This is a genomic window from Aeromonas sp. R7-1 (assembly GCF_040908115.1).
GTDB lineage: Bacteria > Pseudomonadota > Gammaproteobacteria > Enterobacterales > Aeromonadaceae > Aeromonas > Aeromonas caviae.
The window spans coordinates 24,017-81,687 of the sequence record NZ_JBFODD010000053.1; the positions used below are offsets into that span (position 1 = coordinate 24,017).

Consider the following 57,671-nt stretch of genomic DNA (forward strand, 5'->3'; position numbering starts at 1 on the left):
GGGCAGCCCGCGGGCTGCCCTCTCTCTTTGGGGGCCCCGCACCGTGGCCTCGCCCGGTCTGGGACTTTTGAGCCCGAGCGCGTATAATCCGCCCCGTTTCTTTCACTGCATCCTTTCATCAGAAGACACCGTTACCCATGCGAATTGCCCTTGGTATTGAATATGACGGCAGCCGGTACTTCGGCTGGCAGCGCCAGCGCGAAGTGATCAGCGTCCAGGAGGAGCTGGAAAAAGCCCTCAGCCGCATCGCCAACCACCCCGTCTCCATCCAGTGTGCCGGTCGCACCGATGCGGGGGTGCATGCCACCGGCCAGGTGATCCACTTCGATACCGAGTCGAACCGCGCGGAAGGCGCCTGGACCCTGGGGCTCAACTCCAACCTGCCCCCTGACATCGCCGTGCGCTGGGTCAGGGAGGTGGACGAGCATTTCCATGCCCGCTTCAGCGCCACCGCCCGTCGCTACCGCTACGTCATCTACAACCACAACTACCGGCCGGCCATCCTCGGCAGTGGCGTCAGTCACTACCACGAAACCATTGATGCGGATCTGATGCATAAGGCCGGCCAGAGCCTGCTGGGGGAGCATGACTTCAGCACCTTCCGGGCCGTCGCCTGCCAGTCCAACACTCCCTGGCGCAATGTGACCCACCTGTGTGTCAGCCGTTCCGGCCCCTACATCGTGCTCGACATCAAGGCCAACGCCTTCCTGCATCACATGGTGCGCAACATCACCGGCTCCCTGCTGCTGGTGGGGCAGGGGCTTCAACCGGTGGAGTGGATTGCCGAGGTGCTGGCGGCGAAGGATCGCAACCTGGCGGGCCCGACCGCCAAGGCGGGCGGCCTCTATCTGGTGGATGTGGATTACCCGGCCGAATTCGGGTTGCCCCGGCCGCCCCTCGGCCCGCTGTGGCTGCCGGACTCGGCACCGGGTACGACCAGTTTTTAGTAACTGGGCCCGAAAATTTGTGGTTTAATGATCCGTCGTTTATTGCCATCGAGCCGTTAAGTCATTGAACAATCAAGGCTCGATGTGTTTTGTCAGGCACAAATGCATTAAGGAATTCCATGAGCTGGCTTGAGAAGATCCTTCCCAAGAGCAAGATCACCACACCGCGTCGTCACAACATTCCGGAAGGGGTGTGGACCAAGTGTACTGCTTGCGAACAGGTGCTCTACCGGGCAGAGCTGGAGCGCAATCTCGAAGTGTGCCCCAAGTGTGACCATCATATGCGCATCAGCGCACGTGCCCGTCTCGAGAGCTTCCTCGACGCAGAGGGACGCAGCGAAGTCGCGGCCGAGCTGGAGCCGCAAGACATCCTGAAATTCAAGGATTCCAAGCGCTACAAGGATCGTTTGTCTGCCGCCCAGAAAGAGACGGGCGAGAAGGATGCGCTGGTGGTGATGAAGGGCACCCTCAAGGGGGTACCGGTCGTCGCCTGTTCATTCGAGTTCTCCTTCATCGGGGGCTCCATGTCCTCCGTGGTCGGTGCCCGCTTCGTGCGCGCCGTCGAGGAGAGCATCAAGGAGGGCCGCGGCCTGGTCTGCTTCTCCACCTCCGGTGGTGCGCGGATGCAGGAAGCCCTGTTCTCCCTGATGCAGATGGCGAAGACCAGTGCGGCCCTAGATCGCCTCACCAAGGCGGGCCTGCCCTTCATCTCCGTGCTGACCGACCCCACCATGGGTGGCGTCTCCGCGAGTCTGGCCATGCTGGGTGACATCAACGTAGGCGAACCCAAGGCGCTGATCGGCTTTGCCGGCCCCCGCGTCATCGAGCAGACCGTGCGCGAGAAACTGCCGGAAGGCTTCCAGCGCTCCGAGTTCCTGCTGGAGAAGGGCGCCATCGATCTCATCATCGACAGGCGCGAAATGCGCAACCGTCTGGCCGGTCTGCTGGCCAAGCTGATGAACACTCAGGTCATCGAAGACTGAAGATGAGTTCACACATGCAACAATCCCAAAGCCGGTCGCTGGTCGACTGGCTTTCTTATTTGGAGCAGATCCACCCGGCCAACATCGACATGGGGCTGGAGCGGGTCGGCACTGTTGCCCGCCGCATGGGCCTCACCGAACTGCCGTTCAAGGTGATCACGGTGGCGGGCACCAACGGCAAGGGCTCCTCCTGCGCCATGGCGGCCAGCATCCTGATGGCCGCCGGCTACCGGGTCGGTGTCTACTCCTCCCCCCATCTGCTGCGCTTTACCGAGCGGGTGCGCGTCAATGGCCAGGAGCTGGCCGATGGCGATCACTGCGCGGCCTTTGCCGAGGTGGAAGCCGCCCGGGGCGACATCGCCCTCACCTTCTTCGAGTTCGCCACCCTGGCAGGTCTGTGGCTGTTTCGCCGCGCCGCGCCCGATGTGCTCTTGCTGGAAGTGGGGCTGGGGGGGCGGCTCGATGCCACCAATGTGGTGGAATCGGACGTCGCCCTGATCACCTCCATTGCCCTGGATCACTGCGACTGGCTCGGGGATACCCGGGAGGCGGTGGCGGTGGAGAAAGCCGGCGTCTATCGCAAAGATAAACCCGCCATCAGCGGGGAGCCCAATCCGCCGTCGACCATCGCAAGCGAAGCGGCGCGCCTTGGCGCCTGCCTGCGTCAGGTCGGCATCGATTTTCGTGGTGACGAGCATGAAGGCGACTGGGATTATCACGGCCTGCACCACTGGTCGGGATTGCCCAAACCGGCCCTGCCGCTGATGAATGCGGTCACCGTGCTGGCGGCCCTGGAGTCCCTCGGTCTGCCATTGGCGGAGTCCGCCATCCGCGACGGCCTGGCCAATGCCCGCCTGGCTGGCCGGATGCAGCAGTTGCAAACCTCGCCGCTGGTCATCGTCGACGTGGCCCACAATCCCCACTCTGCGGCCTATCTCGCCAGCCAGCTGCGTCAGCGCCCCGGCAAGGGCAAGCGCCGCGCCGTGGTTGGCATGCTCAAGGACAAGGACATGGCGGGGTCGCTGGCCGAGCTTGACGGTCTGATTGACGAGTGGTTCCTGGCAAGCCTCCACGGCCCGCGCGCGGCCACGGCCGACCAGTTGGCGACGGCCCTTGGCAGCGGCCGGGGCGCGGCGCTCACCTTTGCCTGCGTGGGGGATGCCTACGGCGCCGCCTTGGCCGCATCGAGTCCTGACGATATGGTCATTGTGTTCGGCTCGTTTTACACTGTCGCCGACGTACTGGCTCTGGGCTCGGTCTGAGCCGTTCGCTCCCCTGGCTCCGTCAACGTGACGACGGGCCGGGTTTTGCACTGGATAATCCCCTTTCAGGCCAAGTGGGTGGCGAGGGACCCGGCTTCGCCAGCCGGCGTGAGGGGAGGCGTTCTTTGCGAAGTGTGCAAGATTGCAATGGATCCTAAGTAACATGGGTGGAAATTAACTTGGCTTCGAAGTTTCAAAACAGATTGGTGGGGACCGTCATCCTGGTCGCCCTGGTGGTCATCTTTCTGCCGGACCTGATGGACGGCAACAAGCTGGAGCAGAAGGACGAGGCCTTCGCCAAGATCCCCCTGCGTCCGGAGCTGGAGCCCGCCAAGCCTGCGCTTCAGGTCTCGGCGGCGAGCACCCTGCCGGCCGAGCATCTGGCGAGTCAGCAGCAGGCCTCTGCCGCGACCCAGTGGCAGGTAGAGGAGATTGGCGATACCGTGACCCTGGCCAATCAGGGGGGAGCCAATCCAGCGGGAGCAAGTCAGGCTCCCATCACCCAGCAGCAGCCGGTACAGGCCGTGGCGCAACCCAAGCCCCAGCCCAAACCCGAGCCCAAGCCGGAAGTGATCGCCAAGAAACCGGTGGAGCAGCCCAAACCCAAGCCGGTGCCAACCAAGCCGGTAGAGGTGCAAAAACCGGTGGAGGCCAAGCCACAGGCGGGCCAGATCAAGACCATGGATGATCTCATCGCGAGCAAGATGGCCCAGCCGACTACGGCACCGGCGGCAGCAGCCCCGGCTCAGGGGAGCTGGATCCTGCAGCTTGGCGCCTTCAAGAATGCAGACAGCGTCAATGCCCTGGTGAGCAAGCTGAGGGCGGCGGGCTACTCGGCCCAGACGTCGCCGAGAACCCCGGTGCAGGGGCAGATCAACCGGGTCTTCATCGGGCCGGATGTCTCCAAGGCCAAGTTGCAGGGCATGCAGAGCCGGATCAGCCAGATGACGGGCTTGAGCGGCTCCGTGGTGGCATACAACCCCTGACAGGACGATGAAATGAAAAGACCGCGCCTCATGGCAACATGGGCGCGGTCTTTTTTTGTGTCCAACACGGGAGAGGCAGTGTGGCTATCGGGCTGCCGAGGAGGACTAGATGCACTTCACCGGCTTGGGGAGGCCTGCGATCTTGGTGGCCTGCTTGGCGGGGCCTTCCGGGAATAACTTGTAGAGGTAGCGGCTGTTGCCCTTCTCCGGGCCGTACTGCTTTTCCATCGCCTTGACCAGGGCGCGGATGGCGGGGGAGGTGTTGAACTCCAGATAGAAGGCCCGTACGAAACGCACCACTTCCCAGTGGGGATCCTCCAGCACTATCCCCTCTTTCTCGGCCAGCACCAAGGCCAGCGCCTCGCTCCATTGCTCGCTGTGGCGCAGATAGCCCTGGGCATCGGTCTCGATGAGTTGGCCGTTGAACTGCAAATGGTGTGGCTCGGACATGACGCTTCCTCGAAAAGGCTATCTCAATGGGGCGGGCATGGTAGCGCCTTGCGTCCCGTCCGGCAACCGGAGCGACGCTTGGCGCCTGCCTCGGGCGGGACTGGCCCGGCGGCTATGGCTGGCTAGGTCCGGCCCTGACCTGTCAGCAACTGGCCATCGTTGGCGAGCATCAGCAGTTCGTCTGCCAACTGGCTGATGAGGGAGAGCTGCTGGCTCAGCATCAGCTGCTCCTCGCTGCTCTCCGGAGCGATGGTTGGACAGGCTCCCGCGAGCGGCGTCGGCATCTGCCCCGCCAAGTGACCGGCGGCCTGCTCCAGGGTCTGGCTGATGTGGCGGCTTATCTCCTCCAGCCCCTCGATGGGCTCGAGTTTGTCGCGATGGGCCCCGAGTGCCGAGATATAGGAGAGCAGGGCATGGTTGCGCCAGGTGAGAGTGAAGCAGAGATCCAGGAAGCGGCGGCGCTTGCTCGGCTCCACCAGCATGCTCTGCCAGGCCATGGCCAGCTCGCTGTCGGCGAGGTGGGCACACTTGCGGGCCACCCGGTAGTCCAGGGATTCATCCCGTTGGCGATGCAGGCTGGCGAGTACCGCCGAGAGGTACTTCGCATTGGCGGACAGGGAGTTGGCGATAAGGGTCGGCAACCGCTTGTATTGCCAGTCGGGCCAGAGCCAGGCCACCAGGGCGTAGGAGAGCAGGCAGCCGAGCAGGGTATCGAGCAGGCGGGGTCCGAGGATGGCGAAGCCGATACCATCCAGCAGGTTGAACGCCATCAGCACGTAGAGGGTGATGAAGCAGACGGCGGCGCTGTAGTTGCTGCGCACCTGAGTGAAAAACAGGAAGGCGGCAAGCCCCATGATCCCCAGTTGCAGGTGCAGCTCGGGGAAGAACCAGAGCACGGGCACGCCGATGAGGATACCGGCAAAGGTGCCGAGCATCCGCTGAACCAGACGACGGCGGGTGGCGCTGTAGCTCGGCTGGCAGACGAACAATACGGTGAGCAGGATCCAGTACCCCTTGTCCAGGTGAAACGCCTGCAGAATGCCATAGCCCACTACCAGCCCGAGGGAGAGCCGCAGGGCATGGCGAAACACCATGGAGTTGGGGGTCAGGTGCTGCCTGAGCAATGCCAGCAAGGGCAGGGCGACCGGCCGTGCCAGGGGAGGCAGGCTGGTGGGGGGGGCTGCGGGGTTTTGCAGCTCTTCGGCGCTTTGCAGCAACTGGTTGATGCTGGCCAGGTTGCGACGCAGGAACTTCATCGGTGTCAGCAGGGTCTTGGGGTAGTGCTGCTTGAGGTGGGTGAACTCCAGCTGATCGCCGAGGGCCTCCAGGGTCCAGTGAATGCGTTTGTGGTGGGTGTAGGGCTTGTGCACCAGGATGGCGTAGCCAAGCTGCTGACAGGCGTCGGCAAGCTGTGACAGCACCTCCTGGAAGCCGTCGAGGACGATGCCCTGCTTGAGCTCTGCTTCCAGCTTGCTGTAAGGGTAGTGGCTGGAGGTGGCCCGCTCCTGGATCTCTAGGGCAAGCAGGTAAAGGCGCAGCAGGCCCGCGAGCTCGGGGGCCACCCCGTGGCGGCCGGGGGCATGAAGACGGGCATTGAGCGCCGTCTTGGCCTGGTTCAGGGCATTGACCAGGTTGATGTTGAGCTGGGCCAGATTGTGGCGGATGGCCTGGGCGCCGTGTTCGTCGGCCGGGAAGAAGCGGGATTTCTCCTGCAAATAGCGGGCGAGGGCGAAGTAGCTCTGGGCCAGTTGCTCGTGCAGGGTCTTGTAGGGCAGCAGCCAGAGCCAGACCAGGGACACCAGGCCGTACCAGAGGGCCCCGGCGCACAGGGCCAGCGGCTGATAGAAGAGATCCGGCGCCTTGGCGGCCCCCAGCATGGTGTAGATGGCAATCAGCAGGGAGCCAAAGCTGATGGTGGCGTAGCGTTGGCCGAGGGCACCCACCATCACGAAGAGGAAGGTGGAGCCCGCGAGCCCGATGGCAAACAGCCAGGGGGTGGGGAAGAGATACTGTACGCACAATGAGGCAAACAGGAAGCAGAGCAGGGTCATGGCGAGGTTCTTGACCCGGCCCCAGAGGCTGTCGTCGGTCTCGGCGATGGCGCCGGCCACCACCCCGAGGGAGAGCAGCACGGTGAGCTGGATGTCACCGGTTGCCAGCGCGAAGGCGAGCAGCCCCGCGATGGCGAGCAGGACCTTGAGAGCGAAATAGATGTGGCTGTCTGTCAGCAGCCGGCGCAGCAGGCCGGAGAAATCCATCGGCATGCTAGGCACCACCCTTGAACGAAGTGAAATCGATGTGGCTGTCGGTCAGCAGACGGCGCAATAAACCTGAGAAGTCCATGGGCATGGGATGAAGGCAACCCTTGAGCGAAACGAAAGCGACAGCATAACCCGTCGGCAACGAAACGGCCCTGATTTGGATCAGGGCCACTTCGCTTCATATCCTTGATTTGCAACTTATCCTGACAGAAATGGGCGCCAATAAAAACCCCGCCGAAGCGGGGTCTTGTGCATATCAAGCATCCATCAGTTGCGGTTGCCGCCAAGCAGGCTCAGCAGGCTCAGGAAGATGTTGTAGATGGAGACATACAGGGTGACGGTGGCAGAGATGTAGTTGGTCTCGCCGCCGCGCACGATCTGTTGGGTGGTCAGCAGGATGGCGCCGGAGGAGAAGAGCATGAACATGGCGGACAGGGCCAGGCTCAGGGCGCTCATCTGCAGGAAGATGTTGGCGACCATGGCAACCAGCAGTACCCAGAACCCGACGAACAGCATGCCGCCGAGAAAGGAGAGGTCCCGCTTGGTGGTCAGGGCATAGGCAGACAGGCCGAAGAAGGTGAGCGCAGTACCGCCCAGCGCCGTCATCACGATCTCGCCGCCGCCGTTGTTCATGTACATGTTGATGATGGGGCCGAGGCTATAGCCCAGCAGGCCGGTCAGGGCGAAGGTGAACACCAGCCCCATGCCGTTGTCACGGTTCTTCTCGGTCAGGAACATCAGGCCGTAGACACCGATGAGGAACACGGCCCAGTGCAGGGGCGGCATGTTCATGACGGTTGCTACCCCGGCTACCACGGCTGAGAAGCCAAGAGTGAGGGAGAGCAGCATGTAGGTGTTGCGCAGCACCTTGTTGGTGTCGCGCACGGCACCCTGGGTGCCAGTGTAGATAGAACGGGTATCCATCTTGATGTCCTCTTGATTTCCGGGGTGAAGCGACCAAGTGTGCTTCGTTAACGCATTGTATGCACTGAATGTGTGGATGACGAGCGCTGATTTCAAGCTCCACCCCACCTGCGTGGTGCCTACTATCCCAGAGCAAAGATGTATTGCGCATGAACAAGGAGGCTCAAGGCGTTGCAGAGGGCGCCAGCTCCTGCTCTTTACCCTGTCTGGCGATCCGCGTCGGCGAGAAGCCGAACTGCTTTCTAAACGCCGTGATGAAATTGGCCACATGGTCATAGCCGGCGTGGGCGGCGGCCCCTTGCAGAGAGAGGCTGCGCGCCTCCAGCCTGGCCCGCGCTTCCTGCAGCTTTCGCTGGCGAAGGTAGCGCTGCAGGCTCATGCCCAGCTCTTTTTTTGCGGCTCGCTGCAAGGTGGAGACGCTCATGCCGAGGGTGGCCGCGATCTCGGTCAGGGTCATCTCGTCCACTTTTTCATCCCTGAGCAGCATCTTGAGGCGTGTCGGTTGCTCGTTCTGGCGTTGGCAGCAGGGGGAGGCGGCCTGCTGGAGGTGGGTCATCAGGCTCTCCCAGACACTGAGGGCAAAGGCCTTGCGCATCAGCATCTCGGAGGCGTTCTGGCTGCTGGTGAGATTGAGCGCTTCCGCAATCTGCCCAAGCGCCGCGGGCAGGGTCCAGTCGACGCGGCTCAGATGGCGGCTGAAGGTCTGTGCGAAAGCCTTGCGATGCGCCTGTGCCAGATTGTGGGCGAGCCAGGTGTGGTCCAGGGAGAGGACGATGCTGCGGCTGCGCACCTGGGCTTTGGCCGCCCCCTGCACGATGTCGGGCTCGGTATAGAGGATGGCGGTTGCCACTATGGGGTCGGACTCGTGAAAGCGGCACCCCTTGAGCCTGTGAGTGGCGCCATAGGTCATCAGGGCCCGGCTCTCGAGGGGAATGGCGATGATCAACTGCGGCGGCAACTCCCGCTCGGTGGCGAAGTCAGCCTTGTGAACGATGTCCTTGTTGTGAAAGCGAAGACCCTCCTGGATCACCAGGTTCTCCACCCTGCCGGTGAAGCGCCCCCGCTGGCGTGCGCTGGTATCCCTTGCCACTGTGTCAGTCATGTGCAATTTGACCATGTCGAAGAGTGAAATGACCACACCGCAAAACTGCGGCGGAAGATGGAGTGATATATTAGCCCCCGGAAAATTAAATGAAAATGATTATCATCTCTATCTTGGGGTCACTCTTACTATGGTTGTCTTGAAGGATAAAGCGCGAAGCCCGCTGGCTCTGGCCATCTCTGCCGCTCTGGCCGTCACCGTTGCCGCCCCGGCAGGGGCACAAACACCGGACATCAGCCCGGATGAAACCCTGGTCGTCTATGGCAATCCACTCTACGGGATGTCGCCGTCGGAGGAGACGGGAGGCTATGGGGTCGACTCGGCCACCGTCGGCACCAAGACGCCGGCGGCCCTCAAAGACATCCCCCAGTCGATCACCGTGTTGACCAACGACTACATCGAGGAGCGCAACTTCGTGGCGGTGGACGATCTGGCCAAGTACACGCCGGGTCTGCGCACCCTGGTCAACGACAGCGGTCGCTCCTCCATATTCTCCCGCGGCTATGAATACGACGAGGTGAACCTCAACGGCCTGCCATCGCCCATGCAGAGCAAGTACGGCACCCTGCCGTCGCTGGCGGCGGTGGATCGGGTGGAGATCATGCGCGGCCCCTCCGGCCTCTTCAACAGCACCAGCGAGCTGGGGGGCGTGATCAACATGGTGCTCAAGCGTCCGACCGACGCCTTCAAGGGCTCGGTCACGGCGCGCTATGGCAGCTGGGACAGGCATTACCTGGAGGCGGACATGGGGGGCGCACTCAACGACGAGGGTTCCCTGCGCGGCCGCGTCGTGGTGGCCAACGCCGACATCAAGAACCAGGTGGACTACAACAACAACGACAACGGTACCTACTACGGCACCCTGGAGTTCGATCTCTCGGATCGCACCCGGCTCTCCGTCTACGCCCTGCACCAGACCAAGGACATCCTGCCCACCAACGGCCTGCCGGCGTACAAGGACGGCTCCCTGCTCGACATCGGCCGCAGCACCTACCTGGGGTCGGCTGAAGACTTCTTCGACGCCGACACCACGGATATGGGGGCCTCGCTGCAACACGCCTTTGCCAACGGCGGGGTGGGTCAGGTCTCGGCCCGCTACATGGATCACGACATGCGGCTGGAGCAGACCTTCACCAACGGCCCCGTGGACGCGGCGGGCAACACCGGGCTGATGTTCAACGGCCAGGGGAACCAGCAGAAGAACATGGCCTTCGATGCCAACTACAGTCAGATGTTCGATCTGTTGGGGCACAAGAGCGAGTTTGTGCTGGGCTCCGACTACAAGCGCTACGAGTCGGACATCCAGACCTACACCAACCGCAACCTCGGCAAGATCAATGTGTTCGATTTCGACCCGACCCGGGTCGCCAAGCCGGACTACAGCTACACCAAGAATGATCATGAGGAGCAGTCGGAGCTCGGTCTGTATGGCAAGGTGACCTGGCGTCTGTTGGAGCCGCTCTCGGTGATCACCGGGGCCCGCGTCTCCTGGTACGATCTGGATGCCGTCAGCACGACCCTGAGTTCCGGAGCCCAGAGCGGCGAGTCCAGTGCGTTCAACGGCAAGCTCACCCCCTACGCGGGGGCCGTCTATGACCTGAGCGACGAACACGCCTGGTATGCCAGCTACTCCAAGGTGTTCAAGCCCCAGACCAGCCAGGACGAGAGCGGCAACCTGCTCAAGCCCCGGGAGGGCAGCCAGTGGGAAACCGGCATCAAGTCCTCGCTGCGTGACGGCCTGCTCAACACCCGGGCGACCCTCTTCCTGATGAAGGACGACAACATCGCGGCCCAGGCCTACGACGATCAGGGCATTGCCATCACCAACACCTACTGGGCCACCGGCAAGGTGGAGACGCAAGGGGTGGAGCTGGAGGCGAGCGGCTATCTCAGCCAGAACTGGATGGTGATGGCCGGCTATACCTTCACCGACATCGAGGAGAAGGCCGGGGATCACAACCCGAAATTCGACACCATCCCCCGTCATGCCCTCTCACTCTGGACCGACTACCACCTGGCCGACTGGGTGCAGGGGCTGCACCTCGGGGCCGGGATGACGGCGGTGAGCGACTACGGCTTCAACCAGAAGGGGGTCGAGACCCATCAGGGGGGCTATGCCCTGTTCGATGCGGCGGTGCGTTACGAGATCAACGACAGGATGCAGGCGACCCTGAACCTCTACAACCTGCTCGACCGGGAGTACTTCTACCGGGTCGGCTCCACCAGCACCTTCAACATGTACGGCGAGCCGGCGAACCTGATGGCAGGCTTCACCTACAAGCTGTAACGACCGACGACAGCAGGGTCTGCGGGCCCTGCTGCCGTCTCTGTGCGCCGCCCTACGGGGGATCCCCAAGGTTGGCGACACAATTCTGGTTCATCCCATGACAAGACTCATCATCCTGCTGCTCACCATGATCACATTCTCTTCTGCCCAGGCAGACATGCTCCACTACGCCCAGCGCTTCACCCACCATTCGGCCCTGCTGGGGGAGACGCGGCAATACAGCGTCTCTCTGCCCCAGGAATATGAACGCGAGCCCGGGGCTCGGTTCCCCGTGCTCTATCTGCTCGACGGGGAGAAGAGTCTGCTGGAGGTTGTCGGCATCACCCGGGCCCTGCGGGCCGGGCTCAATCCGGCGATTCCCCCCCTCATCATCGTCGCGGTCCACAACACCGACCGGATGCGGGATTACACCCCGAGCCACACCATGACCTTGCCCAATGGGTCACCGGCGGGGCCCGGCTATGCCGTGACGGGGGGCGGGCCCCGATTCCTGCGCTATCTGAGTGAGGAACTGCGCCCCCTCATCAAGGAGAGGTTTCGGACCCGGGCGCCGGCCCTGCTGGTGGGCCACTCCCTCGGCGGCCTGCTGGCACTCGATGCCCAGGCGCAAGATGGCGGCCAGTTCCAGGGGGTGATCGCCATCGACGCCAGCCTCTGGTTCGATTACCCCCGCAATTACGAGCGCATCGCGTCGGAGTTGACCGGGCCGCTCAGGCACGCCTCCTCGCTGTTTATGGCGGTGGCCAACAACCCCTTCACCCCGGGATTCGGGCGCTCCGAGTTTCACCGGGATCGCCTGCAGCAGTTTGCCCGGCAGGTGGTGGCAGCGCCCGGCGCAAACCTGAACGTCACCAGCCGCTACTTCGAGGAGGAGGATCACCACAGCGTCTACCACCCCGCCGTCTATCAGGGACTCCAGTGGCTGTTTCAGGGCTATCGGCTGGATCTGGCGCCCGGTCACTTCAGCCGACAGGGGGTGATCGCCCGCTTTGATGCCCTGAACCGCCACCTCGGCAGCGCACTGCGCCCGGAGCTGGGGAGCCTGCGGGACATCAGGGAGAAGGCCGTGCGCTGGCCGCAGATGGCGATCTCCGTGGACGAGGCCGATGCCCTACTGACCCACTACTACGGGTCGAAGCCGTGAAAAGCCGATATTTTTGCCTGTGTCTGGAATCGTCACAACGGCGCCGGAGACGGGTGTCGGTCCGGCGCCATCCCTGGGTAGACTGCCGAAACGAGGGGCGCTGGGTCGGTGCCCCGACAGAGGCAGGGAGTGAGCGATGGCGGTTGCAGGAAAGAGGGGAGGCATGCTGGCTCTGTGGTGCGGCGCACTCCTGATGTCGGGGTGCAGTGGGTTTGCGCCTGCGCCCATTCCCGTCACCTATCTGAGTCAGGATCCGCCCCCAGGCAGGCTGCCCCTTGGGGAGACCGCCTATGTGGATGACGGTCGCTGCCCACCCGGGCAGGTCAAGCGGCTCATCGGCGGGGACGCGAAGCACAATGTGCCAAGAAAGGTGGAGTGTGTGGCAAGACCGCAATGATGATGTGATTTTCACAGCCTGAAACATCCCAAAAAGAGCCCTGAGGCAGTCGCCTTGGGGCTCTTTTTGTCTGGCTGGCCTGGTCGGTGTGATGCCGCAGCGGGCTAGAAGGCATCTCCAGGGACCCGCACCCAGCCTTCCATCAGGATGCGGGCGGAGCGGGACATCACCGCCTTGGTGACCGTCCACTGTCCCGCTACCTGCTCTGCCTGGGCTCCGACTCTCAGAGTGCCGGAGGGGTGACCAAAGCGCACCGCTTCGCGCTCGCCGCCCCCGGCGGCCAGATTGACGAGGGTGCCGGGAATGGCCGCCGCCGTGCCGATGGCCACGGCGCAGGTGCCCATCATGGCGTGGTGCAGCTTGCCCATGGAGAGGGCCCGCACCAGCAGATCGATCTCGCCGGCAATAATCTCCTTGCCGCTGGCGGTGCGGTAATCCTTGGCGGGTGCGACGAAGGCAATTTTCGGGGTGTGCTGGCGAGTAGCCGCCTCTTCGGGGCGCTTGATGAGCCCCATGCGCAGGGCACCGGCAACCCGGATTGCCTCGAAACGGGCGAGCGCTTGCGGATCTGTGTTGATCGCCTCGCGCAGCTCGGTTCCCTCATAACCGATGTCCTCGGCGTTGACGAACACAGTGGGAATACCGGCGCTGATCAGGGTGGCTTTCAGCACGCCGCTCTTTACAACAGATGCGGGCACCTCCAGATCGTCCACCAGATTGCCGGTGGGGAAGAGGGCGCCGCCGTCTTCACCCTCGTCGGACGGGTCGAGAAACTCCAGTACGATCTCGGCGGCGGGGAAGGTCACCCCGTCCAGCTCGAAATCGCCTGTCTCCTGCACCTGGCCGTTCGTCACCGGCACGTGGGCGAGGATGGTCTTGCCGATATTGGCCTGCCAGATGCGCACCTCACAGGTGCCGCTCTCCGGGATGCGGGACGGGTCCACCAGGCCGGCGTGGATGGCGAAGGCCCCGGCGCCGGTGGAGAGGTTGCCGCAGTTGCCGCTCCAGTCCACGAATGCCTTGTCGATGGCGACCTGGCCGTAGAGGTAGTCCACATCGTGATCGGGTTGCTGGCTTTTGGAGAGGATGACGCACTTGGCTGTGGAGGAGGTAGCCCCCCCCATGCCGTCCATGTGGGCGCCGTAGGGGTCGGGGCTGCCGATGACCCGCAGGAAGAAGGCATCCCGTGCCGGGCCCGGCTGCTGGCAGCGCTCGGGCAGGTCAGATAAGCGAAAGAAGACCCCCTTGCTGGTGCCGCCGCGAAGGTAGGTGGCCGGAATTCTGACTTGTGGTATGTGGGCCATAGAGAGTGTCCTGAGAAGAGTCATAGATCCTGCTCCCTCTGGGAGAAGGTACCCGAAGGGCGGATGAGGGGGATTTCCCCTCACCCCAACCCTCTCCCAAAGAGAGAGGGTGCTTTATGCCTTCCCCTTTTTCAAAGGGGCGGAGCGGGGTTGCGATTTAGCTTGCGGCCTTTTGCGCGGTCGACGCCAGGAAATCCTGGGCGAAGCGTTGCAGCACGCCGCCCGCCTCATAGACCGAGACCTCCTCGGCGGTGTCGAGGCGGCAGGTCATGGGCACCTGGATCACTTCGCCGCTGCGACGGCGGATCACCAGTGTGAGATCGGTGCGCGGCTGGCGTGCTCCCACCACGTCATAGGTCTCGGTGCCATCGAGGCCCAGCGTGAGGCGGGTGGTGCCCGGTTTGAACTCGAGCGGCAGCACCCCCATGCCGATGAGGTTGGTGCGGTGAATGCGCTCGAAGCCTTCCGCCGCGATCACCTCCACCCCGGCAAGGCGTACCCCCTTGGCCGCCCAGTCCCGGGACGAGCCCTGACCGTAGTCGGCACCGGCCACGATGATGAGGGGCTGCTTGCGTGCCATGTAGGTCTCGATGGCTTCCCACATCCGCATCACTTTGCCGTCCGGCTCGACGCGGGCGAGGGACCCCTTCTGCACCACGCCGTTCACCACCGCCATCTCGTTGACCAGCTGGGGGTTGGCGAAGGTGGCGCGCTGGGCGGTCAGGTGATCGCCGCGGTGGGTGGCGTAGGAGTTGAAGTCCTCCTCCGGCAGGCCCATCTTCGCCAGGTATTCCCCCGCCGCGCTGCCGGGCAGGATGGCGTTGGAAGGGGAGAGGTGGTCTGTGGTGATGTTGTCCGGCAACAGCGCCAGGGGCCGCATGCCGCGCAGGGTGCGCTCGCCCGCCAGTGCCCCCTCCCAGTAAGGCGGGCGACGGATATAGGTGCTCTGCGCACGCCAGTCGTACAGGGGCGTCACCTTGGGACCCTGATCCTCTTCCTGGGTGAACATGGGGATATAGACCTGGCGGAACTGGGACGGCTTGACCGACGCCTTGACCACGGCGTCGATCTCTTCATCAGACGGCCAGATATCCTTGAGGCGAATCTCCTGACCGTCCACTACCCCCAGCACATCTTTCTCGATGTCGAAACGGATGGTGCCGGCGATGGCGTAGGCCACCACCAGGGGGGGCGAGGCGAGGAACGCCTGCTTGGCGTAGGGGTGGATGCGGCCGTCGAAGTTGCGGTTGCCCGAGAGCACCGCCGTGGCGTAGAGGTCCCGCTCGATGATCTCCTGCTGGATGGCGGGATCCAGCGCGCCGGACATGCCGTTGCAGGTGGTGCAGGCGAAGGCCACCACGCCAAAACCGAGTTGCTCCAGCTCGTCGTCCAGTCCCGCCTCTTTCAGATACAAGGCGACTGTCTTGGAGCCGGGGGCCAGGGAGGATTTCACCCAGGGCTTGCGCACCAGACCGAGCCGGTTGGCGTTGCGGGCCAACAGGCCTGCGGCAATCACGTTGCGCGGGTTGCTTGTGTTGGTGCAACTGGTGATGGCGGCGATGATGACGGCGCCATCGGGCAAGAGGCCGTCCGCCTCCTGGGCGCGAGCCTTGTCCAGATCCACGGCGATTCCGCGCTCCGCCAGGGCGGAGACCGGCAGGCGACGGTGGGGATTGGAGGGGCCCGCCAGGGTGCGCACCACGGTCGCGAGATCGAAGTGCAGCACGCGCTCGTACTGGGCGTCCACCAAGGCGTCGGCCCAGAGACCGGCCTCCCTGGCATAGGTTTCCACCAGCCTGACCTGCTCGTCGTCACGGCCAGTGAGCTTGAGGTAGTCGATGGTCTGCTGGTCGATGAAGAACATGGCCGCGGTGGCGCCATATTCCGGCGCCATGTTGGAGATGGTGGCCCGATCGCCGAGGGTGAGGGCGGCGGCGCCCTCGCCACGAAACTCCAGGTAGGCGCCGACTACCTTCTGCTGGCGCAGGAATTCGGTGAGTGACAGGACCAGATCCGTGGCGGTGATGCCGGGTTGCGGCTTGCCGGAGAGCTCGACGCCGACGATCGAAGGCAGCCGCATCCAGGAGGCGCGCCCCAGCATCACGTTCTCGGCTTCCAGCCCGCCCACCCCCACCGCTATGACGCCGAGGGCGTCCACGTGGGGGGTGTGGCTGTCGGTGCCGACGCAGGTGTCCGGGTAGGCGAGGCCGCGATCGGCGTGGATGACCGGGGACATCTTCTCCAGGTTGATCTGGTGCATGATGCCGTTGCCTGGCGGGATCACCTCGATGTTCTTGAACGCCTGCTTGGTCCAGTTGATGAAGTGGAAGCGATCCTCGTTGCGGCGATCCTCGATGGCGCGGTTCTTCTCGAACGCATCGGGGTCGAAGCCGCCGCACTCCACGGCGAGGGAATGATCGACGATGAGCTGCACCGGCACGACCGGGTTCACCTGGGCGGGATCGCCCCCCTGCTCGGCGATGGCGTCGCGAAGGCCCGCGAGGTCCACCAGGGCGGTCTGGCCCAGGATGTCGTGGCACACCACCCGCGCCGGGAACCAGGGAAAGTCGCGATCGCGCTTGTTGTGCACTATCTGGCCGAGGCACTCGGTGAGAATGGCCGGATCGCACTTGCGAACCAGGTTCTCGGCGTGGACGCGGGCGGTGTAGGAGAGCCTGTCCCAGGCACCGGGGACGATGGCGTTCACCGCCTCCCGGGCGTCGAAGTAGTCGAGCTGTGTGCCGGGCAGGGGCTTGCGATATTGCGTGTTGATCATCACTTGCGCTCCTTGAGCGGCACGAACTGGAGATCCTCCGGGCCGACGTAGTTGGCGCTCGGGCGGATGATCTTGCCGTCGATGCGCTGCTCGATGACATGGGCCGACCAGCCGGAGGTGCGGGCGATGACGAACAGCGGGGTGAACATGGCGGTGGGCACCCCCATCATGTGGTAGCTGACGGCGCTGAACCAGTCCAGGTTCGGGAACATCTTCTTGGCCTCCCACATGGTGGACTCCAGCCGCTCGGCGATGTCGAACATCTTGGTGTTGTGCTGCTCCTGGCTGAGGGCGCGGGCCACCTCCTTGATCACCTTGTTGCGGGGATCGGAGACGGTGTAGACCGGGTGGCCGAAGCCGATGACCACCTCCTTCTTCTCGATGCGGGCACGAATGTCGGCCTCCGCCTCGTCCGGATTCTCGTAGCGCTTCTGGATCTCGAACGCCACCTCGTTGGCGCCGCCGTGCTTGGGCCCGCGCAGGGCGCCGATGGCGCCGGTGATGCAGGAGAACATGTCCGAGCCGGTGCCGGCGATGACGCGGCCGGTGAAGGTGGAGGCGTTGAACTCGTGCTCGGCGTAGAGGATGAGGGAGGTGTGCATGGCGCGAACCCAGGAGTCGCGTGGCTTGTGCCCGTGCAGCAGGTGGAGGAAGTGGCCGCCGATGGAGTCGTCGTCGGTCTCCACATGGATGCGTTTACCGTTGTGACTGAAGTGGTACCAGTAGAGCAACACGGAGCCTAAGCAGGCCATCAGCTTGTCGGCGATGTCCCGGGCGCCCGGGTGGTTGTGATCGTCCTTCTCCGGCGACAGACACCCCAGCACGGAGACGGCGGTGCGCATCACGTCCATGGGGTGGGCGCTTGGGGGCAGCTGCTCCAGGGCGGTCTTGACCCCGGTGGGCAGGCCGCGCAGGGCCTTGAGTTTGGCCTTGTAGGCGGCAAGCTCCGCCACATTGGGCAGATGGCCGTGCACCAGCAGGTGGGCTATCTCTTCGAATTCGCAGCTGGTGGCCACGTCCAGGATGTCGTAGCCACGGTAGTGCAGGTCGTTGCCGGAGAGGCCGACGGTGCACAGGGCGGTGTTGCCGGCGGCGGTGCCGGAGAGGGCGACGGATTTCTTCGGCTTGAAGCCGGTGGTTTCGGGAATGGCGCTCATCACATGTTTCCTCATTCAGTCCGTTGAAGCGCCAGCCGCCAGCATGAGGCGGCTGGTCGCGGGCTTATTCCTTGGTGAACAGTCTGTCCAGGGTTTGCTCGTAGTGGTGGTAGCCGAGGAAGTCGTAGAGAGACTCCCGGGTCTGCATGGTGTCGACCACGGCGCGCTGGTGGCCGTCGCGGCGCAACTGCTGATAGACGTTGAGGGCGGCCTGGTTGGCGGCGCGGGCGGCGCTTAACGGGTAGAGCACCATGTCGACGCCATGCAAGGCGAGCGCCTCCTTGTCAAACAGCTCGGTCTTGCCGAACTCGGTCATGTTGGCGAGGATCGGCACCCCGGCCGCCTGCTTGAAGAGATCGTACTGATCCAGCTCGGTGACCGCCTCGGCGAAGATCATGTCGGCGCCCGCCTCCACATAGGCAGCGGCGCGCTCCAGGGCCGAGCCCAGCCCCTCTACCGCCAGGGCGTCGGTGCGGGCCATGATGACGAAGCTCTCGTCCTGGCGGGCATCCACCGCCGCCTTGATCCTGTCCACCATCTCGGACAGGGAGACCACCGCCTTGTTGGGCCTGTGGCCGCAACGCTTCTGGGCCACCTGATCCTCCATGTGGACGGCGGCCACCCCGCCGCGCTCGAAGGCGCGAACGGTGCGGGCGATGTTGAAGGCACCGCCCCAGCCGGTGTCGATATCCACCAGGAGCGGCACTTGGGTGGCCGCGGTGATGCGCTCGGCATCGATCAGCACGTCGTTCATGGAGGTCATGCCGAGATCCGGCAGGCCGAAGGAGGCGTTGGCCACCCCGGCACCGGAGAGGTAGAGGGCCTTGAAGCCGCTGCGCTCGGCCATCAGCGCCATGTAGGCGTTGATGGTGCCGACGATCTGCAGGGGCTTCTCATTGGCCAGGGCGGTGCGAAAACGCGTGCCGGCCGAGGGGGATAGGTTGGACATCGTGACTCCTTTCATGGGGTGCTTGTCTGCTGCGGATGCTGGCTGTGAACAGGTTCATCTCACACTACGTTGACGTTAACGTCAATCATGCTTAAGTCCAAGGCCCGTCAATGGGCGGGCACCAGCGGCTGCTTCCTGTATAACTTCATGTAATTCAATCAAGTAGCTTCCCAATTTGATTCATGCCCGGCCACTGTCACCTCGCCGTCATGGGGGAACAGGGCCGATTCTGGCCTCTTCCCCGAGGGGGGGCAACGGATTCGAAGGGGGGTGTCATGAGATGAAAAGTGGCTGTCGCCCGATGCAAAGCGGACGTTTACGTTAATCCCTAGATTCACTCTGGACGATGTTTTCACCCACGAATGAATCTGGAGAACCGCCATGGCCAACGCCATTCGCTTTTATGAAACCGGGGGCCCCGAGGTCTTGCGCTACGAACAAGTGGCGGTGGGCGAGCCCGGGCCTGGCCAGGTGCGCCTGCGCCACGCCGCGGTCGGCCTCAACTATGCCGACACCTATTTTCGCAACGGCACCTACCCCATCCCCATGCCCAATGGCCTCGGCGTCGAGGCGGCCGGGGTGGTGGAGGCGGTGGGCGAGGGCGTCACCAATGTCGACGTCGGCGATCGCGTCACCTACACCGGTTTCATCAATACACTCGGCGCTTATTCGACCGAGCGCCTGATCCCGGCCGCGCCGCTCATCCGCCTGCCGGACAGCATCTCCTGCGAGACCGCCGCCGCCATGACCATGCGCGGCCTCACCTCCGCCTACCTGATGCGCCGCATCCACGCCTTCAAGCCCGGTGACAGCATCTTGCTGCACGCCGCGGCGGGCGGGGTCGGCCTCATCGTCGCCCAGTGGGCCAAGCTGCTGGGGCTGACGGTGATAGGCACCGTCTCGAGCGGCGCCAAGGCCGAGCTGGCCCGTGCCCACGGCTGCGACTTCACCATCGACTACAGCCGGGAAGATGTGGCGACCCGGGTGCGCGCCCTGACCGGCGGCGCCGGGGTTGACGTGGTGTTTGACAGCGTCGGCAAGAACACCTTCCTGGGCTCGCTTGATTCCCTCAAACGCCGCGGCCTCATGGTCTGCGTCGGCACCGCCTCCGGCCCCATCGACGGCTTCAACCCCCAGTTGCTGGCCATGAAGGGTTCCCTCTATCTGACCCGACCGGCCCTGGCGGACTACATCGCCGACCCGGCCGAGAAGGAGGCCCTGGCCGGCGAGCTGTTCGATCACGTGGCCAGCGGGCGGATCAAGATCGAGGTCAACCAGAAGTACGAGCTGCAGGACGCGGCGCAGGCCCACCGGGATCTGGAGTCGCGCCAGACCACGGGCTCCTCCGTGTTCATCATCTAGGCCAAGGATCTCAGGCCAGCCCGCACTCGATGGCGGCGTCTGAGCGCACCGACTTGTCATTCAGGGAGAGAGACATGCGTGTAGAACAACTGACCTGCCATATCGGCGCCGAACTGAGCGGCGTCCAGCTGGCGGATGCGGCCCACGACGCAGGGCTGTTCACCGAGATCCGCGCCCAACTGCTCAGGCACAAGGTACTGTTCCTGCGCAATCAGGAGATGAGCCGCAGCGATCACGTGACCTTCGCCCGCCGCTTCGGCGAGCTGGAGGATCACCCGGTGGCGGGCAGCGATCCGGATCACCCCGGTCTGGTGCGCATCTACAAGTCGCCGGATGTGCCCAACGATCGCTACGAGAACGCCTGGCACACCGATGCCACCTGGCGCGAGCAACCGCCCATGGGCTGCGTGCTGCGCTGCGTGGAGTGCCCGCCGGTGGGGGGCGACACCCTCTGGGCCAACATGGCGGCGGTCTACGCCGCGCTGCCCGAGGAGATCAAACAGAAGATCGCCGGCCTGCGCGCCCGCCACAGCATAGAGGCGAGCTTCGGGGCGGCCATGCCGATGGAGAAGCGGCTCGCCCTGAAGGCCATGTTCCCGGACGCCGAGCACCCCGTGGTGCGCACCCACCCGGAGACCGACGAGAAGATCCTGTTCGTCAACGCCTTCGCGACCCACTTCACCAACTACCACACCCCGGCGAATGTCCGTGTCGGCCAGGACTACACCATGGGTGGCAGCGATCTGCTGCGCTACCTCATCAGCCAGGCCTATATCCCCGAGTTCCAGGTGCGCTGGCGCTGGCAACCGGGCAGCGTGGCCATCTGGGACAACCGCAGCACCCAGCACTACGCCGCCATGGATTACGCCCCCTGCCATCGCAAGATGGAGCGGGCCGGGATCATGGGCGACACGCCTTACTGAGTCGTAACATCCCAGTGATACCGCTAATTTTCAATAACTTGAGGCAATAGACATGAACTTCCTTGACGGTTCTCTCTTCCCTGAAAATCAGGACAAGTTGGTTATTACCGTAGCCCCGTATGGCCCTGAATGGTTCCCTTCTGACTATCCGGAAGACATCCCGGTGACCATGGAAGAGCAGATCCAGAAAGCGGTCGACTGCTACGAAGCGGGCGCCGCCGTACTGCACCTGCACGTGCGTGAACTGGACGGCAAGGGCTCCAAGCGCCTGTCGATGTTCAACGAACTGATCGCTGGTGTGCGCAAGGCCGTGCCGGACATGATCATCCAGGTCGGCGGCTCTATCTCCTTCGCGCCGCCAGAAGATGGCGCGGCCGCCAAGTGGCTGCATGACGACACTCGGCACATGCTCGCCGAACTCGAGCCCAAACCCGACCAAGTCACTGTGACCGTCAACACCACGCAGATGAACGTGGTCGAGCAGATGGATAAGCGTGACTACGCCGGCACCTCCATGGGGACCGATACCTACGAAGCCTACCGCGAGATGATCGTGCCTTCCGGCCCTGGCTTCATCGAGGAGCACGTCAAGCGTCTGAGTGCCGCCGGCATCCAGAGTGCCTTCCAGTTTTACAACATCAACAGCTACGAGTCGGTGGAGCGGCTGATCCGCCGCGGTGTCTACAAGGGTCCGCTGGTATGCAACTGGGTGGCGATTGGCGGTGGCATGGACCAGCCGCATATCTACAGCATGGCCAACTTCCTGCGCGCCATTCCTGACGGCACCATGCTGACGGTGGAAAGTTCCATGCTCAACACCCTGCCAATCAACCTGATGGGCATGGCGATGGGCCTGCACGTGCGCTGCGGTATTGAGGATAACCTCTGGACCCAGGACCGTTCGCGTAAGATGACCTCCGTCGAGCAGATCGAACAGTTGGTGCGCCTTGCCAAAGAGATCGGCCGTCCAGTTGCCAACGGTAAGGAAGCCCGCGAGATCCTCAAAATCGGTGTTTTCTATGAGACGGTTGAAGAAACCCTTGCAGCCAACGGCTTCGCTCCGAATCCAAAGGGCGGTCAGCAGGGCTTCCTGAAGAAGTGATGTAATACCCACGCAGATCTGCGTGTCAGGGCGCAAGGCCCCAAGCCAAGCGCCCTAAGAACCTGTTTGCCAAACGCCGGTTGTCCTTGCACTATGCAGCACGCAGGGCAACTGAGTGATGAGTCAATATTGTCTGGCCGGGGGCCTTTCCACCGGCTGGTTGACCGAATACCCAACCCAATTTGCAGTAGCGCGAGGGAATGTATGGCTACGTTTCATATCGATGACGACCCCGAGGCCGGCAAGGTTGCCGTGCCCCGTCGTTATGCCTGGATAGTGTTTGCGCTGACCTTCGGTCTGCTCATCTCCGATTACATGTCGCGCCAGGTGCTCAACGCCGTCTTCCCCATGCTCAAGGGGGAGTGGGCACTCTCCGACACCCAGCTCGGCCTGCTCAGCGGCATAGTCGCGCTCATGGTCGGCTTGCTCACCTTCCCGCTCTCCCTGCTGGCGGACCGGTTCGGCCGGGTCAAGAGCCTGGTCATGATGGCCGCGCTCTGGAGCCTGGCGACCCTGGGCTGCGCCCTGGCACAGAACTACGAGCAGATGTTCATCGCCCGCTTCCTGGTGGGAGTGGGGGAGGCCGCCTACGGCAGTGTCGGCATCGCCGTGGTGGTCTCGGTGTTCCCGCGGGAGATGCGGGCCACCCTCTCCGGCGCCTTCATCTCCGGCGGCATGTTCGGCTCTGTGCTCGGCATGGCCTGCGGGGGCGTGCTGGCGCATCTCCTCGGCTGGCGCTGGGCCTTCGCCGGCATGGCCCTGTTTGGTCTGGTGCTGGCGGCCATCTATCCCCTCATCGTCAAGGAGGCGCGGATCTCCCAGGCCAGCCGGGCGGCCCAGGGCAGCAAGGCGGGCCGCAACCCCCTGCGCAGCCTCTATTCCAGCCGCTCGGTGATCTCGGCCTACGTGGGCAGCGGCCTGCAGCTGTTCGTCGGCGGCACCGTCATCGTCTGGATGCCGAGCTATTTCAACCGCTACTACGGGCTGGACACGGACAAGGCGGGACTCATGGCCGCCATCATAGTGCTGTGCAGCGGTGCCGGCATGATCCTGTGCGGCATGCTGAGCGATCGGCTGTGCCGCAACCGGCCGGATCGCAAGATAAGCCTCGCCATCGCCTATTGCCTCGGCAGCTGTCTCCTGCTCTCCCTGGCGTTTGCCCTGCCGGCCGGCTTCCCCCAGCTGGTGCTGATCGGTCTGGGGATGTTCATCGCCACCGGCACCTCGGGCCCCGCCGGCGCCATGGTGGCCAATCTCACCCACGCCAGCGTGCACGGTACGGCGTTTGCGACCCTGACCCTTGCCAACAACCTGCTGGGGCTGGCCCCCGGTCCCTTTATCACCGGCAAGGTGTCCGATCACATCGGGCTGGACAACGCCTTCCAGCTGGTGCCCCTCATCAGCGTCGCGGCGGCTGCGGTCTTCTGCTACGGCAAGCGCCACTACCACAAGGACGTGGCCAAGATTGAAGGGGACGCCCGCCAGGTCGTCGCCGGCCCCCAGGGCAGCGAGGTGAGGGCATGAGGCTCAGCATCGAGGTCTATTTCGATTTCATCTGCCCCTGGTGCCTCATCGGCAAGCGTCAGCTGGATGAGGCGCTGGCCCAGCTGCGGGTGGAGCGGCCCGAGGTGCGGGTCGATGTGAGCTGGCGCGGGGTGCAACTGCTGCCCTACCTGCCGGCGCAGGGGGAGGATTTCCATGCCTTCTATCTGCGGCGCCTTGGCAGCGAGCAGGGGGTGCGCCTGCGCCAGGCTCAGGTGCGGCAGGCGGCGGCCAGCGTCGGCGTTGAGCTGGACTTTGACAAGATCCCCCGTATGCCGAACACGGCCGATGCCCACCGCCTGTGGCAACGGGCCTGCCAACTGGGATCGCCGGCACAGTTGGAGAGTCTGCTGGAGTGGCTGTTTGCCTGCCACTTCCTGCACGGCGGGGATCTGGGGGATGGTGCTACCTTGCTGGGGCTGGCCGAGGCGGTGGGCTTCTCGCCTGCCGATCTGGTGGGCAGCCTGCAGGGAGACGGAACCCCCTTTTTCTGCGATCAGCCAGAGGCGGCTCGGCAGGGGGTGCCCAGCTTCGTGCTGGGGAAGGGGCGGATCCTCAGCGGTGCCCAGCCCGTGGCGCAGTTGCTTGCCGGCTTGCACCAGGCCGTCGCGGCGATGACCCGGGAGCAGGCGCGAGTCTTGGTGCCGGCCGAGCGGGTGCCCGCGCCGGGCCAGCGCGTCCTCATCGAGGACTCGGGCAAGAGCCTGGTGCTGTTCAACGTCGATGGCCGTTTCCATGCCATCGATGACGGCTGTCCCCACCAGGGGGCGTCCCTGTGCGGCGGCCGGCTGGAGGGGGAGGTGATCCAGTGCCTTGCCCACTGTCTGCGTTTCAACCTGACGACCGGGTTGCTGCTGAACTCGACCCAGCTCAGGGTGCGCCGCTACCCGGTCGAGCCGGCGGGGGAGGGGTTGTCCATCGTCATCGAGTCCCAGGAGGCCATCCCATGCTCACCCTGACCATGACGGATCGCTTACAGCGGGTACGGACACTGGCCCCCGGCATGGCGGTCAGCATCACGGTGGCGGCCGCCGCCACCTTCCTGTCGGAGCACTACGGCGCCCCCGTGCTGCTGTTCGCCCTGCTGCTCGGCATGGGGTTGAACTTCCTCAGCGGCGAGGGAAGCTGCAAGGCGGGCATCGAGTTCACGGCGCGAAGTGTCTTGCGCATCGGGGTCGCCCTGCTCGGCATGCGCATCACCCTCGGCCAGATCGCCGAACTCGGCTGGATGCCGGTGCTGCTGGTGGTCACCCTGGTGGTGGTGACCATCAGCCTGTCGGTGGTGGTGGCCAAGGCGATGGGTTTCCAGCGCCTGTTTGGCATGCTGACCGGGGGCGCTACCGCCATCTGTGGTGCCTCCGCCGCCCTGGCCCTGGCTGCCTCCCTGCCGAACCATCCCCAGAAGGAGCGCGCCACCCTGTTCACGGTGATCGGGGTGTCGGTGCTCTCGACGCTGGCGATGATCCTCTACCCCATGATCGCCCGCTTCTTCGAGTTGACGCCGGTGGAGGCGGGGGTCTTTCTCGGTGCCACCATTCACGACGTGGCCCAGGTGGTGGGGGCCGGCTACAGCATGTCCACCGAGACCGGGGACGTGGCCACAGTGGTCAAGCTGATGCGGGTCGCCATGCTGCTGCCGGTGATCCTGGTCGCCGCCATGATCACCCGGATGCAGGGGGCAGATCCCGCGTCCGGCAAGCGGCCGCCCCTGTTGCCCCTGTTTGCGGTCGGCTTCCTGGTGCTGGCCTGCATCAACAGCACAGGCTGGGTGCCCGCCCTGGTTCAGGGGGGGGTCAACGAGCTGTCGCGCTGGTGCCTGGTGATCGCCATCGCCGCCATCGGCATGAAGACCCAGCTCAAGGAGCTGGCGGCGGTCGGCATTAAACCCATCCTGCTGATGGTGGGGGAGACCGCCTTCCTGGTCGCCCTGGTGCTGACCCTGATGCATTGGGGCATCAAGCCTTAGGCATATCAGGAATGTCATGAATGCCGCGAACGTCCGAATAGGCTTCGCTACCCGAACCTACCAACTCAATTGACTGCGTAGGTTCGATTAGCCGCGTAGCGGCGTAATCGGACGATCGCGATACGAGATCAATCAGAAAAACCGCAATAAACGAACGCGCCCCTGTGGCCAACGGACTAGCCAGAGAGCAGAGAGGTAGTTATGAACAAGGTTTACCCCAGCGCCCAGGCCGCTCTTAGCGATCTGGTGCAGGACGACATCACCATCGCCTCGGGGGGCTTCGGCCTGTGCGGCATCCCGGAGCAGCTTATCGAGGCGCTGCAGGAGAGCGGCAAACGCGGCTTCACCATCATCAGCAACAACTGCGGGGTGGACGAGTTCGGCCTTGGGCCTCTGCTCCATAGCCGCCAGATCAAGAAGATGATCTCCTCCTACGTGGGGGGTAACAAGGAGTTCGAGCGCCAGTATCTCGCCGGGGAGCTGGAGCTGGAGTTCACCCCCCAGGGGACGCTCGCCGAGAAGCTTCGCGCCGGCGGCGCCGGCATTCCGGCCTTCTTCACCCGCACCGGTTACGGGACCCTGATCGCCGAGGGCAAGGAGACCCGTCAGTTCGATGGGGATTGGTACGTGATGGAGCGATCCCTCACCGCGGATCTCGCCATCATCAAGGGCGCCAGGGCCGACAAGGCGGGCAACCTGATGTTCAACAAGACGGCGCGCAACTTCAACCCGCTCTGCGCCAAGGCGGGCCGGGTCTGCGTGGCCGAGGTGGAGGAGATCGTCGAGGTGGGGGAGCTGGCCCCGGACGAGATCCACCTGCCCGGCATCTATGTGCAGCGGCTGGTGCACAACCCCAATCCCGAGAAACGCATCGAAGTGCGCACCGTCATGGAGAAGAAATAAGATGGTTTTGATCCGTGAAGAGAGGGCGCTGTGCATCACCCAGGTGCTGCCGGTGGCTTCCTGTATTCAACATTGCGCGCTGAGGAGTAGATAACATGGCCTGGACCCGTGAAGAGAGGGCGCTGTGCATCACCCAGGAACTGCCGGTGGCTTCCTGTTTTCAACAGCCTGCAGTAAGGAGCTAAGTCATGGCCTGGACCCGTGAAGAGATGGCGCAGCGCGCCGCCAAGGAGCTGCAGGACGGCTTCTATGTGAACCTCGGCATCGGCCTGCCGACCCTGGTGGCCAACTACATCCCGGATGCCATGGAGGTGTGGCTGCAGAGCGAGAACGGCCTGCTCGGCATAGGCCCCTTCCCGAGTGAGGAGGCGCTGGATCCCGATCTCATCAACGCCGGCAAGCAGACCATCACCACCTTGCCCGGCAGCAGCTTCTTCGACAGCGCCGAGAGCTTCGGCATGATCCGCGGTGGCCACATCAACCTGGCGCTGCTCGGGGCCATGCAGGTCTCGGAACGCGGGGATCTCGCGAACTGGATGATCCCCGGCAAGCTGGTCAAGGGGATGGGGGGGGCCATGGATCTGGTGGCCGGGGTCAAGCGGGTGGTGGTGCTGATGGAGCACTGCGCCAAGAACGGTGAGCACAAGATACTGGAGTGGTGCAACCTGCCCCTGACCGGGGTCGGGGTGGTGGATCGCATCATCAGCGATCTCGCCGTGCTGGACGTGACCCCAAGCGGCCTCAAGCTGGTGGAGCTGGCCCCCGGCATCGAATTTGAGCAGTTGCAGGCCGCCACCGGCTGCCGCATCTGCCGCTGAATCGCGTGTGGGCCGACTCGTCGGCCATTTTCACGGCGGAGTGAGGATGCTTGGGCCTGCTCCGCCGCTTTTATGCTCTCCGTGACGGCGCAGATGCTCTGCCTGCTGCCTCTCGCCCCGATAACAGACTGCCATCACCCACCCACTCACTGGACACGCCAGCCCCTTGGCGGACCCCTGTCCTTCACCATGGTCCCTGGCTGAGCCCCGAGAATCCCTGCGCGGATGCCGTCCGACACCCCTTTCGCGCCGCTTGTTCGGCGCCGCCACTCCCTGTCATCAAATGAAAAGTGGCTGACGTTCAATGGCAAGCAAGGGGGTTGGGCTGGCCGTAGAGTCGGTAGCAACAACACAGAGCGCACCCGGGGGAGGAACCCGCAAGGGGAGGAGGCAAACAGAGCGCCCCCTCATCCCCAAGGGAAGCGCCGACACTGGCACAACAGCCAGGCAAGAAGCCAAGCAACAAGCCAGACAATAAAGCCAGACAATAAAGCCAACGGAAACGGCGACTAGACACAGAACAACAAACAACAGATGACGACACTCGGAGAGACTGTAATGGATTACAAGCACACGAGTCATGGTTGCGGTGCCCTGCGCCTCAGCCTGCTGGCAACGGCCATTGCGGCCGTTCTCCTGCCCACCGTTCAGGCGGTCGAGATCGACACGGGCAGTGAAGAGTGGTCCGTGCGTTTCGACAACACCGGCAAGTTCAACTACGGCATGCGCACCGAGAGCGCCGACGAGCGGATGCTCGCCACCCCGAACAGCAACGATGGGGACTACAACTTCAAGGATGCCGGCGACACCGTCACCACCCGCTTCGATCTGTTGACCGAGCTTGACGTGGTGAACAAGGGCAATACCGGTTTTCGCATCAGTGCGGCGAGCTGGTACGACTATGCCTATGACGACGTCGGCGCGAGCGACAACCCCTTTTTGAACAACAACGGTGATGCCTCCGGCATCCCGGGCTGGGGCGCCAACCCCGCAAGGTCGACCATGTTTGGCCAGCCGGGGCTGAGCGATTATGCCGATCGCTACTACAACGGCCCCTCCGGCGAGATCCTCGACGCCTTCGTGTTCCACAACATGGAGATAGGTGACGAGTCGCTGCTCGGCGTCAAGATAGGCCAGCACAACATCTTCTGGGGCGAGACCCTGCTCAACCCGGTGCACTCCATCAGCTACGGCCAGTCTGGCCTGGATCTCGCCAAGCTCGCGGCGTCCCCGGGCACCGAGGCAAAAGAGCTGTTCATGCCCCGCAAGCAGATCTCCGCCTCCTTCACCCTGAACCCGGAGTGGACCTTCGCCGCCCAGTACTTCTTCGACTGGGACGCGGCCCGTCTGCCGGAGGCCGGCACCTTCTACGGTGGCTCCGATCTGGTGGGCTACGGTGCCCGCGCCTTCCTGCTGGGTCACACCGGTGGCCCGGGCCTCGCCGGGCCGAACGGCACCCTGAGCAACATCCGCCGCGGGGCAGACATAGAGCCGGGCAAGCACGGTGACTGGGGCTTCATGACCAAGTGGTCCCCCGAGGCGCTGGATGCCACCCTGGGGGCCTACTACCGTCGCACCGCCGACATCCTGCCCCAGGCGGTACTGGACGCCCGTGGTCTGAGCGTCCGCGGGACGAATCCCCTGCCGGCCGGGGCTATTCCCAACCTGCGTAACTCGATTGCCAACACCAGCTATTCCCTGGCCTACGGCGAGGACATCGACATCCTGGGTCTGAGCCTGTCCAAGGACATCGCCGGGGTCAGCGTGGGCAGCGATCTGAACTATCGCCACAACATGCCCCTCTCCAGCATCCCGGCGCTGCTGAGTGCCTCGGGTCCACTCGGGCTGAAACAGGGGCTCGGTGCGCTGCCTGCCCGTAATGACAGCACCGGGGTGATCACCGACGACAGCGACGGTTACAGCGCCACCGGCGAGACCCTGCACTGGACCCTCAACGGCCTGATGACCATGGCCGACACCCCGCTGTTCGACGGTGCCGCCCTGCTGGCCGAGCTCTACTACAGCAACCTGCTGAGCCTCAACGATCACAACAAGGCGCTCTACAAGGGCGAGGACAGTTACCAGGGGCTCGACAAGTCGACCACCGACAACTGGGGCCTGGCGATCAACTTCACCCCGACCTGGTATCAGGTGTTCCCCGGCGTGGACATGAGCATGCCGCTGTCGGTCAACCTCGGCCTGGCGGGGGTGTCTCCCGTGCAGGGCGGCGGTGCCAAGGACACCGGCAACTACGCCCTTGGCCTCGGCGCTACCATCTACAACCAGTATTTCGTCGATCTGAAGTACGTGGACTCCTTCGGCAAGTCTGCCGACTGTAACGACGGCGCCACCGATGGCTCCACCCCCAACGCCCTGGATGCGACCCAGCGCAACACCTGTTATGCCGGCGGTTACTCCTCCTTCTCCGGTGGCGGCGCCACCACGGAAGACAGAGGGGCCGTCTACCTGACCCTCAAGACCACTTATTGAGTCAAGCGACCGAGTCGGAGAACAAGATGATGAAACATAAACAGACCATGCTGGCCCTGTCCCTCGCCCTGGCCTTCACCAGTCAGGCCCAGGCGGCCGTCTCCGCCAGCGAAGCGGGCAAGCTGGGCACCAGCCTGACCCAGGTCGGCGCCGATGCCGCGGCCAACGCCGACGGCTCCATCCCCGCCTATACCGGCGGCCTGACCACGGCGCCCGCCGGCTTCAAGGCCGGTGACAGCATGCGCCCGGATCCTTATGCGGGCGACAAGCCGCAGCTGGTGATCGACGGCAAGAACGTGGCTAAGTACAAGGGTGAGCTGACCGCCACCACCGCCGAGTTGCTGAGCCGCTTCCCGGACTTCAGAGTCGATGTCTACCCGACTCACCGCAGCGTGGCGCTGCCCCAGGCGGTGCTGGACAACACCAGGCAGAACGCCCTGAACGCCAAGACCCTGGAAGGGGGCATGGCGGTGGATCAGGTGCTGCCGGGCATTCCCTTCCCGATCCCGCAGACCGGCGCCGAGGCGATGTGGAACTTCCTGCTGCGCTACCAGGGGGTGAACATCGCCACCAAATACGACTCCTGGAACGTCGATTCCGCCGGGGTAGCGGCGCTCTCCACCACGGGGCAGGCGTTCATCAACTACGCCATCTACGAGGACATGAAGAAGCCCATCGCGGCCAAGGACACCTACTACCAGATGAAGCTCTACTACACCGGGCCCGCCCGCCGTGCCGGTGAAGCCATCATGCTGCGCGATGCCGCCAACCCCCTTGAGCAGCCGCGCAAGGCCTGGCAGTACCTGCCGGGGCAGCGCCGGGTCAAGCTGGCACCGAACCTGGCCTACGATACCCCGAACCCGGGCACCTCGGGCGCCGGCACCTATGACGACGTCTTCGTCTTTAACGGCGCGCTGGACCGCTTCGATTGGAAGCTGGTGGGCAAGCAGGAGATGATAGTTCCCTACAACACCTACAAGCTGACCTATGAGCCCGATGCCCGGGCGCTGACCACCCCGAACTTCCTGTCGCCGGATCACGTGCGCTGGGAGAAGCACAGGGTCTGGGTGGTGGAGGGCAACCTCAAGGCCGGCGAGCGCCACATCTATGCCAAGCGTCGCTTCTATCTGGACGAAGACAGCTGGGTGGCCCTGGCCTCGGATCAGTACGACGCCCGTGGTCAGCTCTATCGCGGCTCCTTCGCCTTCCTGAGCCAGAGCTACGACAAGCAGACCCCGGATGCCACCCCCTTCATGATCTATGACCTGGTGGCGGGGACCTACAACATCAACGGCGTGGTGGGACCCCATGGCGGCATCAAGTACGGCGATTCGCTGTCCAAGGCGAAGTGGTCGCCGGAGTCCCTGGCGGGCGCGGGTATCCGCTAAGCGTTGATGATCTCCACTGACCCCCCTCCCGGCCTCCCCCCTTCGAAAGGGGGAGGAGTGAAGTGCGCCCTCCCCTTGCCAAGGGGAGGGCCGGGGTGGGGTTGTTGCGACCATCCGATGGGTTTTGAAGACAAGGAAGTGGTATGGGTTCATTCAACAAGTTGGCGCCCTGGCTGTGCGGCGCCCTGCTGATGGCAGGGCCCGCGCAGAGCGCGGAGACGATCACGGCGGCGACGGCCTATGTGGACGTGCTGGACTTGCCGGCCAAGCCGAGCGCGCTGGCCAAGCAGAGCCCCTTGCTGGATCTGGCCCGTGCCGGCAGCCGGCTGGTGGCGGTGGGGCAGCGGGGTCACATCCTCTACTCCGACGACGAAGGCAAGGGTTGGCAGCAGGCCAGGGTGCCGGTGAGCTCGGATCTCAATGCCGTCGTCTTCCCCAGTCCCGAGCAGGGCTGGGCCGTGGGGGGGGACGGGGTCATCCTGCACAGCCAGGACGGTGGCGCCAGCTGGCAGAAACAGCTGGATGGCCGCCAGATAGGCGACCTGGTGCTGCAATACTACTCGGCCAAGGCCCAGTCCGAGCCGGACAACGAGCAGTGGGCCGCGTTGGTGGAAGAGGGCCAGCGCCTGGTGGAGGAGGGGGCCGACAAGCCCCTGCTCGACGTCTGGTTCCAAGACGACAGGGTTGGCTACGTGGTCGGGGTGTTCAACCTCATTCTGCGCACCCAGGATGGCGGTCAGCACTGGACGCCGATGCAGGATCGCACCGACAACCCGGATGGGCTGCATCTCAATGCCATCGCCCTGGCCGGGGAGAGCCTCTATCTCGCCGGCGAGCAGGGCTTGCTGCGCAAGTGGGATCCGGGGACGCAGCGCTTCGTCTCACTGCCAAGCCCCTATGACGGCAGCTTCTTCGGTCTCATCGGTCGGCCCGGCGAGCTGCTGGTCTATGGGCTGCGGGGCCATGCCTATCGCAGCACGGATGGCGGCCAGCACTGGGCGAGACTGGCCAGTCCGCTGCCCATCAGCCTCAGCACTGCTATGCAGGGGGCAGATGGCCAGTTCCGCCTCTTTACCCAGGCCGGCCATATGCTGCGGCAACGGGGCAACGAGCCGCTGACTCTGGAACCCCTGGCCGAGCCATCCCCGGTGGCGGGTGCCCTGCTGACGCCCCAGGGCACCCTGGCACTGGTGGGCAGCCGCGGTGTGCGCACCCTGGCGGTGAATTAAGGCGGTCACAAGTATTGCCAAATCAGGCTGTCACCGGATGACGGCCCAATAACGATAACGAGGATCCAGACATGGGCCATGTGAAGCAAGATGCGATGCCGGTGATCCGCGAGCTGGCGCAGTTCGACAGGCGCTCCGGCAACCTGCTGGAGCGGCTGGTGTTCAACCACAGAGCGCTGTTCATGCTAGTGATGACGCTGGCGACCCTGGTGTTTGGCTACATGGCGACGACTCGCCTGGCGTTGGCGCCCAGCTTCGAGAAGATGATCCCCCAGAGCCAGCCCTACATCAAAAACTTCCTGGAGAACCGCCAGTCCCTGCGTGGCCTCGGCAACTCGGTGCGGGTGGTGGTGGAGAACACCCAAGGGGACATCTTCGATCCCGGCTATCTTGGCGTGCTCAAGCGGGTCAATGACGAGCTGTTCCTCACCGAGGGGGTGGACCGCGCCTGGATGAAGTCCCTCTGGAGTCCGGCGGTGCGCTGGACCGAGGTGACCGAGGAGGGCTTCCAGGGCGGCCCCGTGATGCCGGACGCCTATCAGGGCAAGCCCGCCGACATCGAGCAGTTGCGCCAGAACATCAACCGGGCCGGTATCGTCGGCAGCCTGGTGGCGAGCGATTTTAAATCCACCATGCTGATCGTGCCCCTGCTTGACAAGGCATCGGCCACCGGCAAGCCCCTCAACTATCACGAGTTCTCCCAGCGCATCGAGAAGTTGCGCAGCCAGATCGAGTTCGACGGCAAGCCCCACAAGGCGGGAGAGGAGGGGACGGGTCAGTACAAGATCCGGGTCATCGGTTTTGCCAAGCTGGTCGGCGATCTCATCGATGGCCTCATTCAGGTGATCATGTTCTTCGCCCTGGCGGTGGCGACCTCGCTTCTCATCATCTTCCTCTACACCCGCTGCGTGCGCAGCACCCTGCTGGTGGTGGGTTGCTCGCTGATCGCCGTGGTGTGGCAGCTCGGCCTCGTCGCCTGGCTCGGCTACGCCATCGATCCCTATTCGGTGCTGGTGCCCTTCCTCATCTTCGCCATCGGGGTCTCCCACGCGGCCCAGAAGATGAACGGCATCATGCAGGACATCGCCCGCGGCACCCATCGCCTGATCGCCGCGCGCTACACCTTCCGCCGGCTGTTCCTGGCCGGAGTCACGGCGCTGCTCGCCGATGCGGTGGGCTTCGCGGTGCTGATGCTGATCGACATCCCGGTCATTCAGGATCTCGCCATCACCGCCAGCATCGGGGTGGCGGTGCTCATCTTCACCTCCCTGCTGTTGATGCCGGTGGCGCTCTCCTATGTGGGAGTGGGCCACAAGGCGGCCGAGCGGGCGCTGGCCATTGAAAATAACGCCGCCGCCAACCAGGGCTTCGGCAGGCTCTGGACGCTGCTGGACCGCTGCACCGAGCGCAAGTGGGCCACCTTTGTGGTGCTGCTGGGCCTGGCCATGGGGATCGGCGGCTACCTGGTCAGCCTGCACCTCAAGATTGGCGATCTGGACAGCGGCGCACCCGAGCTGCGCGCCGATTCGCGCTACAACAAGGACAACGGCTACATCACCAGCCACTATGCGCTCTCGAGCGATCTGTTCGCGGTGATGATCAAGACGGCGCCGGAGGGGTGTCTCAATTACCAGACCCTGATCCTGGCGGATCGCCTGGGCTGGGAGCTGCAGCAGCATCCCGGGGTGCAGGCCACCAGCTCCCTGGTCAATGCGGTGCGCCAGATCACCGCCGGCACCTATGAGGGCAACCCCAGGCTCGCCAGCATCCAGCGCAACCAGAACGTGTTGAACTACGCGGCCCAGCAGGCCTCGGTCAACAGCCCCGAGCTGTTCAACACCGACTGCTCCCTGATGCCGGTGATCGCCTACCTGAGGGATCACAAGGCCGAGACCCTGAGCGGCGTGGTGGCCATCGCCGAGCGGTTTGCCCGGGAGAACTCGTCGCCGGATCGCCAGTTCCTGCTGGCCGCGGGCTCGGCGGGCATCGAGGCGGCCACCAACCTGGTGGTGCACGAGGCGAACCGCACCATGCTGCTCTACGTCTACCTGGCGGTGACCGTCTTCTGCCTCATCACCTTCCGCAGCTGGCGGGCGACCGTGGTGGCCCTGGTGCCCCTGATGCTCACCTCTGTGCTGTGCGAGGCGCTGATGGTCTTCATGGGGATAGGCGTCAAGGTGGCGACCCTGCCGGTGATTGCGCTCGGGGTCGGCATCGGGGTGGACTACGCGCTCTACCTGCTGAGCGTGCAGTTGCACCATCAACGCCAGGGCATGTCGCTGGTGGAGTCCTATCGCCAGGCTGTGGCCTTCACCGGCCGGGTGGTGGGGCTGGTGGGCATCACCCTGGCCGCCGGCGTGGTGGGCTGGGTTTGGTCCCCCATCAAGTTCCAGGCCGACATGGGCATACTGCTCACCTTCATGTTCCTGTGGAACATGCTGGGGGCCCTGATAGGGGTGCCGGCACTCTCCTACTTCCTGCTGCGCGGCACCCAGCCCGCTCTGGCCGAAGCCGTTGAGAAGGCTGCTGCGCCCCGTGCGAGCGTCGACGCCTCCGCGCCCCAGGGGAGGATGAAGGCGGAACAGCTGCCGGCCGATGTCCGCTAGGGGCGGCAAGCCGAGATGTGAAGAGGGAGGCGACAAGCCTCCCTCTTCTTTTTTGGCGTGATCTGTTGAGGGGCCGGGTTGGATGGCAAAGGGATGCGGGAGTGTCGCGCTGCTGGCTTTCATGGCATCCCACTCGTTTCGCTGTCGATGGCGAGTGCCCCACATGATGGAAAGCGGAATGCAAAGAGGGAGGCCGCAGCCTCCCTCTTTAATTCAACGTCTGGCGAAGGAATGGTGTCTAGCCGTAGGCAAGGCTGGTGTGCGCGCTCTGGGTCACCTTGGGCACGCCCTTGTGGCGGGAGCGCCAGGTGGCGGGCGGCATGCCGAACTGGGCGTTGAACCAGCGGGTGAAGGAGCTCGGCATGGAGTAACCCAGCATGTCGGCGATGTGGCCCAGCGAATAGCCGGAGTTTTGCAGATAACGCATCACCAGATCCCGGCGCACGTCGTTGACCAGCTCGCTGAAGGTGGCACCGCTCTCCTCCAGATGGCGCTGCAGGGTGCGCACGTTCATGCCCAGGGTGCGGGCTATCTGCTCTATGGTGGCGCGCCCCATGGGCAGCAGCAGGTAGATGGCCTTGCGCACGTCAGTCATCAGGGATTGCTGGGTCTCCACCAGCAGGGTGTCGAGGTACTGGCGCGCATGGCGGGCCATGGCCTGGTTGGCCAGGGGGTTGGGGATGTCCAGATCCGCTGACTGACAGACGATGCCGTTGAACTCGCTGCCAAATTCCAGCTTGCAGCCGAACAGCCGCTTGTGGATGGAGAGATCCGCCGGCGCGTCATGGGTGAAGTTGACGCTGATGGGATGCCAGTTCGCCCCGACCCCGACCTGGGCCGCGCAGAAGCGATACATGACGCCGACAGCAAGCTCGGTGGCCTGGCGCGAGGGCATGGGGGCGTCGGTGATGATCTCCTCGCGAATGATCACCGCCTTGCCCGCCTCCTCGATGAAGATGGCCAGGGCGTTATTGAACAGATGGATGTATTGCACCATCACCTGCAAGCCCTCGCGCAGGTTGGGCTGATAGCTCAGCAGCAGGCTCACCTCGCCAAAGTCCGACAGCTGGCGATGCTCCGCCATGCGCAGCCCCAGGCTATGGCAGTCGCCGGTGCGGGCGGTGAGCTCCAGCAAGTTGATGATGGTGGAGACCGGGATGCGCTGATTGGGCACATCCAGAATGGAGGCACTGAGGCCGGCTTGCGACAACAGGTGGGGGGTATTGAGGCCCAGTTGGCGGGCGACATCGAGGTAGTTGGTGAGGGTAGCGGCTCTGGCAAGAAGGGTCATGATGCAGTTCCCATGGCGACAGCTCATCTGCTGGTTGTTAACCGTTTTTTATCATTTTGATTACATCATGGGAAGGCTTATTAACCTATCTGTTAGTCGCAGATCCCAGGGGGTGAGCTCGCTCACAGTCCGCTTCCGATGGCATCCAGGCCCAGCGATCGCCGCCTTGTCCGGCCGAGTCTCTGTCGCAAAAAGACAACTTCATGGCATCCAAGGTAAAGCAGCCGGGGGCCCGGCACCTTACTGTGGTCCCGATGTCATCCGGCCGTCGCCGGAGCGCCTGAACAGGGGAAGATACATGAAGGAATGTCAGCCCGAGGCCACCGTATTGATCGTGCCCGGCCTGCGTGAACACGTGGCGGATCACTGGCAGACCCTGCTCGCCGAGAGGCTTGACAAGGTGGTGACGGTGCCGCCGCTCGCCTCGGACAAGCTCAACTGCCAGGCCAGGGTCGAGGCCATCGAGTCGGCGATCGCCGCCATCGAGGGCCCGGTGATCCTGGTGGCCCACAGCGCCGGGGTGCTGATGGTGGCCCACTGGGCTGCCCAGTACGGCGCTGTCAGTCAGCACAGGATAAAGGGCGCCCTGCTGGTGACGCCACCGGATCTGGATGCCGACTGGCCCTCCCACTATCCCAGCAAGGAGGCCATGGCGGCCGGCGGTTGGCACCCCTTGCCCCGTATGACGCTGCCGTTCCCGAGTCTGGTAGTGCTGAGTCACAACGATCCCCTGGCGAGCCCTGCGGCGGTGCGTGCCCTGGCCGGGGAGTGGGGGAGCGAGCTGGTGGATGCCGGGGCGGTGGGACACCTCAATCCGGCGAGCGGATTTGGCCCCTGGCCAGAGGCCGAGGCCTTGCTCGGGCGTCTCGACGCCCGCTAACTCAGATGGTGAGGGGAGACGGCTCCCCTGCGCCCAAACACGAATCGGAAGGAGTCCGTATGGTGAAGACAAGGATCATACCGCCAGCCCAGGGAGCCCATGCTTATCCCTTGCTGATCAAGAGCCTGCTGTTGTCCGGGGTGCGCCATCACCCGGGCCGGGAGATCGTATACGCAGATCGGCTGCGCTACGACTACCGCACCCTCAATCAGCGCATCCACCGGCTGGCCAACCTGTTGACCGCCTCGGGCATTGGACCGGGGGACACGGTGGCCCTGCTGGACTGGGACAGCCACCGCTCCCTCGAGTGCTTCTTCGCGGTACCCATGATAGGCGCCGTGCTGCACACGGTGAATGTGCGCCTGTCGCCGGAGCAGATCGCCTTTACCATGCACCACGCCGAGGATCACCTGGTGCTGGTCCATGACGACTTCCTGCCCATGATGGACTCCATTCAGGAGAAGCTGCCCACGGTGCGCGGTTACATCCGGCTGACCGATGGGGAGTCGCCCTCTACCGGATTGCCCCTGCTCGGGGAGTACGAGACGCTGCTGGCCGGGGCGGACGACCAGTTCGACTTCCCCGACTTCGACGAGGAGTCGGTGGCGACCCTGTTCTACACCACGGGCACCACCGGGGATCCCAAGGGGGTCTACTTCAGTCACCGCCAGCTGGTGCTGCACACCCTCAACGAACTGGGCACCCTGGCGGCCCATGCGGGCCAGTCGCTGCTTTGCTCCGACGACGTCTACATGCCCATCACACCCATGTTCCACGTCCATGCCTGGGGCGTCCCCTATGTGGCGACCATGCTGGGGGTGAAGCAGGTCTACCCGGGGCGCTACGAGCCGAACAAGCTGGTCAAGCTCTATCGCGACGAGGGGGTGAGCTTCTCCCACTGCGTGCCGACCATATTGCAGATGATCCTGGACTGCGAGGAGGCCAGGCAGACCTCGTTCGAGGGCTGGAAGATGCTGCTGGGGGGCAGTGCGCTGCCGCTCGGGCTGGCGACCCAGGCGAGCCAGAAGGGGATACGGGTGCACGCCGGCTACGGCATGTCGGAGACCTGCCCGCTGTTGTGCGTGGTGCACCTCGCTCCCGAGGAGCTGGCGCTGCCCATGGCGGAGCAACTGCCGCTGCGGATCAAGACCGGAAAGCCCATCGGCCTGGTGGACTTGCGCATCGTCGATACCGAGGGCAAGGATCTGCCCCACGACGGTGAGGCCATGGGGGAGATAGTGGTGCGCGCCCCCTGGCTGGCCCAGGGCTACCTGAAGGAGCCCGCCAAGGGGGCTGAGCTGTGGGATGGCGGCTGGCTGCACACCGGGGACGTGGCCTCCATCACCCCGGACGGCACGGTGGAGATCAAGGACCGCATCAAGGACGTGATCAAGACAGGTGGCGAGTGGATAAGCTCGCTGGCGCTGGAGAGCCTCATCAGCGCCCATTGCGGGGTGCATTCGGTGGCCGTAGTGGGGGTGCCGGACGAGCAGTGGGGGGAGCGCCCGTTGGCCCTGGTGGTCGGCAAGGAGGGGACGAACCTGGATCCCCAGGCCATCAAGGCGCACCTGCAGGGGTTCGTCGACAGTGGTCGCATCAATCGCTGGGCCATTCCGCGCCAGATCCGCATAGTGCAGGAGATCCCCAAGACCAGTGTCGGCAAGGTGAACAAGAAGCTGATCCGGGAGCGCGAGTGCCATCCGGCGGTGGAGAACTGAGGGCGCCGTCATAGATCCAGAGGACGGCCTCTCAGTCATCCCCACTGTCTGAGGGGCCTTGTTGGCCGGGCTGCCATGGCTTGACTACGATAACTGAGTTATCACACAAGAGGCGTGCGCCATGAACAGAACCCAGATTCATCTCGTTGATGAAGAGGTGGATTTTCCGTCCAGTGAACAGTTGGTTTCCACCACGGATCTTCAGGGGGTCATTACTTATGCCAATGACCACTTCTGCCGGGTGGCGGGATACAGCAGGGCAGAGATGATAGGCCAGCACCACAACATGGTTCGCCACCCGGACATGCCCAAGGCCGCCTTTGCTGACCTCTGGGGCAAGCTCAAGCAGGGCAAACCCTGGCGCGGCATGGTGAAAAACCGCTGCAAGGATGGGCGTTACTATTGGGTGGATGCCTATGTCACCCCCATCTTCGAGCAGGGGCGGATCAATGGCTACCAGTCGGTCCGCAGTCGCGCCGCGCCGGAGATGAAAGCCGTGGCCGGGCGCACCTATGCCAGATTGAAGAGCGTGGAGCGGGGGGAGCGAAAGGGCGGATTGAGCCTGCGCCCGATGCGCCACGGGCTGGCCATCGTCGGTGTCTTGCTGATGCTGGCGGGGGGAGCCTATCTGATGGGGCCCTGGGGGCCGCTGTTCACCCTGTTGCCCCTCTTGTGGCTGGCCCTGATCTATCGTGACACCCTCATCACTACCCCCCGTTATCTGCGACAGCTCGCGGACGAATATGACAGCCTGACCCGGCTCATCTATTCGGGGGAGGATGCCAGTGCCATTGCAGACTTCCACATCAAGCTGTTGCAGGCCAGGATCCGCACCGTCCTTGGACGAGTGGACGATGCGACCCTCTCCCTGCAGGATCTCGCGGTGCATCTGAAAACAGCCTCCAGCGAGGCGAGCGCCGACATCGCCGAACAGGATGTCCAGACCCAGCAGGTGGCGACGGCCATCACCGAGATGGCGGCGACAGCCCACGAGATTGCCCGCAATATCCTGGAGACGGACAACCAGATAGCTCAGGCCAAGGCGCACTGCCAACACACCGACCAGCAGTTGGAAGATACCCAGCACAGGGTGACGGAGCTGGCCACCCAGGCAGAGCATGCCTTCACGGCCGCCGTGGCACTGGCGGAGGAGTCGGATCGCATCGGTGTGCTGATGAGCGAGATCCAGGGCATTGCGGATCAGACCAATCTGCTGGCGCTTAACGCCGCCATCGAGGCGGCGCGGGCAGGGGAGCAGGGGCGAGGATTTGCGGTGGTGGCGGACGAGGTACGAACCCTCTCCACGCGCACCCACAAGGCGACCGAGCAGATCCAGAGCAGCATAGGCCAGATCCAGCGTACCTTGAACGGCTGGAAGGGAATGATGCAGCAGAACCTGCAACAGACCCAATCCTGCGTGACCCTGACCCGCCAGGGATCAGAGAGCCTGCATCAGGTGCTGGCGGAAATAGAACGGGTGGTGGACCTCTCGGCCCAGATCTCGACGGCGGCAGAGGAGCAGCAGGCGGTAGTGGAGGACATCAGCCGCAACGTCAACGCCATCTCCCAGCACTCCCACACCAACAGCAACAAGATGCAGGACATGGATGCCTCGAGCGACATCCTGCTCACCAAGGCTCGCCAGCTCAAATCCCTGGGGCAGACCTTCGGGTAAGAGCGGTCAGACTCATGCAATGCAGGAAGGCCACCCCTGGGGTGGCCTTCTTGTTTATTGGTTTCATGGGGGTATCGGCTCTGTGTGCCGGGAGATGAGCCAGTCAGCCGGACTGCTCCGCCAGCGTGATGACGCGGCCACCCTTGTCACAATACATGGCCCTGTCGGCCTGGATGAGCCACTGTTCCGGGCTCCAGTCATGCTGGTAGTGGCTGACGCCGATGCTGATGCCCACCTGCATCGGCTGGTCATTGACCACGAAGGGGGCCTGCATGGCCTGGCGGATCACGGCGGTGACCTCCTCTGCCTGACGAATATCGTAGCCCGGCAGCAGCAGGATGAACTCGTCCCCCGCCAAGCGGGCAAAATAGCACTGGTGGCCGATGGCGTCGTGGATCCGTCTGGCCAGCTGGCAGAGGATGGCATCCCCCTGGCTGTGGCCGAAGTTGTCGTTGATGCGCTTGAAGTCATTGAGATCGCAAAACAGCAGGCAGCCCGGATTGTCGCTTTGTACCTGGTGTTTCAACTGCTCCATCAGGCTCAGGCGATTGGGCAGCCCGGTAAGGGGATCGAGGCGGGCCAGTTGCAGTATCTCCTGCTCTCGCTGCTTGCGCAGGGCCACTTCCTGGTTGAGCCGCTTGTTGCTCATCAGAAGATAGAGGGAGAGCAGCAGGATGAGACCACCAACACCCAGGCTCAGCAGGAACCAGGGGCGCCAGAAGATCCACTGTTCTGAGGGGACCTGATAGAGGAAACGGGTCAGGGAGACCGGCTTGGCAAGGAGGCCTATCTCCACCAGCTGCTGCATGATGTGAGCGAAGCGATCCGGATTCATATACCCGATCTCCACATAGAGCGGCTGGATCATCTCCTTGCTCATCTGCAACTCGTATTCCATGTGGGCCTGGCTGCGGTTGACGCCATACTCCGTGCGCAGCAGGGCGATGGCTTCCTCGGGGTGGGTGAGGGCATAGCGCCATCCCTTGAGGCTGGCTGCACGAAAACGTGCCACCCGCTCCGGATTGAGCCGCTCCTGTGCCTGGGTGGTGAAGAGAATGTCGCTGTAGAAATCGATGCCGTAGTTGCGAGGGTTGATGACGGACACCGAGATGCCGCGCTCTTCCAGATAGAAGGGCTCATTGCTCAGATAGGCGTTGAAGATGTCTACCCGGCCGGCGATCAGATCGTCGATGTTGACCGAAGTGGGTACCGGGATGAGCTGGCGCTCGTGAAGCCCCTGATAGTAGAGGGTGGCCAGCAGTTCGGCATCCTGATGACCCGGAAACATCATGATCCGTTTGCCACGCATGTCCGCAACGGTGAGAATGCCGCTGTCGCGGCGTGCCAGGAAGATGGAGGGAGAGTGCTGGTAGACGCTGGCCAGCGCCAGCAGCGGCTTGCCCTGGGCGTAGTGGGTCAGCACCTCGGTGTTGCCGACGCCAAAGTCGGCGCGTCCGGCCAGCACCTCCTGAACCGGACTTATTCCCTTGCCACCTGGCCTTATCTCGACATCCAGACCAGCGTCGGCGTAATACCCCTTGGCCTTGGCCATGTGATAGCCCACAAACTGGGGCTGATGCAGCCAGCGCAACTGCAATACCACCTTCTCCGGCAGATCACGTGTCCGTTCACTGGCCTGGAGGGGCGAGAAGCAAGTGATGCCAAGCAACAACAGCCAAAACAGGCATTTTTTCATTCGTGCGATTCTTGTGCTGAGGGTCCATGAAGATGGCCTGCAGGCCTGCATTCAAGTTGTTAACAAATAACATTCTAAAGGGTTATACATGTACCGGATACAATTGCAGCACAAAGATTTCATGGTGATCAACAAGCGTCCGGGCATTGGCATGCACGATGATGCCGGCGAGCCGGGTCTCGTCAATCGGGTCAGAATGGATACCGGTCTTGACCTCTATCCGGTCCATCGACTGGACAAGATGACCTCTGGGCTGGTGCTGCTGGCCCGCACCCCCGAAGCGAATCGCGCCCTCAGCATGGCTTTCGCGGCGCGGGAAGTGAGCAAGCAGTATCTGGCCCTCTCCGATCGCAAACCGAAGAAGAAGCAGGGCTGGGTGAAGGGGGACATGGAGAAAGGGCGAGGCGGCAGCTGGATGCTGAGCCGCACCCAGGATAACCCGGCCATCAGCTGGTTCGATTCTGTCTCGGTGCGCGAGGGGCTGCGTCTTTATCGCATCAAGCCCCGGACCGGCAAGACCCACCAGATCCGGGTGGCCTTGAAGAGCGTGGGAGCCCCCATCCTCGGGGATGAGCGTTACGGCGGCACGGCGGCGGATCGCGGTTATCTGCACGCCTGGCGCCTCGCCTTCACCCTGGCAGGTGAGAGCTTCGATCTCGTCTGTCCGCCCGATGAGGGGGCGCTGTTCCTCCTGCCCGAGTTGCATGCCGCCATCGCGGAGATCTCCGAATGAGCGCTGCAACCGCGAGAGTCCCAGCCCGCGGCTGGATCCTGGCCGACTTCGATGACACCCTGGCGCCGGATGACAGCCATGCGGGGTTGCTGCGTTTCATCTTGCGCCGCCGTCTCTGGCCGCTGCTGCTGTGGCCACTGATGGCGTTCGGTGCCGTGATCTATCTGCTGCCAGGTCAGCGCAGTCGCGGCATTGCACTCATCTGGTGGGCCATCACCCTCGGGCTATCCCCCCTGGCCTGGCGCGCCCTGGTACGGCAGTACAGCCTGACCCGGCCCGGCCTGTATCGGGAGGCGCGAGCCCTCCTGACGGGGGAGGGGGGCCGCTGTTGGGCCATCTCCGCCAGTCCCCGCGCCCTGGTCCGTGCCCAGCTCCATCGTCAACTGCCAAGGCTTCCTCACCGCATCATCGGCTCGCGGATGGGTTACCGTTTCGGCGGCCTGGTGCCGAGCTTCTATTGCCATGGCAGGCACAAGCTGCTGCCCGAGCTCCTGACCCTGGAGGCCGCACTCACCCTGAGTGACAGCCTGCACGATCTGCCCCTGCTGGCGTTGGGGGAGCAAGCCTGGCTCATCAACCCGCAAAGGACTCGATTGCTAAAGGCGAGGGCGGTACTGCCCCATATCGAACCCTGTTATTGGTCGCTGTAAGGCAAAGCTGACAGCCTTGCGGGACGCTAACGAGCGCAGTGCAAGGCTGGGTCTTTGCTGTCACATTTCATTTACATTTTTTGGCGCGGATCCCCGCCAAACTATCTGAACGCCGCCCCTTCTCATTCCCTACACTCGCCACTCTAATGAAACAAGTTGTTAACAATGCCGTGCGGGCTGCCTGTCGAGCCCTTGCGGCGTGACCCGTTTCGTTATCAGTTCATCGCAAGGAGCGCATCATGACCACCCCCTCCTCCCGTACTCACACCATCAACCCCCTTGGCACCGACGGGTTTGAGTTCGTCGAGTACACGGCGCCGGATCTCAAGGGCATTGCGGCCCTCAAGGCGCTGTTCGTCTCACTGGGCTTTGCCGAAGTGGCCAAGCACAGGCACAAGCAGTGCTGGCTCTATCGCCAGGGGGACATCAACTTCGTGGTCAATGCCGAGCCCCACTCCCAGGCGGAGGAGTTTGCACGGGCCCATGGTCCGAGCGTGTGCGGCATGGCGTTTCGGGTGAGCGATGCCGGCCGTGCCCAGCAGTACGCCATTGGCCAGGGGGCCAAGCCGTTTGTGGGCAAAATCGGCCCCATGGAGCTCAACATCCCCGCCATCTACGGCATCGGCGAGAGCACCCTCTCCTTTGTCGATCGCTATGGCGAGCGGGGCTCCATCTATGACGTGGACTTTATCTTCTACCCCGACTGGCAGGCCCGCATGGCCGAGGTGGACGCGGGGCTCTATGAGATCGACCACCTGACCCACAACGTCCATCGCGGCAACATGAACCTCTGGTCGAATTTCTACGAGCGGATCGGCAACTTCCGGGAAATCCGCTACTTCGACATCGAGGGCAAGCTGACCGGATTGCACTCGCGCGCCATGACGGCCCCCTGCGGCAAAATTCGCATTCCCATCAACGAGTCGGCGGACGACAAGTCCCAGATAGAGGAGTACCTGCGCCAGTACAAGGGGGAGGGGATCCAGCACATCGCGCTCGCCTCTGCCGACATCTATCACACCATCCGCACGCTCAGAGGGCGGGGAACCGGCTTCATGCCGACGCCGGACACCTACTACGAGAAGGTGGACAGCCGGGTCGCGGGTCATCAGGAGGATCTGGCCGCGCTGAAGGCGCTGCGCATCCTCATCGACGGCTCGCCGACGAAGGACGGCATCCTGCTGCAGATCTTCACGGACACCGTCATCGGTCCCGTGTTCTTCGAGATCATCCAGCGCAAGGGCAACGAGGGCTTTGGTGAGGGCAACTTCCAGGCATTGTTCGAATCCATCGAGCTGGACCAGATCCGCCGTGGCGTGCTGGACGGATCCACGCAAGGGGAGGTGAACAATGTAGCGCAGGGCCAGAAAAACGGAGAACCGAGCGATGCGTAACTGGATAAGCTTCCCCCATCGGGAGGGAACCCACTCCCGCCAGGCCCATGCCGATCTGCCGGAGCAGGCCATCTATGAGCGCGAACTGGGGCGCTCGGGCTTCTTCGGTCCGGCCACCCACATGCACCACAAGCACGCTCCCACCGACTGGGTCAACTGGGAGGGGCCGCTTCGGCCACGGGCGTTTGATCTGAACGATCTGCAGGAGGAGGTGAGCTCCCTCTCCCCCTGGGTGATGCCGGATATCCTCAGCAACCCCCACTGCCGCTACCGCATCTGGCGCCTGCATGAGCCCATGCCGTTTCTAGTGCGAAACGCCGATGGCGACGAGCTCCTGTTCATTCACGAGGGGAGCGGCGAGTTCTACTGCGACTACGGGCACCTCATCTTGAGAGATGGCGACTATGTGGTGATCCCCCGTGGCACCATGTGGCGCATCGAGCCCACCGCGCCCCTCTTCATCCTGATGATCGAGGCGACGGAAGACAGTTATCAGCTGCCGGACAAGGGACTGGTGGGCAATCACGCCATCTTCGATCCGGCGGCCCTGGACGTGCCCGCCATCAATGAGCGCTTCCTGGCCCAGCAGGATGAAAACCCCTGGTCGCTGCAGATCAAGCGCCACGATCAGGTCTCGGTCGTCACCTGGCCGTTCAACCCGCTGGATGCACAAGGGTGGCACGGGGACTTGTGCGTGGTGCGCCTCAACTGGCGGGATATCCGCCCGCTGATGAGCCACCGCTACCACCTGCCTCCCTCGGCCCACTCCACCTTCGTGGCGAGCCGTTTTGTCATCTGCACCTTCGTGCCGCGTCCCATCGAGAGCGACCCAGGTGCCCTGCGGGTGCCCTTCTACCACAGCAACGACGACTTCGACGAAGTGCTCTTCTACCACGCCGGGGACTTCTTCAGCCGGGACAACATCAAGCGGGGCATGGTCACCTTCCACCCTGCCGGCTTCACCCATGGTCCCCATCCCAAGGCCTTTGCGGCGGGGCTGGCCCATGCCAAGACCTTCACCGACGAGGTGGCGGTGATGCTCGACACCCGTGATGCCCTGGCCGTCGGCCCGATCTGCGAAGGGGTCGAACACCCCGGTTATGTCACCAGCTGGCAGCGTCCAGAGACGCTCGGCAAATAAGGAATTCGATATGAAACTGGCAACCCTGAACAATGGCAAGCGCGACGGCGCCCTGGTGGTGGTGAGCCGCGATCTGGCGCGCGCCGTCCATGTGACGACCATTGCCCCGACCCTGCAGTCGGCCCTCGACCAGTGGGGCGAAGTGGCGCCGCAATTGGCGAAGGTTTATCAGCGACTCAACGAGGGCGCCTGCCCCGACGCCTTCCCCTTCGATGAGGAGGCGTGCCTCTCCCCGCTGCCTCGCGCCTACCAGTGGATTGACGGCAGTGCCTACGTCAATCACGTGGAGCTGGTGCGCAAGGCGCGCGGCGCCGACATGCCAGAAAGCTTCTGGCACGATCCCCTGATGTATCAGGGAGGCTCTGACAGCTTCCTGCCGCCCCGTGGCCCCATCGTGATGGGCTCCGAGGAGTGGGGTATCGACTTCGAGTCGGAAGTCGCCGTCATCACCGACGACGTGCCCATGGGCACCTGTTCGCAGGGGGCGGCGAGCCACATCAAGCTCTTGATGCTGGTCAACGACGTGAGCCTGCGCAACCTCATCCCCGGGGAGCTTGCCAAGGGCTTCGGCTTCTTCCAGTCCAAGCCCTCCAGCAGCTTCTCGCCGGTGGCCATCACCCCGGACGAGCTGGGGGATGACTGGCGCGATGGCAAGGTCCACCTGCCCCTGGTGACCTACCTCAACGGCGCCCTGTTCGGGCAGCCCGACGCCGGGGTGGACATGACCTTCAACTTTGATGAGCTGATTGCCCATGCCGCCAAGACAAGGCCGCTCGGGGCGGGCTGCATCATCGGCTCGGGCACCGTATCCAACTACGACAGAAGCCGGGGATCCTCCTGCCTTGCCGAGCGGCGGATGCTGGAAATTATCGAGTCAGGTCAAGCCACTACACCCTTTCTGCGCTTTGGTGATACAGTGTCCATCGCGATGCAGGATCGCAACGGGATGAGTCTGTTTGGCACCATTTTGCAGCGGGTCACGCAAGCAACGGCCGAGCGGGCGAGCTAGGAGAGCCCGACCCCGGGAGGGGCGGGCGACACGGCAGGTGGCAGACACCTGCCACCACAGGGACACATTATGCTGCAGTTGTTTGGATATTGGCGCTCATCGGCCAGCTTTCGCGTGCGTTTGGTACTGCAACTCAAGGGGCTCGATTATGAGCAGCACCCGGTCAATTTGCGGCAGGGTGAGCAGAAGGAGAAGGCCTACCGCCGGGTCAATCCACAGGGGCTGGTGCCGTTTCTCGTGGACGATGACGTGCATCTGGGTCAGTCGGTGGCCATCATGGAGTACCTCGACGAGACCTATCCCGCCTACCCCCTGATGCCCTCCGCCCCCATCGAGCGTGCCCGGGTGCGCCAGATAGTCAACATGATCGCCTGTGACACCCACCCCCTCAATAACCTGCGCGTGCTGCACTACCTGGAGCAGGAGCTGGGGCAGAGCAAGATGGCGCGGGATGCCTGGTATCGCCACTGGATAGACGAGACCTTCACCGCACTGGAGCAGCTTCTCATGACCACCGCCGGCATCTATTGCGTGGGCAACGAGGTCACCCTGGCGGACTGCATGCTGGTGCCCCAGGTCTACAATGCCCGCCGCTTTGACATGACCCTGGATGACTACCCCACCATTGCTCGCATCGTCGCCAACTGCGAGCAGTTGCAGGCCTTTATCAAGGCCGCCCCCGCCAATCAACCGGATGCGCAGGGGTAACAATCGTATTTCACGCAAGCCAATGTTAGAAGGAGTTAATGATGGGGATTAAGCCTGGTCCAAAAAGAAAAAATGAAGATGGAACTCCGGATAAACGACAAAGGGTTACGCCTGAAAAGCAAAAAGATCATCCAGACCTGAAGCCGCATAAGCACAGGCCAGGTCATTGAGATGAAGGCAGCTTTATAAGCTGCCTTCATTATTGGCTAGCATCAGCGGAAGGTATGTCACTGTTTTGCACGAAGATATAAAACCTTTAGTGTTGATCCTGGCGCTGGTCGTTCCTCCGTAATAAATAAATCTGTCTTGGCTTTGACAAGATCTGACAGTTTTTTGAAGCCATAAAGCCTAGAGTCGAAATCAGGCTGCAGTTTTGTGAGGTAACTACCAAAGGTTCCTAATTGTGCCCAACCAGCATCGTCACTTGACTGTTCTAGTGCAGCCAAGAGGAAATTTGCAGGGAAAATTGGCTTTGTTTCTGAGGATGGCAGGTGTTCTGTCGGTTTATGTTCGTTTTCAATTTTTTTATCTAATATTATTTGTTGGGCTGCGGCACCTGGACGAAGGAATTCAGTAAACACAAACTTATGACAGGCATTGCGAAAAGCATCAGGAGTCTTCTTTTCACCAAAGCCAAGAACAGTAAGCCCTTCTTCACGTAGTCGCATAGCAAGACCAGTGAAATCAGAGTCGCTTGTTATCAGACAAAAGCCATCGAACTTTCGTGTGTAGAGCAAATCCATTGCGTCGATTATTAGGGTACTGTCAGTAGCATTTTTACCTGTGGTGTATGCGAACTGCTGGATAGGTTTTATGGCATATTGTTGTAAGACTTTTTTCCAAGATGCGCTTGTTGGCGCGGTGAAGTCGCCATAGATACGTTTCACCGTAGCCTCTCCAAATCGTGCAATTTCTGCTAACAGTCCCTCAATTACCGCAGCTTGGGCATTGTCTGCATCAATGAGCACGGCCAGGCGGAGGGTTGGCTCTTCTGCTTCAATTTTTGCAACCAGTCGTGGTGATACCAAGGTAACTCCTATGCTCTGACATTTTGGTTTAGAGCCGTAATTAGACTAAACTAACTAATCTCAATCGCATGTATATGAAAATAACTAACATCAAAACGATATTACTTAGCTGTGCAGAAATAATCCATCATAACTAGTGCGGGGTATCAAATAATTCTTTTCGGAATATATCTGAGTGATTATTAAAAGTAAAAAGCCCCTCTCAGGAGGGGCTTTTTGCTATCCGGGGCTGTGCCTTGGCTCAGTAACCCTGCTGGTGGACGTCCATCACGGCGCGACCGGAGGGGTCGGCCATCTCCTTGAACTTGGCATCCCATTCGAGCGCGGTCGGGGTGGAGCAGGCGACCGACTTGCCGTAGGGCACAGTGCGGGCGGCGGACTCCAGCGGGAAGTGCTCGTCAAAGATGGCGCGGTAGTAGTACGCCTCCTTGGTGAGCGGGGTATTGACGGGGAAGCGGAAGGCCGCCGCCTCGAACATCTGATCCGTCACCTCTTCCTCGACCATGGCTTTCAGGCTGTCAATCCAGGAGTAGCCCACGCCGTCGGAGAACTGCTCCTTCTGACGCCACGCCACTTCGTGGGGCAGCAGATCCTCGAAGGCTTCCCGCAGGATGTGCTTCTCGATCTTGCCCTTGCCGCACATCTTGTCGGCGGGATTGAGGCGCATCGCCACGTCCATGAACTCCTTGTCGAGGAAGGGCACGCGGCCTTCCACTCCCCAGGCGGCCATGGACTTGTTGGCCCGCAGGCAGTCATAGAGGTGCAGGGAGGCGAGCTTGCGCACGTTCTCCTCGTGGAACTCACGGGCGTTGGGGGCCTTGTGGAAGTAGAGGTAGCCGCCGAACAGCTCGTCGGAGCCCTCTCCCGACAGCACCATCTTGATGCCCATCGCCTTGATGTAGCGGGCCATCAGATACATGGGCGTGGAGGCGCGGATGGTGGTGACGTCATAGGTCTCGAGGTGATAGATGACGTCCCGCAGGGCATCCAGCCCTTCCTGCACGGTGAAGTGGATCTGGTGGTGGATGGTGCCCAGGTGATCGGCCACCTTGCGGGCGGCGGCGAGATCCGGCGACCCTTCCAGGCCGACGGCGAAGGAGTGCAGCTGGGGCCACCAGGCTTCGCTCTTGCCATCGTCTTCCACCCGGCGGGCGGCATAGAGCTTGGTGATGGCGGAGATGACGGAGGAGTCCAGACCACCGGAGAGCAGCACGCCATAGGGCACGTCGCACATCAGCTGGCGCTTGACCGCCGCTTCCAGCGCCGCTTTGAGCTCGGCCTTGTCGCTGACGTTGTGCTCGACCGGTGCGTATTCCATCCAGTCCCGTTTGTACCAAGTTTTAAGCTCGCCATCCTTGCTCCACAGGTAGTGTCCCGGCGGGAAGGTCTCGACGCTCTTGCACACGGGCACCAGGGCCTTCATCTCGGAGGCGACATAGAAGTTGCCGTGTTCGTCGCGGCCGGTATAGAGGGGGATGATCCCCATGTGGTCGCGACCAATCAGGTAGGCATCCTGCTCGGCGTCATAGAGGATGAAGGCGAAGATGCCGTTCAGATCGTCCAGGAACGCCGGGCCCTTTTCCTTGTAGAGGGCCAGCAGCACTTCACAGTCGGAGTGGGTCTGGAACTGGAAGTCGACCTTGAGGTTCTTCTCCAGCTCCTTGTGGTTGTAGATCTCGCCGTTGACGGCCAATACGTGTGTGCGCTCGGGGTTGTAGAGAGGCTGTGCGCCGTTGCCCGGATCGACGATGGCCAGGCGCTCGTGCACCAGGATGGCCTTGTCGGAGCTGTAGACGCCGGACCAGTCAGGCCCGCGGTGACGCAGTCGCTTGGACATCTCCAGGGCCGATTTGCGCAGGGCAGTGGCGTCGGTCTTGATGTCCAGAATGCCGAAAATAGAACACATTGGCGGTAATCCTCTTGATTTTTATATGAGCCCCCCACGTTTGGGCTCGAAATTCCATTTACATTCCTCGCCAATCACAATGCCTAGCGGAAAACCCTTTTGCAAGCGGGAAAACCGCAGAAAATCATGCCGTAAGCGTCAAGTTGCGCCAGGGAATGGCGGCCGTCCGGCCGCCTGAAAAGAGAGGGTCAGGGTTGACGTGCGCGTCAAGTCGCCGCGGATTCGAAGATCACATAGAGCTTGCGACAAGGGGTGAGGGTCTCCCACTGCCCGACAAAACCGGCGGGAATGACGAACTGATCCCCCGGTTTGAGGTGCAGCCGGCCGCCCTGCTCATCGTGGATCACCGCCTCCCCTTCCAGCATCTGGCAGTATTCGTGTTCGGTATAGTGAACGGCCCAGCAGCCCGGCTCGCAAGCCCAGAAGCCCACGTGAAACTGCTGGCTCGGGTCGGAGTAGTGGTTCCATGCCGTCTGGCTCGGCGTTCCGGCCCTGATGCGCTCGGGGGCGGGCATCATCGGGGTGGGGGAGACAGTGTGCTTGTCCAGCAGGATCCAGTCGTTCAGGCTCTTCATGGTGCGTCCTTGAGTGGCGAAGGAGCATCCTGCTCCCGTTTAGTTTGTTTAACGATGTTGCGCTTACGTTAAACGAAACGGGCCCCCTTTGCCAAGGGGGCCCGTGCAGGCTGAAGGCTACCGGAAGGGCGGCACCCGGGATCAGACGATGTCGATGTCCACCACGGAGTCGAAGATGTGGTTCGGTCGAAACGGCATGCGGTCGATGTCCGCCACCTTGCTCACCCCGGAGAGCACCAGCACCGTCTCGAGACCGGCCTGGAAGCCAGCCAGGATGTCGGTGCGCAGGTTGTCGCCGATGATGATGGTGTCGTCGGAGTGAGCCTCCATCCGGTTGAGGGCCGCGCGAATGATCCAGGCGCTCGGCTTGCCGACATAGAAGGGCTTCTTGCCGGTCATCCGCTCGATGGGGGCACACAGGGCGCCGCAGGCCGGGTGCATCATGGGGCCGTGGGTATCCGGGTTGGTGGCGATGAAGCGGGCCCCCTGATCCACGAACTTGGCGCCCTGCTGCATCATGGTCCAGTTGTAGTTGCGGGTCTCCCCCACCACCACGAAGTCCGGGTCGATGTCGGTGATGGTGAAGCCGGCCTTGTAGAGCTCGTGGGTCAGGGCCCCTTCGCCGATCACATAGGCCTTCTTGCCATCCTGGCGCTTGAGAAAGTCGGCGGTGCCCATGGCGGAGGTGTAGAAGCACTCCTCGGGCACCTCTATTCCGGCGGAGCGGAAGCGGTTTTGCAGATCTTTCTGGGTCTGGGCCGGGTAGTTGGTGAGGAACAGGAGCTTGCTGCCCTGCTCCAGCAGGCGGTGGACGAAGCGGTCGGCGCCGGGAATGAGATCGTTGTTGTGCAGGATGACGCCGTCAATGTCACAGATGACGTTTTTCTTCATGAATTCTCCTTGTAGGGCGCAAGAGCGGGGACAGGGCATCCCTCTGTTCGTCTCTTCAATCGGTTATGGTTTTTGTGCCGCCATTATAAGGCCCTTTGATGACAAGTCTCCTCCGGCGGGCCAGATGGGTGCACAATGAAGGCGAAGGGAGGGCGCCGCCCCGGTGGTGCCCGCACGGAGTCTGACGATGGAGCCGTCATCATGGAGCACTTAATTGCCGACTTGCCCAAGCTGGAACTGCACCTGCATATCGAGGGGACCCTCGAACCCGAGCTGATGTTCGCCCTCGGCCAGCGCAACGGGGTGGCGCTGCCCTGGCCCGATGTCGACAGCCTGCGCGCCGCCTATGAGTTCGACGGCCTGCAATCCTTCCTCGATCTCTACTACCTCGGCGCCAGCGTGCTCATCCACGAACAGGACTTCTTCGACCTCACCTGGGCCTATCTCGAGCGCTGCGTTGCCGATCACGTAGTGCACGTGGAGATCTTCTTCGATCCCCAGACCCACACCGCCCGCGGCGTGCCCTTTGCCACCGTGTTGGGGGGCATCGAGCGGGCGCTACAGGCTGGGGAAGCAGCCTTTGGCATCAGCTGGCGGCTCATCATGAGCTTCCTGCGCCACCTGAGTGAAGAGGCGGCATTCGCCACCCTGGCAGAGGCCATGCCGCACCTTGCACGCCTGCACGGGGTCGGCCTCGATTCGGGGGAGCAGGGCAACCCGCCCAGCAAGTTTGCCCGGGTCTTTGCCCGGGCCAGGGAACTGGGGTTGCCTGTGGTGGCCCACGCGGGGGAGGAGGGACCTGCGGACTACATCTGGCAGGCGATCCGGGAGCTCGGGGTGCAGCGCATCGATCACGGGGTGCGCTGCGTCGAGGATCCCGCGCTGCTGAGCTATCTTGCCGATACACGGCTGCCCCTCACCGTCTGCCCGCTTTCCAACGTGCGGCTCAGGGTGTTTGACCAGATGGCCCACCACAATGTGCTGAGGCTGCTGGAGCAGGGGCTCTGCGTCACCGTCAACTCCGACGATCCCGCCTATTTCGGCGGCTACATGAACGCCAACTTCCAGTCCCTGGCCGACGGGCTTGGCGCCAGCCAGGAGCAGCTGTGCCGCCTTAGTCTCAATGCCGTGGAGGCGAGCTGGCTGAGCCTTGCGGACAAGGTGCGCCTGACCCGGGACATTCGCCTCCATGCCGCCCTGCACGGGGTGAGCCTGCACTGAGCAGGCCGCCTTGCACACCTTGAATGGAGGAGGCCCGCCATGGCTGGCGGGCCTCTTTGTGCCATCGTTGGGCGGGTATCAACCCACCCGCACCAGATACTTCTCCCCTTGTCCCTCCTGCTTGACGCGGGTGAGCAGGGCAGGCAGGGCGTCGAAGTCGCCCACCACCAGCGGCGGCAGGGTCAGCTCGCCGCTCGCCATCTGCACCATCATGGCGACACCGGCCGCCACCAGACGGCTCCACTGTTTATCCGAGCCAAAGGCGTGCTGGGCGCCGAGGGCAATCTCGTGCAACGAGTGGCAATGGCTAAAGGCGGGCAGCGGGTTGCGCGCGATGCGCCCGAGCACCGTCACCATGTGGCCGTAATAGCCAAGGGCAGGCAGCAAGGCTTCTGCCTGCTGGCTGGAGACCAGATCGATGATCCCCTCGAAGGGTTCACCGCCGTTGGCGGCCTGCAACTGGGCCAGCCAGTCGGGATCCCGATAGTCCGCCACCCCCTGCACGCCTAGCTGTTTGAGCCACTGGTGGTGGCGCGGGCTGGCGCTGGCAAAGACGCGGGCCCCCTGCTTAAGGGCAAGTTGCACCGCGAAGCGGCCGACACTGCTGCCAGCCCCCGTGATGAGCAGGGCCTCCCCGTGCAGGTGAGGCAGCTTGGCCAGCGCCTGCCAGGCGGTGAGGCCGGGACAGGGCAGGGCGGCGGCCGCCTCGTCGCTCAGGGCATCGGGCACCGGCATCAGGGCGCGAGCCGGCACCAGGGTGTGGCGGGCAAAGCTGCCGCCGTGGCGCAAGTCGGTGTGATAGGCGACCCGGGTGCCGGGGCGCAGGTGGGTGACGTTGGCCCCCAGCGCCACCAGGGTGCCCATGCCATCGACGCCGGGCACATGGCCTGGCTGCCAGTGGGGATGACCCTGTTCGATGAGTTTCCAGTCCACCGGATTGAAGGCGATGATCCGGTTGGCGACGAGGACCTCGTCGGGGCCGGGGGTGGGGAGCGCTTGCCGGGTGAGGGTGAGCTGGTCCGGTTCGCCGGGGGCGTGCCAGCACCAGGCCTGGGTATGGGTCATGGTGACTCCTTGAAAGAGAGGGGCGCAGATTGAATCACATGGCGTAACAATGTCTTGGGTTGTTGTTGCACTGGCAAGACAACAAGGCGGACCCCACGCTGGTGGGGTCCGCCCGGGAAGAGGTTCGGCGCCAGCCGCCTTATGCCCGCTCTGCCCCATAGACGGGGTAGTCGGTCAGCCCTTTCTCGCCGCCGCCAAACAGGGTGGCGGGATCGTGGGGAGCGAACGGATGGCCGTGGCGCAGGCGGTTCGGCAAGTCGGGGTTGGCCACGAAGGGGCGACCGAAGCCAATCATGTCGGCCCAGCCCGCCTCGATGGCGGCGCGGGCGCGTTCCCCATCGTACTTGCCGGCGTAGATGAGGGTGTTGGGGAAGGCGTCGCGCAGCCCCTGCTTGAAGCTCTCCGCCATCAGGGGGGCGTCGTCCCAGTCCGCTTCGGCGACGTGCAGATAGACCACGCCGAGCTGGCCCAGCAGGCGCGCGGCGGCCAGATAGGTCTCCTGGGGGTTGGTATCCACGGTGCCGTTGAGGGTGGTGAGCGGCGCAAGGCGTACCCCGACCCGGTCGGGACCGATCTCGTCACTGACCGCCTCGGTCACCTCTTTCAGGAAGCGCAGCCGGTTTTCGAGCGAACCGCCATAGCCGTCGGTGCGGGTATTGGACTCGGAGTCGAGGAACTGGTTGATGAGGTAGCCGTTGGCGGCGTGCAACTCGATGCCGTCAAAGCCCGCTTCCATGGCGTTGCGGGCGGCCCGGCGAAACTGCCCCACCACGGCGTCGATGTCGGCCTGGGTCATGGCGCGCGGGGTGACGGTCTCCACAAACCCCGGGGCATCGCTGCCGTTGTCGACGAACACCTTCACTCCCTTGGCCTGGATGGCGGAGGAGGAGAGGGGCTGGGCGCCGCCGATGTTACCAGGATGGGTGACCCGGCCCACGTGCCAGAGCTGGGCGAACATGATGCCCCCCTCGGCGTGGACCGCGTCTGTTACCTGCTTCCAGCCTGCCACCTGCTCGGCGCTGTGGATGCCCGGCGTCCAGGCGTAGCCCTTGCCCAGGGGATCTATCTGGGTGCCTTCGCTGATGATGAGGCCGGCCCCGGCACGCTGGGCGTAGTAGGTCGCCATCATGGCGTTGGCCACGTCCCCGGGCTGGCTGGCGCGGGAGCGAGTCATGGGGGGCATGACGATGCGGTTGGCAAGGTGCAGCTGGCCGAGGCGAAGGGGGCAGAACAGGGGATCGTGGTACATGATGGATTCCTCAATCTTTGGGAGTGAGGTGACTTTAGAGGGGATTTTTATTGTGAAAAAGAGGGGGTATTGCAGAAGAGAATTGCCGTTATCGCAGCAATGGCGCGGGAGGGGCCGGGCTCGGGCCAGAAAAAAGAGGGCCAAAGGCCCTCTTTTGCTGCATTGCCACCGATGATCAGGGGGAGAGTGGGGTGACCCGTACTCGCTCGATGCGCCGCTCGCTCACGGCCATGACCTCGAAGCAGAACTGGCCGAGGTGCAACTGCTGACCGACGTCGGGCAGGCTGCCGAAGTGGGAGAGCAGCATGCCCGCCAGGGTCACGTACTCGTCGCTCTCGCTCACCAGACCGTCGCAGTTCAGGGCTTGCTCCACCTGGTGGATGTTGGTGGTGCCGTGGATGAGCCAGTGCTCGCCCTCGCGCACCACATCGGGGGTCTCGTCCTCGTCCGGCAGCTCGCCGACGATGGCCTCCAGCAGATCGTGGTTGGTGACCAGCCCCTGGATGACGCCAAACTCGTCCGCCACCAGAATGAGGCTGCCCCTGGCCTGGCGCAGCTCCGCCAGCAGCCGGATCACGTTGATGGTCTGGGGCACGATGACGGGCTCGTTCTGTCTGGCTAGTGCTGCCAGGGATTGCCCCTCGTTGAGGGCAAACAGCAGATCCCGAGCCTTGACCACCCCGATGATCTCGTCCAGCTCCCCGTCACAGACCGGGAACAGGCTGTGGGGGGCCCGTTGCAGCAGGGCACGGATCTCGTCCTCGCTGTCGCTCACGTCGATCCACTCCATCTCGGAGCGCGGGGTCATGATGGTGCGAATGGAACGCTCGGCCAGCGACAGCACGCCGCTCACCATGTAACGCTCCTCTTCACCGAAACCAGGGGGCAGGGGCTGAGCCTGCACCTCTTCTTCGTCCTCCTGCGGGTGGGCTGAGCGCTTGTTCCCCCCCATCAGCTTGAAGATGGCGGCGGTGGTGCGCTCGCGCAGGGGCTGGCGCGCCTCATGGCGCAGGGCACTGCGCTGGGCGAGCTGGTTGAAGAACTCGATGAGCACCGAGAAGCCGATGGCCGCGTAGAGGTAGCCCTTCGGAATGTGGAAGCCGAAGCCCTCCGCCACCAGGCTGAAGCCGATCATCAAGAGGAAGCTCAGGCAGAGCACCACCACAGTGGGGTGGGCGTTGACGAAGCGGGTCAGGGGCTTGGAGGCGAGCACCATCACTACCATGGCGATGGTCACGGCCGCCATCATGACGCCGAGGTGATCCACCATGCCGACGGCGGTGATGATGGAGTCCAGGGAGAAGACCGCATCCAGCACCAGGATCTGGGCGATCACCACCCCGAACCCGGCATAGACGCCGGTGCCGCCTTGCTCCTCGGGCTTGGCCTCGAGTCGCTCATGCAGCTCGGAGGTGGCCTTGAACAGCAGGAAGAGGCCGCCTCCCATCAGGATGAGATCCCGACCGGAGAAGGGGTGATCCCAGATGTGCAGCAGAGGAGCCGTGAGGGTGACCAGCCATGACATGATGGTGAGCAGTCCCAGGCGCATCAGCAGGGCCAGGGAGAGACCGATGATGCGCGCC

The 57,671-nt window shown here is 63.4% G+C and carries 46 protein-coding genes (1 of these 46 cut by a window edge); 29 read left to right on the forward strand and 17 right to left on the reverse strand.

Translation table 11 applies throughout. The features are described 5' to 3' along the window. Positions 1-137: 137 nt before the first annotated feature. From truA to dedD, 4 genes are all read left to right on the forward strand, one after another. Positions 138-947 carry a tRNA pseudouridine(38-40) synthase TruA gene (gene truA, locus AB5Y51_RS15045; protein ID WP_104453075.1) on the forward strand — a complete coding sequence of 270 codons (810 nt, stop codon included), beginning with the start codon at positions 138-140 and terminating at the stop codon, positions 945-947. A gap of 119 nt (positions 948-1,066) precedes the next feature. Beyond that, entirely contained in the window at positions 1,067-1,930 is an 864-nt protein-coding gene (accD, locus tag AB5Y51_RS15050; protein WP_010675139.1) for an acetyl-CoA carboxylase, carboxyltransferase subunit beta, read from the forward strand. Between the two features lie 2 nt (positions 1,931-1,932). After that, positions 1,933-3,192 (forward strand): bifunctional tetrahydrofolate synthase/dihydrofolate synthase, encoded by a 1,260-nt coding sequence (gene folC / locus AB5Y51_RS15055; protein WP_368178682.1) that lies wholly within the window; start codon positions 1,933-1,935, stop codon positions 3,190-3,192. A 179-nt stretch (positions 3,193-3,371) separates the two neighbouring features. Then, entirely contained in the window at positions 3,372-4,178 is an 807-nt protein-coding gene (gene dedD / locus AB5Y51_RS15060) for a cell division protein DedD (RefSeq protein ID WP_069785214.1), read from the forward strand. 105 nt (positions 4,179-4,283) lie between these two features. Here dedD and AB5Y51_RS15065 read toward each other — a convergent pair whose 3' ends face one another. From AB5Y51_RS15065 to AB5Y51_RS15080, 4 genes are all read right to left on the reverse strand, one after another. After that, positions 4,284-4,628 (reverse strand): TusE/DsrC/DsvC family sulfur relay protein, encoded by a 345-nt coding sequence (locus tag AB5Y51_RS15065; protein WP_039038798.1) that lies wholly within the window; start codon positions 4,626-4,628, stop codon positions 4,284-4,286. Positions 4,629-4,750: 122 nt separating this feature from the next. After that, complete coding sequence (gene yccS / locus AB5Y51_RS15070; protein WP_323891010.1) at positions 4,751-6,892, reverse strand: YccS family putative transporter; 2,142 nt, start codon at positions 6,890-6,892, stop codon at positions 4,751-4,753. Between the two features lie 264 nt (positions 6,893-7,156). Continuing rightward, on the reverse strand, positions 7,157-7,813 hold the full coding sequence (locus AB5Y51_RS15075; RefSeq protein ID WP_010675134.1) for a Bax inhibitor-1/YccA family protein: 657 nt from the start codon (positions 7,811-7,813) through the stop codon (positions 7,157-7,159). Positions 7,814-7,976: 163 nt separating this feature from the next. Further along, positions 7,977-8,915: an AraC family transcriptional regulator gene (locus AB5Y51_RS15080; RefSeq protein ID WP_041215878.1), complete on the reverse strand. Its 939-nt coding sequence runs from the start codon at positions 8,913-8,915 to the stop codon at positions 7,977-7,979. Positions 8,916-9,045: 130 nt separating this feature from the next. On the opposite strand from AB5Y51_RS15080, the gene AB5Y51_RS15085 reads away from it, so the two are divergent. The 3 genes from AB5Y51_RS15085 to AB5Y51_RS15095 all read left to right on the forward strand — a co-directional run bounded on the left by AB5Y51_RS15085 (position 9,046) and on the right by AB5Y51_RS15095 (position 12,743). After that, a complete protein-coding gene (locus AB5Y51_RS15085; RefSeq protein ID WP_368178683.1) occupies positions 9,046-11,202 on the forward strand; it encodes a TonB-dependent siderophore receptor in 2,157 nt (718 codons plus the stop codon). Positions 11,203-11,299: 97 nt separating this feature from the next. Then, positions 11,300-12,346 carry an alpha/beta hydrolase gene (locus tag AB5Y51_RS15090; protein WP_368178684.1) on the forward strand — a complete coding sequence of 349 codons (1,047 nt, stop codon included), beginning with the start codon at positions 11,300-11,302 and terminating at the stop codon, positions 12,344-12,346. Positions 12,347-12,539: 193 nt separating this feature from the next. Further along, a complete protein-coding gene (locus AB5Y51_RS15095) occupies positions 12,540-12,743 on the forward strand; it encodes a DUF6719 family protein (protein WP_353933824.1) in 204 nt (67 codons plus the stop codon). A 104-nt stretch (positions 12,744-12,847) separates the two neighbouring features. Here AB5Y51_RS15095 and prpF read toward each other — a convergent pair whose 3' ends face one another. The 4 genes from prpF to prpB all read right to left on the reverse strand — a co-directional run bounded on the left by prpF (position 12,848) and on the right by prpB (position 18,929). Then, entirely contained in the window at positions 12,848-14,047 is a 1,200-nt protein-coding gene (gene prpF / locus AB5Y51_RS15100) for a 2-methylaconitate cis-trans isomerase PrpF (RefSeq protein WP_368178685.1), read from the reverse strand. Between the two features lie 157 nt (positions 14,048-14,204). Beyond that, positions 14,205-16,823, reverse strand: a complete 2,619-nt coding sequence (gene acnD, locus AB5Y51_RS15105) for a Fe/S-dependent 2-methylisocitrate dehydratase AcnD (RefSeq protein WP_368178686.1) — start codon at positions 16,821-16,823, stop codon at positions 14,205-14,207. Continuing rightward, positions 16,823-17,980, reverse strand: a complete 1,158-nt coding sequence (gene prpC / locus AB5Y51_RS15110; protein WP_368178687.1) for a 2-methylcitrate synthase — start codon at positions 17,978-17,980, stop codon at positions 16,823-16,825. Before prpC ends, acnD begins: the two co-directional genes overlap by 1 nt. A gap of 64 nt (positions 17,981-18,044) precedes the next feature. Next, positions 18,045-18,929, reverse strand: a complete 885-nt coding sequence (gene prpB / locus AB5Y51_RS15115) for a methylisocitrate lyase (protein WP_368178688.1) — start codon at positions 18,927-18,929, stop codon at positions 18,045-18,047. Between the two features lie 381 nt (positions 18,930-19,310). Between prpB and AB5Y51_RS15120 the strand changes: the two genes are divergently transcribed. The 12 genes from AB5Y51_RS15120 (at position 19,311) to AB5Y51_RS15175 (ending at position 35,258) form a co-directional block, all read left to right on the forward strand. Next, entirely contained in the window at positions 19,311-20,291 is a 981-nt protein-coding gene (locus tag AB5Y51_RS15120) for a quinone oxidoreductase (protein ID WP_042016948.1), read from the forward strand. 74 nt (positions 20,292-20,365) lie between these two features. Continuing rightward, on the forward strand, positions 20,366-21,214 hold the full coding sequence (locus AB5Y51_RS15125; protein ID WP_042016952.1) for a TauD/TfdA family dioxygenase: 849 nt from the start codon (positions 20,366-20,368) through the stop codon (positions 21,212-21,214). 52 nt (positions 21,215-21,266) lie between these two features. Then, positions 21,267-22,316 carry a 3-keto-5-aminohexanoate cleavage protein gene (locus AB5Y51_RS15130; protein WP_039038787.1) on the forward strand — a complete coding sequence of 350 codons (1,050 nt, stop codon included), beginning with the start codon at positions 21,267-21,269 and terminating at the stop codon, positions 22,314-22,316. Between the two features lie 204 nt (positions 22,317-22,520). Beyond that, complete coding sequence (locus AB5Y51_RS15135) at positions 22,521-23,840, forward strand: MFS transporter (RefSeq protein ID WP_368178689.1); 1,320 nt, start codon at positions 22,521-22,523, stop codon at positions 23,838-23,840. Beyond that, complete coding sequence (locus AB5Y51_RS15140; RefSeq protein WP_368178690.1) at positions 23,837-24,817, forward strand: DsbA family protein; 981 nt, start codon at positions 23,837-23,839, stop codon at positions 24,815-24,817. The genes AB5Y51_RS15135 and AB5Y51_RS15140 overlap by 4 nt, the downstream gene beginning before the upstream one ends. Beyond that, positions 24,805-25,824 (forward strand): YeiH family protein, encoded by a 1,020-nt coding sequence (locus tag AB5Y51_RS15145; protein ID WP_039038785.1) that lies wholly within the window; start codon positions 24,805-24,807, stop codon positions 25,822-25,824. The genes AB5Y51_RS15140 and AB5Y51_RS15145 overlap by 13 nt, the downstream gene beginning before the upstream one ends. Positions 25,825-26,025: 201 nt before the next feature. Beyond that, positions 26,026-26,727: a CoA transferase subunit A gene (locus AB5Y51_RS15150; RefSeq protein WP_039038784.1), complete on the forward strand. Its 702-nt coding sequence runs from the start codon at positions 26,026-26,028 to the stop codon at positions 26,725-26,727. Between the two features lie 188 nt (positions 26,728-26,915). Beyond that, entirely contained in the window at positions 26,916-27,545 is a 630-nt protein-coding gene (locus tag AB5Y51_RS15155) for a CoA transferase subunit B (protein WP_042882803.1), read from the forward strand. A gap of 558 nt (positions 27,546-28,103) precedes the next feature. Continuing rightward, entirely contained in the window at positions 28,104-30,035 is a 1,932-nt protein-coding gene (locus tag AB5Y51_RS15160; RefSeq protein ID WP_368178691.1) for a DUF1302 domain-containing protein, read from the forward strand. 26 nt (positions 30,036-30,061) lie between these two features. Further along, positions 30,062-31,423 carry a DUF1329 domain-containing protein gene (locus AB5Y51_RS15165; protein ID WP_231959455.1) on the forward strand — a complete coding sequence of 454 codons (1,362 nt, stop codon included), beginning with the start codon at positions 30,062-30,064 and terminating at the stop codon, positions 31,421-31,423. A gap of 143 nt (positions 31,424-31,566) precedes the next feature. Then, positions 31,567-32,652 (forward strand): YCF48-related protein, encoded by a 1,086-nt coding sequence (locus tag AB5Y51_RS15170; RefSeq protein ID WP_042882806.1) that lies wholly within the window; start codon positions 31,567-31,569, stop codon positions 32,650-32,652. Between the two features lie 71 nt (positions 32,653-32,723). Beyond that, a complete protein-coding gene (locus tag AB5Y51_RS15175) occupies positions 32,724-35,258 on the forward strand; it encodes an RND family transporter (protein WP_080768069.1) in 2,535 nt (844 codons plus the stop codon). Between the two features lie 238 nt (positions 35,259-35,496). Here the strand turns inward: AB5Y51_RS15175 and AB5Y51_RS15180 are convergent, their stop codons facing one another. After that, a complete protein-coding gene (locus AB5Y51_RS15180) occupies positions 35,497-36,549 on the reverse strand; it encodes an AraC family transcriptional regulator (protein WP_368178692.1) in 1,053 nt (350 codons plus the stop codon). 298 nt (positions 36,550-36,847) lie between these two features. Here AB5Y51_RS15180 and AB5Y51_RS15185 point away from each other — a divergent pair, with 298 nt between their 5' ends. From AB5Y51_RS15185 to AB5Y51_RS15195, 3 genes are all read left to right on the forward strand, one after another. Next, complete coding sequence (locus AB5Y51_RS15185) at positions 36,848-37,429, forward strand: alpha/beta hydrolase (protein ID WP_039038781.1); 582 nt, start codon at positions 36,848-36,850, stop codon at positions 37,427-37,429. Positions 37,430-37,488: 59 nt separating this feature from the next. Further along, positions 37,489-39,147, forward strand: coding sequence for a fatty acid--CoA ligase (locus tag AB5Y51_RS15190; RefSeq protein WP_323883276.1), 1,659 nt, complete (start codon positions 37,489-37,491; stop codon positions 39,145-39,147). A gap of 121 nt (positions 39,148-39,268) precedes the next feature. Beyond that, on the forward strand, positions 39,269-40,822 hold the full coding sequence (locus tag AB5Y51_RS15195) for a PAS domain-containing methyl-accepting chemotaxis protein (RefSeq protein WP_039038779.1): 1,554 nt from the start codon (positions 39,269-39,271) through the stop codon (positions 40,820-40,822). A gap of 103 nt (positions 40,823-40,925) precedes the next feature. On the opposite strand, the gene AB5Y51_RS15200 is transcribed toward AB5Y51_RS15195, so the two are convergent. Continuing rightward, a complete protein-coding gene (locus AB5Y51_RS15200) occupies positions 40,926-42,518 on the reverse strand; it encodes an ABC transporter substrate-binding protein (RefSeq protein WP_368178693.1) in 1,593 nt (530 codons plus the stop codon). An 88-nt stretch (positions 42,519-42,606) separates the two neighbouring features. On the opposite strand from AB5Y51_RS15200, the gene AB5Y51_RS15205 reads away from it, so the two are divergent. From AB5Y51_RS15205 to maiA, 6 genes are all read left to right on the forward strand, one after another. After that, positions 42,607-43,251, forward strand: a complete 645-nt coding sequence (locus AB5Y51_RS15205) for a TIGR01621 family pseudouridine synthase (protein WP_042016970.1) — start codon at positions 42,607-42,609, stop codon at positions 43,249-43,251. Next, positions 43,248-43,901, forward strand: coding sequence for an HAD family hydrolase (locus AB5Y51_RS15210; protein WP_368178694.1), 654 nt, complete (start codon positions 43,248-43,250; stop codon positions 43,899-43,901). The genes AB5Y51_RS15205 and AB5Y51_RS15210 overlap by 4 nt, the downstream gene beginning before the upstream one ends. A 239-nt stretch (positions 43,902-44,140) precedes the next feature. After that, entirely contained in the window at positions 44,141-45,295 is a 1,155-nt protein-coding gene (gene hppD, locus AB5Y51_RS15215; protein ID WP_319891474.1) for a 4-hydroxyphenylpyruvate dioxygenase, read from the forward strand. After that, on the forward strand, positions 45,288-46,436 hold the full coding sequence (locus tag AB5Y51_RS15220; RefSeq protein ID WP_171865208.1) for a homogentisate 1,2-dioxygenase: 1,149 nt from the start codon (positions 45,288-45,290) through the stop codon (positions 46,434-46,436). Before hppD ends, AB5Y51_RS15220 begins: the two co-directional genes overlap by 8 nt. A gap of 10 nt (positions 46,437-46,446) precedes the next feature. Next, the gene (locus AB5Y51_RS15225; protein WP_039038773.1) at positions 46,447-47,445 is read left to right on the forward strand and encodes a fumarylacetoacetate hydrolase family protein; all 999 of its coding nucleotides are present in this window, start codon (positions 46,447-46,449) and stop codon (positions 47,443-47,445) included. Between the two features lie 69 nt (positions 47,446-47,514). Beyond that, positions 47,515-48,153 (forward strand): maleylacetoacetate isomerase, encoded by a 639-nt coding sequence (maiA, locus tag AB5Y51_RS15230; RefSeq protein ID WP_201890112.1) that lies wholly within the window; start codon positions 47,515-47,517, stop codon positions 48,151-48,153. Positions 48,154-48,380: 227 nt separating this feature from the next. Here the strand turns inward: maiA and AB5Y51_RS15235 are convergent, their stop codons facing one another. The 4 genes from AB5Y51_RS15235 to AB5Y51_RS15250 all read right to left on the reverse strand — a co-directional run bounded on the left by AB5Y51_RS15235 (position 48,381) and on the right by AB5Y51_RS15250 (position 52,553). Further along, on the reverse strand, positions 48,381-49,181 hold the full coding sequence (locus tag AB5Y51_RS15235; protein WP_201890111.1) for an NYN domain-containing protein: 801 nt from the start codon (positions 49,179-49,181) through the stop codon (positions 48,381-48,383). 241 nt (positions 49,182-49,422) lie between these two features. Beyond that, on the reverse strand, positions 49,423-51,087 hold the full coding sequence (gene asnB, locus AB5Y51_RS15240; protein WP_041213050.1) for an asparagine synthase B: 1,665 nt from the start codon (positions 51,085-51,087) through the stop codon (positions 49,423-49,425). 206 nt (positions 51,088-51,293) lie between these two features. Then, positions 51,294-51,662, reverse strand: a complete 369-nt coding sequence (locus tag AB5Y51_RS15245; protein ID WP_143237686.1) for a cupin domain-containing protein — start codon at positions 51,660-51,662, stop codon at positions 51,294-51,296. 141 nt (positions 51,663-51,803) lie between these two features. Continuing rightward, positions 51,804-52,553 (reverse strand): HAD-IIA family hydrolase, encoded by a 750-nt coding sequence (locus AB5Y51_RS15250; RefSeq protein ID WP_005337281.1) that lies wholly within the window; start codon positions 52,551-52,553, stop codon positions 51,804-51,806. 201 nt (positions 52,554-52,754) lie between these two features. Here AB5Y51_RS15250 and AB5Y51_RS15255 point away from each other — a divergent pair, with 201 nt between their 5' ends. Then, entirely contained in the window at positions 52,755-53,774 is a 1,020-nt protein-coding gene (locus tag AB5Y51_RS15255) for an adenosine deaminase (RefSeq protein WP_323888495.1), read from the forward strand. A 78-nt stretch (positions 53,775-53,852) separates the two neighbouring features. On the opposite strand, the gene AB5Y51_RS15260 is transcribed toward AB5Y51_RS15255, so the two are convergent. The 3 genes from AB5Y51_RS15260 to AB5Y51_RS15270 all read right to left on the reverse strand — a co-directional run. Beyond that, positions 53,853-54,839, reverse strand: coding sequence for a zinc-binding dehydrogenase (locus AB5Y51_RS15260; protein WP_323888494.1), 987 nt, complete (start codon positions 54,837-54,839; stop codon positions 53,853-53,855). A gap of 139 nt (positions 54,840-54,978) precedes the next feature. Beyond that, a complete protein-coding gene (locus AB5Y51_RS15265; RefSeq protein WP_368178695.1) occupies positions 54,979-56,088 on the reverse strand; it encodes an alkene reductase in 1,110 nt (369 codons plus the stop codon). A 175-nt stretch (positions 56,089-56,263) separates the two neighbouring features. Further along, on the reverse strand, positions 56,264-57,671 hold the 3' portion of the coding sequence (locus AB5Y51_RS15270) for a TerC family protein (protein WP_039038766.1). 134 nt of this gene lie beyond the right edge of the window; only the last 1,408 of its 1,542 coding nucleotides appear in the window; the start codon falls outside the window, past its right edge; it ends in the stop codon at positions 56,264-56,266.

Coding starts and splice junctions, on each gene's coding strand:
- truA (WP_104453075.1), top strand. CDS start 138: ATGCGAATTGCCCTTGGTATTGAATATGACGGCAGCCGGTACTTCGGC.
- accD (WP_010675139.1), top strand. CDS start 1,067: ATGAGCTGGCTTGAGAAGATCCTTCCCAAGAGCAAGATCACCACACCG.
- folC (WP_368178682.1), top strand. CDS start 1,933: ATGAGTTCACACATGCAACAATCCCAAAGCCGGTCGCTGGTCGACTGG.
- AB5Y51_RS15065 (WP_039038798.1), bottom strand. CDS start 4,628: ATGTCCGAGCCACACCATTTGCAGTTCAACGGCCAACTCATCGAGACC.
- yccS (WP_323891010.1), bottom strand. CDS start 6,892: ATGCCGATGGATTTCTCCGGCCTGCTGCGCCGGCTGCTGACAGACAGC.
- AB5Y51_RS15075 (WP_010675134.1), bottom strand. CDS start 7,813: ATGGATACCCGTTCTATCTACACTGGCACCCAGGGTGCCGTGCGCGAC.
- AB5Y51_RS15080 (WP_041215878.1), bottom strand. CDS start 8,915: ATGACTGACACAGTGGCAAGGGATACCAGCGCACGCCAGCGGGGGCGC.
- AB5Y51_RS15085 (WP_368178683.1), top strand. CDS start 9,046: ATGGTTGTCTTGAAGGATAAAGCGCGAAGCCCGCTGGCTCTGGCCATC.
- AB5Y51_RS15090 (WP_368178684.1), top strand. CDS start 11,300: ATGACAAGACTCATCATCCTGCTGCTCACCATGATCACATTCTCTTCT.
- AB5Y51_RS15095 (WP_353933824.1), top strand. CDS start 12,540: ATGTCGGGGTGCAGTGGGTTTGCGCCTGCGCCCATTCCCGTCACCTAT.
- prpF (WP_368178685.1), bottom strand. CDS start 14,047: ATGGCCCACATACCACAAGTCAGAATTCCGGCCACCTACCTTCGCGGC.
- acnD (WP_368178686.1), bottom strand. CDS start 16,823: ATGATCAACACGCAATATCGCAAGCCCCTGCCCGGCACACAGCTCGAC.
- prpC (WP_368178687.1), bottom strand. CDS start 17,980: ATGAGCGCCATTCCCGAAACCACCGGCTTCAAGCCGAAGAAATCCGTC.
- prpB (WP_368178688.1), bottom strand. CDS start 18,929: ATGTCCAACCTATCCCCCTCGGCCGGCACGCGTTTTCGCACCGCCCTG.
- AB5Y51_RS15120 (WP_042016948.1), top strand. CDS start 19,311: ATGGCCAACGCCATTCGCTTTTATGAAACCGGGGGCCCCGAGGTCTTG.
- AB5Y51_RS15125 (WP_042016952.1), top strand. CDS start 20,366: ATGCGTGTAGAACAACTGACCTGCCATATCGGCGCCGAACTGAGCGGC.
- AB5Y51_RS15130 (WP_039038787.1), top strand. CDS start 21,267: ATGAACTTCCTTGACGGTTCTCTCTTCCCTGAAAATCAGGACAAGTTG.
- AB5Y51_RS15135 (WP_368178689.1), top strand. CDS start 22,521: ATGGCTACGTTTCATATCGATGACGACCCCGAGGCCGGCAAGGTTGCC.
- AB5Y51_RS15140 (WP_368178690.1), top strand. CDS start 23,837: ATGAGGCTCAGCATCGAGGTCTATTTCGATTTCATCTGCCCCTGGTGC.
- AB5Y51_RS15145 (WP_039038785.1), top strand. CDS start 24,805: ATGCTCACCCTGACCATGACGGATCGCTTACAGCGGGTACGGACACTG.
- AB5Y51_RS15150 (WP_039038784.1), top strand. CDS start 26,026: ATGAACAAGGTTTACCCCAGCGCCCAGGCCGCTCTTAGCGATCTGGTG.
- AB5Y51_RS15155 (WP_042882803.1), top strand. CDS start 26,916: ATGGCCTGGACCCGTGAAGAGATGGCGCAGCGCGCCGCCAAGGAGCTG.
- AB5Y51_RS15160 (WP_368178691.1), top strand. CDS start 28,104: ATGGATTACAAGCACACGAGTCATGGTTGCGGTGCCCTGCGCCTCAGC.
- AB5Y51_RS15165 (WP_231959455.1), top strand. CDS start 30,062: ATGATGAAACATAAACAGACCATGCTGGCCCTGTCCCTCGCCCTGGCC.
- AB5Y51_RS15170 (WP_042882806.1), top strand. CDS start 31,567: ATGGGTTCATTCAACAAGTTGGCGCCCTGGCTGTGCGGCGCCCTGCTG.
- AB5Y51_RS15175 (WP_080768069.1), top strand. CDS start 32,724: ATGGGCCATGTGAAGCAAGATGCGATGCCGGTGATCCGCGAGCTGGCG.
- AB5Y51_RS15180 (WP_368178692.1), bottom strand. CDS start 36,549: ATGACCCTTCTTGCCAGAGCCGCTACCCTCACCAACTACCTCGATGTC.
- AB5Y51_RS15185 (WP_039038781.1), top strand. CDS start 36,848: ATGAAGGAATGTCAGCCCGAGGCCACCGTATTGATCGTGCCCGGCCTG.
- AB5Y51_RS15190 (WP_323883276.1), top strand. CDS start 37,489: ATGGTGAAGACAAGGATCATACCGCCAGCCCAGGGAGCCCATGCTTAT.
- AB5Y51_RS15195 (WP_039038779.1), top strand. CDS start 39,269: ATGAACAGAACCCAGATTCATCTCGTTGATGAAGAGGTGGATTTTCCG.
- AB5Y51_RS15200 (WP_368178693.1), bottom strand. CDS start 42,518: ATGAAAAAATGCCTGTTTTGGCTGTTGTTGCTTGGCATCACTTGCTTC.
- AB5Y51_RS15205 (WP_042016970.1), top strand. CDS start 42,607: ATGTACCGGATACAATTGCAGCACAAAGATTTCATGGTGATCAACAAG.
- AB5Y51_RS15210 (WP_368178694.1), top strand. CDS start 43,248: ATGAGCGCTGCAACCGCGAGAGTCCCAGCCCGCGGCTGGATCCTGGCC.
- hppD (WP_319891474.1), top strand. CDS start 44,141: ATGACCACCCCCTCCTCCCGTACTCACACCATCAACCCCCTTGGCACC.
- AB5Y51_RS15220 (WP_171865208.1), top strand. CDS start 45,288: ATGCGTAACTGGATAAGCTTCCCCCATCGGGAGGGAACCCACTCCCGC.
- AB5Y51_RS15225 (WP_039038773.1), top strand. CDS start 46,447: ATGAAACTGGCAACCCTGAACAATGGCAAGCGCGACGGCGCCCTGGTG.
- maiA (WP_201890112.1), top strand. CDS start 47,515: ATGCTGCAGTTGTTTGGATATTGGCGCTCATCGGCCAGCTTTCGCGTG.
- asnB (WP_041213050.1), bottom strand. CDS start 51,087: ATGTGTTCTATTTTCGGCATTCTGGACATCAAGACCGACGCCACTGCC.
- AB5Y51_RS15245 (WP_143237686.1), bottom strand. CDS start 51,662: ATGAAGAGCCTGAACGACTGGATCCTGCTGGACAAGCACACTGTCTCC.
- AB5Y51_RS15250 (WP_005337281.1), bottom strand. CDS start 52,553: ATGAAGAAAAACGTCATCTGTGACATTGACGGCGTCATCCTGCACAAC.
- AB5Y51_RS15255 (WP_323888495.1), top strand. CDS start 52,755: ATGGAGCACTTAATTGCCGACTTGCCCAAGCTGGAACTGCACCTGCAT.
- AB5Y51_RS15260 (WP_323888494.1), bottom strand. CDS start 54,839: ATGACCCATACCCAGGCCTGGTGCTGGCACGCCCCCGGCGAACCGGAC.
- AB5Y51_RS15265 (WP_368178695.1), bottom strand. CDS start 56,088: ATGTACCACGATCCCCTGTTCTGCCCCCTTCGCCTCGGCCAGCTGCAC.